Below are 48,475 nucleotides of genomic sequence, written 5' to 3'. Positions count from 1 at the left end.
AACCTTAGACAAGCTCTATTTTCCCTGATCCGAGGGGCATTTCCGTGTCACGGCACCCGCTCACACCCCAAACTCATCGGTGGATCGAGGCTTAGGCGTCCGTGCGGAACACCTGGATCACGGACGGACGGGGTGCGCGCGCCTGGCCGGGTGCCGGCGTCGTGCCCTCTGCGACGTAGTCCGGGAAGAAGGAAACCTGAGCATCAAAGGTGCCGTCCTCGCCCGGGTGCTGCACCGCGACGAACACGGTGCGCTCCTCGTCGTGGATGATGGGGCCGCAGGTTTCGCCGTCGCGGGGAACGGCGAGGAACTGCTCCACCTTGCCGCGCTCGGCGCCGTCCAGGGTGACCTTGAACAGGCCGTCGGCGCGGCCAATGCCGGAGGGTGCGCCGTCCGTGGAGATCCAGAGGTTGCCCACGGAGTCGAATGCGAGGTTGTCCGGGCAGGAGATGGGCGAAACCTTGTCCACCGGGAAGCCGGAGAAGTAGGTGACGTCGCCCTGGGCCGGATCGCCGCAGACCATGAGCAGGTTCCAGCTGAAGGTGGTGGAGGTTTGGCCGCCGGTCTCGGTGATCTCCACGATGTGGCCGTCGCGGTTCTGGTTGCGCGGGTTGACCTCGGTGGCGGCCTCGTTCGAACCGACACCGCGGTTGGAGTTGTTGGTGCAGGCCACGTAGACCTTGCCGGTGTGCAGGCTGGGCTCCACGTCCTCGCAGCGGTCCATCTTGGTGGGGCCAACCTTGTCGGCGGCCAGGCGGGTGTACACCAGGACCTCCTCGACGGTCATGCCCGGAACAGCGGAAGCCCCGTCCACCACCAGCGGCAGCCACTCGCCGATGCCGTCGAAGGCTCCGTCGGCGGGGACAGCCCCGGTTCCGGTGATTTCGGCGGCCGGCGAGTTGCCCGTGAACCTGGCGACGTAGAGGTTGCCCTCGGACAGGAGGGTCATGTTGTGCTTGCGGTCGCCCTCGCGGTACTTGTCCTTGGAAACGAACTTGTACAGGTAGTCGAAGCGCTCGTCGTCGCCGGAGTAGGCCACCACATGGCCGGATTCGGCGATGATGACGTTGGCGCCCTCGTGCTTGAAGCGGCCCAGCATGGAGTGCTTCTTGGGTGTTGAGGTGGGGTCGAACGGGTCAACTTCGACGATCCAGCCGAAGCGGTTTGCCTCGTTCTCGTAGCCGGGGTTGCGGGTGTCCCAGCGAGGCTCGTCCAGCTCCCACTGGCGGGCGGTGGGCTTGGAGGTGATGCCGTAGCGCTTGTCGCCAGCAGAGGTGCCGTTACCAACAAAGTAGCTCTGGAAGTTCTCTTCGCCGGACAGGATGGTGCCCCACGGGGTGGTGCCGCCCGCGCAGTTGCCCAGCGTGCCCTTGATGAAGCGGCCGGCAGGATCCTCAACCGTTTTGAGAAGCGACGAGCCGGCGGCCGGGCCGGTCAGTTCGTAGACCGTGTTGTTGAGGAAGCGGCGGTTGAGCGGCGCACCCTTGACGTACGTCCACGGCTTGTTCTTGTTTTTGCGCTCCAGCTCCACCACGGACAGCCCGTGTGCGGCCGCCCCCACAGCGCGCATCTGGTCCGCGGGCATGGTGGCCGGGAACATGATGTTCTCGTTGGTGTACTCGTGGTTGGCGAAGAGCACAGCGCGGCGGCCCTTGCTGTCCGGGATCTCCAGGATGTCCGTGTAGTCGTTGTTGTAGCCGAACTGCTTTTCCTGCGCGGCGGCCGTCTGGTTGTTAAGGTCGAACTCCGGCGCACCGTTGAAAATGGGGTCACCCCAGCGGATAACCGGCTGCCAGGTGAAGCCCTCCGGGACGGTGACGGCGTCAACCATGGCGTCGATGGACGGGATGGCGGTGAACTGCAGCTTGGACTTGCCGAAGCCTTCCTTCGCAGCCTTGGACAGGCCGGCGGCGTGTGCTGAGTCAGGGGAGGTTGCGGCAGAGCCGAGGACGACGGCGAGCGCACCGGCGGCCCCGAAGCCCAGGGCGGCGCGGCGGGACATGGTGGTGGAGGCGATGTCACGGAAGTAGCTGTTGGAGCTGGTGTTGCAGACTTCGCCGGCGCAGGCGTTGTCGCACTTCAGCGCGCAGGTGACGGCGCTGCGCTTGCCCTTGGTATGGCCGAGCATCGGCAGCAGGGTGAACTTGCGGGCAGTCGTTTCAGACATGGGGGCCTTCCAGGGAAAATCGATGCGGTTCACTCACCTTGTCAAGCGGTTTCTACGCGGAGTCATCCAGAAAGTGAAGTTCCGGTTAACCGAATATGACCTGCAGAAATGTGTCACGCGCCTCGTCATTACCGTCGTACGTGAGAGAGCGTGCCAGGAAAACCCGCATCAACTGAGAGAGGGTCCCGGGAAAGGCGACGTTAAGTGAGAGAGGGTCCCGGGAAAGGCGACGTTAAGTGAGAGAGGGTTCCAGGAGCGCGTGGACGCGGCGGAGGCGTGCCAGCCACCAGTCCCGGCGTTCCCCGGATGCCGCATACCGCTCAAGCAGCCCGGCGTCGGCGGCAACATTGCGGAGGCGGATGGCGCCGTCGTCGGCCACCAGCGGATCCGTGGTGACGTCCGATTCAAACAGGGACACCGTCCCCAGCCCGCACGCATACGGCAACTCGGGCAGGGCAGCCGCCAGGGCAAGGCCGGCGCGGATGCCCACCGAGGTGTCCAGCGCGGAGCTGACAACGGCGGGCAGCCCGGCCTGCGCCACGATGTCCAGCGCGCGCCGCACTCCCCCGAGCGGTGCCACCTTGACCACCAGGAGGTCGGCCGCGCCGGCCCGCGCCACGCGAAGGGGGTCGGTTTCCTTGCGGACACTTTCGTCCGCAGCGATCAGCACCGGGGTGCCCGCGGCCCGCAGCCGGCGGCGCACCTCAGCGAGTCCGTCAATGGTGGGCACGGGCTGCTCGGCGTATTCAAGCCCGACGCCGGCAAGTAGGGTGAGTGCCTCGACCGCCCCGGGCACGTTCCAGCCGCCGTTGGCATCCACGCGGATGGCGGCGTCCGGCAGCGCCGCGCGCACGGCGGCAACCCTGGCGGCGTCATCGTCGAGGGTCTGGCCGGACTCGGCAACCTTGATCTTCACGGCGTCCACGCGGCCGAAGCGCGCCAGTACGTCGGGAACGCGGTCCGCGGGCACGGCGGGGACGGTCGCGTTGACCGGGATAGCGGAACGCAGCGGCGCGGGGAACCCCTCCCAGGCGGCCTCGATGGCGGCGGCCAGCCAGCGGGACGCCTCGGCATCGCCGTATTCCGGGAACGGGCAGAACTCGCCCCAGCCTTCCGGGCCCCGCAGCAGCAGCGATTCCCGCTCCATGATGCCGCGGAACTTGACCCGCATCGGCAGGCTGACCACGTGCGCGCCGGCCAGGAGCTCCTCGAGCGCGGGCAGGTGCGGCGGGGAGGCAGGCATGGATCCAACTGTACAAGCGTGCGGCAATGCGTGACTTTCGGCGGGATCCCAGCTTTCTGTGACACCCTTAACCCGATGACTCTTCAACGCCAGGCAACGAGCAGGACCGCAGCCCAACCCGCAACGGGTTCGGGTTTCCTGTTCATGCTCGCCACGCTGGCGTGTATGGCCGGACTGGTGGCCACCTACTACTACTTTGTCCAGACCACCACGGGCCAGTTCATTGATGAATCCGCGCTGGTGGAAGCCGTGGAGCTGCACGGGCCGGCGGGCAAGGCGACCACCAAGTTCCTGGACCTGCTGCCTACGGTCTCCCTGGTGATGGCCGCCGTCGTGGTCCTGTTTGTGACCGTGATCCGGAAGCACTGGGCGGAGGCCGGGATTGCCGTGGCAGCCTGCATCGGGGCCAACATAGCAACGCAGGTGCTGAAGGACCTCCTGCCGGCCCGCCCGGACAAGGGCGTGGTCACCCTGGCATTCAACTCGCTGCCGTCCGGGCACACCACGCTGGCGGCGTCGGCGGCGGCTGCGGTGTTCCTCATGGCCTCGCCACGGTGGCGTCCGATGGCCGGATTCGTCGGCGGCACATTCGCCATCGCATCCGGGGTTTCCACGCTGATCAACCAGTGGCACCGGCCCGCGGACGTGGTGGCGGCGTTCCTGCTGGTGGGCGCCTTCATGATTCCTGCCGGCTGGCTCATCGTCCGGCGCGGGACGTGGAATGCCTGGGACGGCTTTGGCGGGCACATAGGGTCGGCCCGGGTCTGGCTGACGTTGCCGGTTTTCATCGGGCTGGCGTCCGCTGCGGTGGCGCTCTACTCGCTGGCGCGCATTGCCCCAAGCCCCTGGCAGGAAACGAGCACCACCCACTATTTCTGGGCCGGAATCTCACTCATTGTGATCGCCGGGTATTTGGCCACGGTGGCCACAACGTCCCTGTTCGCGTACGCAGCACGACGACGGGTCCCGGCAAGGCGCTGACCGTCACCTGTCCCGGGGAAGACGGGATATTCCCCGCCGCCTACACGGGCCTGGGCGGGGCCGACCAGGCTCTCAGAACCCCACGAAACCTTGACCGAACCTTGACGTATTACTGGTGAGTATTTTGATGGGCCCGGTAGATAGTAGTGGCTATCAGGAGACGGGCGGCAGCAGCAGCCAGGCGGCAGGCCATCCAGCCGGATGGTTCCGCAGCCCATCACTCTCCTGGCGGAGTTTTGAAGTGGGCCCCGCCAGGTATCAGCAGCCTTCCGCCCGGCTCCTGGCAGCCGTGAGACGGCGAGCGCGCTGGTCCCCCTGCAACCGGACCGCGCGCTCCTAAAGCGTCCCGGCGTCGCCCTTCCCCCCAATGGCGGCGCCGGGATTTCCACGCTTGTGCCGGGTCAGTCCCCGGCAGGGTGCCCGGGATTGACGGCCGTGCCCAGCACGTGGGCCCAGGCGGGCGACAAGGGGCCTACGGCGAAATTGAAGCGCCGGCTGCTTAACGCCGCAAAGCCAGCGTCCCCAATGGCGGCCACGGTGTCCCGGTTGGGATGGCATCCGCCGGCGAACCGCTGCCAGGCGGGCGTCAGCAGGTCTTCCACTGCAGCGATCAGCCGGTTGTCCGAGCGGACGTGTTCGTAGAAGGCAAGGATTCCGCCGGGACGCAGGACGCGCCGGATCTCGGCCAGCACCGGGGCCTGCTCGCTGACGCTGCACAGGACCAGGCTGGACACCACGGCATCCACGCTGGCATCCGCTGCCGGTATGTGCTCGGCCGCTCCGGCGCGGACTGTCACGGGCACCGCGGCGGAAGCTGCCTTGGCGGCGGCGATACTCCTGAGGTAGTCGTCCGGTTCGATGGCCAGCACGTGGGTTACGGCCGGCGGGTAGAGCGCGAAACCGGACCCGTCGCCCGCACCGATTTCCACGACGGAACCGCGCAGCCCGGCCAGCAGTTCACGGCGGTGTTCGGTAGCGCCACGGCGGTTCATCTCCCCGACCACCCGGGCGTAGGCCCGGGCGAAGCGGGGATGCTGCAGTTCCGCCGGCCCGCGCTCCCCCGCGGGATCCATTCCCTGGCTGCCGCCGGTCATGCTGCTTAGTTCGCCGGGCCGGCGCTGCCACTAAGGCTGGCGAGGGCCGCGCGAAGGCGCGTGTCGGCGTCGTCCGCTACTTCCTTGACCGCAGGGTTGTCGCTCAACTGCACCATGGTCTGCGGGTCGATTGCCTGGATGGTGGTTTCGCCGGCGTCGGTGCCGCGGCGGACCACCACGTTGCAGGGCAGCAGGGCACCCATGTCCGGATCGGCACCGAGGGCCCGGCTGGCAAGATTCGGGTTGCAGGCGCCGAGGATGACGTAGTCGCCAAGGGCTGCGGCGGCTTCGGCCCCCAGTTTGGCCTCGAAGGTGGCGCGGACGTTGATCTCCGAAAGGATGCCGAAACCCTGCTCGGCCAGGGCGTCCTTCGTCTGCTGCAGCGCCTCATCCCAGGCAAGCGGGACAGTGATGGTGTGCGTGTAGCTCATGTTGCCTCCTTAGGCGGTTGCTCCTACTGATGGGTACGCCGCCATCGTATACCCCCGGGGGTGTTTATGGCTATGGGGATCCATCAACCGCCAGCACTCGTAGCGTCAGTTGTCAGCTGCGGGGCACCCACAATGCCTACGGACATGGACGGCAGCATGAGGGCATCGGATCAAAGGAGATGTCGTGGCAGACCAGGAACCCCAGTTCAACATTCCAGAACCGGTGCGGGCGGCGACCCCGGACGCGGTGCAGACGCACCTTGACCACGAAATCGAAGAGCACATCAAGTCCTACGAAGCACGGTCAAAGTCAGAGATTTCGGCGCGCATCCGGGAGCTTGACAGTGAGTGGGACATCGAGCGCCTGCTGGAGCTCAACGCCTCTTCCCTTGCCCTTACCGGCACCGTGCTGGCTGCGGGAGTCAACAAGAAATGGCTGGCACTGCCGGCTGTTGTCCTCACCTTCCTTGTCCAGCACGCCATTCAGGGCTGGTGCCCGCCCATCCCCCTTTTCCGGCGGATGGGAGTCCGCAGCCGCAAGGAAATCGACCTGGAGAAGTACGCCCTCAAAGTCCTCAGGGGCGACTTTGGCAACGCCAGGTCTGACGCCGATGACGCCCTGGACAGCGCCGGAAGCTAGCAGGCCACCACGGCACTATATGCTCCTGACCTGCGGAAACGCCTAAAAACTCTTGACTCAACCTTGAGGAATTGCTCGGGTGTAAGTTGAGCCTGCCCCGCGAAAGTATTCCTATCGGAGCCGCTCAGGGCTCACAAGGTCTCTGCGTACACCGCACACATTTTCAAGGGGATTCACATGGCCAAGGTGGCTGGACGTAAAAAACGCATCATCGGAACCACTGTGGCATTGGTCGCCATCGGCGGCGGCGCCGCCTTCGCATACTGGACAGCCGCAGGCACCGGGAGTGCCACCACCACGGCGGGGCAATCGAAAAGCTTCACCATTGAGTCAACCGGAGTGATCGGGGATGCCCTTTCCCCCAACGGTCCCACGCAGACTTTCAACTTCAAGGTCACGAACCCCGCCGACGCCGGCGTTCAAAAGGTCACCGCAGTGAACGTCAAAGTCGCTGACAGTGCCGGCAACACTTGGAGCCTTCCTGCCGGCTGCTCAGCGGACGACTTCGTCGTCGGCGACCCGGTCTTCGAAGAGGCTGAACTTGCCCCCGGGGCATTCGCCACAGGCACCGTGACCCTGCAAATGATTGACCGACCAGGCATTAACCAGAATGGCTGCAAGGGCGTCTCTGTTCCCCTGTACTTCTCCGCCAGCTGAAGAGGGCACGGACTGTCATTCCTGACACAGACCGTCAGCATCCTGGCCCGTTGGTGAACAAGCCCGCCTAACTGCTCCCGAAGACGACGTCCGGAAGGTCCCATGCCTGCCCCCGCCAGCTCCCCCGAAGCCCGCCCCCGGCTTCGGCGGGAGCTGGTGGCGTTTCAACGTGCGGTATGCTCCGCGGCGGTGATCGCCGCCGTTGTCATCATGGGCGCTCTCCTGGGCGCAGCCCCCTCCGCCGCGTACTGGGGATCCTCCGGGACGGGAAGCACGACGGCGCCAGTCGCCACACTGCTTCCGCCCACCAACGTAACGGTGCCAGCAAGCAGTAACTCCAACGTAACTGTCAGCTGGACCCCTTCGTCAGGTGCGCTCACCCCGACCGGCTACGTCGTCACCCGGCTGTCCGGTACTGATGCCTTCGCAGCCTGCGGTTCCAGCTATGCTGCACCCATCGCCGCCAGCACTTGCACGGACACCTCCGTCCCGGAAGGCACGCACCAGTACAGGGTCACCGCCGTCTACCGCTCGTGGACCGCGGCCGGTGCCGTCAGCGGGACCGTGGCCGTAGCCAGCTTGCGGGACCTCACCTTCAGCTCACAGCCGTCCGCCGCGGTGACAGCCGGGTCACCCATCGCCGCCTTCCAAGTCCAGCTGCGGACCATCTTCGGGTTTGAAGTGTGGGAAGCCGGAGTGCCCGTCACCATCAGCATCGGCGCCAATCCCGGGAGTGGAACGCTTTCGGGAACAGCCACGGCCAGGACCGACTGGTCCGGCACTGCAACGTTCAGCGGACTCTCTATCAACAAGGCCGGAGCCGGTTACACTCTCATCGCTTCCAGCGCCGGCTATGCCGGTGCGGTCAGCAGCAATTTCACCGTCATCCCTGCGGCTGCTGACAAACTTGTACTCACAGCAGGGAGCCATCTCTCAGGGCCGGCGTCCTCCGCCGCCCTCCTCGGCCCTGTCACGGTGGAACGCCAGGACGCCTACGGCAACGCCGTCACAGCCGGGACCACTCCGGTAAGCCTGTCATCCAGCGCGGCAGGGACAGGCGTCTTTGCCGCCACTGCTAACGGCACACCAGCCGGCACGGTGACCATCCCCGCGGGCTCAGCGTCGGCGTCGTTCTTCTATGGGGACACCAAAGCGGGCACGCCAAGCCTCACCGTCACCGCGCCGGGGCTGGCCGCTCCGGAACCAGTGACCGCAACCATCACCGCAGCGGCGCCAGCGAAACTCGTCTTCGCGGCCATCAGCCCAGACGTTGAAAAGAACAAACCCATCACTCCTGCAGTAACAGTGCACGTCCTGGACACCTTTAGTAACCCAACAGATGCCCTTGTCCAGGTCGCGCTGACATCGCCCTGCAGCATCAAGGGCATACTCCCGCTGTCATCACCAGGCGCCGTATCGTTTCCGGACCTTGAAGTTGCAGGAAAAGCCACCGGCTGCACACTGACCGCCACGAGCGGAACACTTGTTCCAGCAACCAGCAACGCCTTCAACGCATCCTAGGACCCCACCACGCCCGGCCGCCCCGGCTCGTACAGATCGATGATGGGCAGGTGACCGTCGGTACGGATCGCGTCGCCGCCGCCGTTGCGGTGGTGGTAGCCGCTGGAGTAGTTGAGGATGACGTGGACGGACTCCACCGCGTCGGCAGCCTCCAGCGTGGCGATGATGAAGTCCCGCTCCTCATCGGTGCGGTCGGCGATCTTGTGCGTGATCTGGAACGTGAACAGGGACAGGCCCACGCTGCGGTCGTACGTACCCGCGCCCACCCAGTCCACAGACAGGCCGCCGGGCAGCATCCATCCGGGCGGACACTTCCAGAACCGGACATGGTGCCGCTTGCGCGGGTTCCCGTCGATCTCACGCTGGAACGCCAGGTCCTGGCGGTTGCCGAACACATAGAGCGAGCTGACGGGCGCGGCCGGGTAGCTGCGGCCCAGGACCGTGGAGGTGAGGGTGTGCCAGGCGGTGGCAGGGGTAATGGGATCGGCCTCCACCCAGCCGGCGGTGCGCATGGCCCGGCGCAGCTCCTCCTCCGTCCCCACCACGGCGAGGTTCACCGGATCGCCGAGGACGCCGTCGCCCGTCCTGGCCCTGCCAATAAAGTAGTCCGGGATGTAGAGGCTGCTCAGGATCTTATGGACGCGCGGTAGCAGAGCATACGCCAGGACCAGCCAGACGGGCAGGAACACCCACGCCTGCGCGGGCCCGCGCGAAAGCCGCGATAACAGGAAAAACCACACTGCCCAGCCGACGGCGACCGTCACCACCAGGTACAGCAGCCGCTGCAGCACCGCCAGGACCGTGGCCCACCTGCTTTGCCGCCGTTCCACCGGACTCTCGATCCGCGAATGGTCCGGCTCCTGGGGAACGGCCTGGTTCCCGTCCACGCCAGATGTCATGCCCACGTCCTCCCGGCCCTGCATTTCATTGCCCTACATCAGTACCGGCCCATAATACGTTCCCCGGCCACGGCGAATCCGGGCGGCGCCGGCGGTCCTCACCCGCCGCCGTCGGCAAGCAGGAGCCTGCACCACGCATCGGTAAGCCAGCCGGCGAATTGCTCCGGCGTCCAGCCGCGCTGGTCCACCAGCAGCACCCAGTACTCAGGGCCGTTCATGCTCCACACCGCGTCCGCCAGTTCCGCGGAGGGCCGGTCCGTGCGCAGCTCACCGGTCAGAGAAAGGTCCTCAATGAATTTCCGCATGTTCGCGGCCCGCCTGTTGGAGATTTGTTCCCACAGCTCGGCACAGCCATGGTCCGTGCCGGCGGCATCCCTTAACGCAACGTAAACCGGCGCCAGCCGCGGCTGGATCAGGGCCAGGGCATGGGCATAGATGCTGATTTTCTCCCTGGCCGTCTTTGCCTCACGCACGCGGAGGACGTAATCGCGCTGCTCAGCAGGGACCGCCTGCCCGGTACCGGAGATGGCACTTTCAACAACCTCACGCAACAGGTCCGGCTTCCGCCCGATGGCGGCATAGACGGTATCGACGGCGACTCCCGCACGCCGGGCGATGGCATTCACGGTGGTGGAACGGTACCCGTCCCCCACAAACAGCTCCCGGGCTGCGGCCAGTACTGCGCCGCGGGTGGCGGACGCCTGCTCCTTCCTGCGAAGGGAGTTGTAGCGACGGGAAGAGGCATTGACTTCACTCATGGCCGGTCCTACCCTTTATTCATCCGAAGCTGATTCGGATGAATTGTAGCAGGACGCCGGGAGCGGCGGTGCGGCAGCTCAAGGCAGGAAGGCAGGGCATCATGCTGGCCGAAAGCTTCGACACTGTTGTGATTGGGGGCGGACAGGCGGGCCTGGCTATGGGCTACCACCTGGCAAGGCTCGAGCGACCCTTCGTCATCCTGGACGAAAACCCGCGTACGGGCGACAGCTGGCGCAACAGGTGGGACTCACTCCGGCTGTTCACGCCAGCCCGGTACGACGCCCTGCCCGGCAGCCGCTACCCTGCCGCGCCCTGGTCCTTCCCGGGCAGGGAGGATTTCTCCCAGTACCTCAGCGACTATGCGGCTGAATTCTCCCTGCCCGTGCGGAACGCCGTGCGCGTTACAGGGCTGCGCCACAACGGCCAGCGCTTCGTGATCGAGGCAGATGGCCAGCGCTTCGAGGCCGCTAACGTCGTGGTCGCCTCCGGGTGGGACCTGCAGCCAAACATTCCGTCCTTCGCCGCCGGGCTCAGTCCGGACATCCGGCAGGCGCATGCAGGCCAGTACAAAAACCCTGCGCAGCTCTCCCCCGGCGCCGTCCTGGTGGTGGGAGCCGGCAATTCCGGCGCGGACATCGCACTGGAGGTCTCCCGGACCCACCAGACGTACCTCTCCGGCAGGCACCCCGGCGAGCTTCCCTGGCGGATCGACGCTCCGGCTTCCAGACCGCTGACCCTCGCCGTCTTCTTTGCTTTCCGCCATCTCCTGACGCGGCGCACTCCTTTGGGGCGCAAAGCGCGGCCGCAGGTGCTGGCCCACAGCGGCCCGCTGATCCGCGTGAAGGACCGCGACCTCACGGCGGCCGGCGTCCGGCGGGTCCCCAGGACGGAGGGGACGCGGAACGGCCAGCCGCAACTGGCCGACGGACAGACCCTCGCTGTATCCAACGTGGTGTGGTGCACCGGCTTCCGCCCCGAGACTGCCTGGATCCACCTCCCGGTCTTTGATGCGGGCGGCGAACCGGAGCAGGACCGCGGCGTAGCCCGCAACCAGCCGGGGTTGTACTTCCTGGGATCTCTTTTCCAGCACTCGCTGGCATCCTCGATGATCCACGGAGTAGGCCGGGACGCGGCCTATCTTGCCCGGTATATTGCCGCCCGCAGACCGGCCGCCCCGGAACCGGCGGCGGAAACAGCCCCCGGCAGTGCGGCGCCTCGCGAATCCGCGCCCAGCTGAACTGCGTTCAACCGGGTCAGGGCTCGTCAAGGTTCAACTGCTCAACGATGATCCGCGCCGTCTCAGAATCACCCAAAATCCTGAAGTGACCTGCCGTGGGCAGCTCGATGTTGGTGGCGCCGGGGAGGATGCTGCCCTCCGGAATGTGCGGATCAAACGGCCCGTAGATGGAGGTGATGCGGCTGTTAATGGTCTCCTCGCGGGCCAGCTCAAGCGTCAGGGCGTTGCGCGGCGAAAAAATCCGCAGGGTGGGCAGCAGCATGTACCTGGCGTAGCGCGATCCGGAGAACGGCGTGCATACCGTGACCATCCGGGAAACGCGGCGCTCAGGGTCCAGGTTCAGCATGGCGTACTTCCCGATCAGCCCGCCCTTGCTGTGCGCCACAATCGCCGCGTCCCGCAGCCCCGCCTCTTCAAGGTGCTGCGCCACCATCCGCGCCGCCACGGGAACGTCCAGTTTGTTCCGCTGCAGCACGGTGACCACATGGACGGGATGGCCTTCGTCGTGGATCGCCCTGATGAGCGGCATCATGAACTGCCAGTTTTCGTACACGCCGGGAATGATGAGCACCGGGGTGCGGTGGCCCTGGTGGAAAGACCCCGGCTGTACCCGCGACACCAGGCCCTGGATTTGGCAGACCGCGGCGTAGGCATAGTCCTGCGCCCACCACACGGCTTTCTGCAGCGGACTGATCCGAGTGCTCACGTCCCGTTCACCCATCTGTCGAGGATAGCGCGTCAGTAGTTGCGGCGGTGCTTCAGCCGGGGAATGACGACGGCGAACACGGCTGCCGCCGCGAACCCCAGGATGCCCGTGGCTGAGACCCCCGCGCCCAGGGTGGCAAGGGCCGTCACCGCGGAGAGGAGCACGGGACCGCCGGTGGATCCGGCGTCGGCCATGAACCTCCACAGCCCCAGGAACTGCCCGCGGCCACGGTCCGGCGAGAAGTCCGCCCCAAGGGTCATCACCAGACCGGAGCTGATCCCGTTCCCGAACCCGATCAGCAGTGCCGCCAGCAGCAGCCCCATAAAGGAGCCGGTCAGCGGGATCAGCAGCAGGGCCGCCCCCATGATCAGCGTGGAGGGGACGGCCACGAACTGCCGGCCTTTCCGGTCCATGAGCTTGCCCGCGGGATAGAACACCAGCATGTCGATGGCCCCGGACAGCCCGTAAATCAGGGAAGCCGAGGTGGCGTCCATTCCCAGGTTGTCCGCCCACAGCGGGATGACCACCTGCCGGGACGAGCGCAGCGCACTGAGCAGGAGGATCCCCACGCCCAGCGAAAGGAACACGCCCGCATGGGACACCGCGACGCTCCGCAGCGTGGGCTCCGGACCCTTGTGTCCGCCGTCGGGCGCTGGAGGAACGGCCAGGTCCGGAATGGTGAGGGACAGCAACGCGGCGGCCGCCATGGCCACCACACCCACCCAGTAGGCGCCGCTGATGCCGGCGAACTGCATCACCGCCGCGCTCAGGAACGGGCCGATGAACACACCGATCCGGTTCACCCCGCCCAGGGTGGACAGCGCACGTGCCCGGAATGCCACGGGCACGGCCTCGGTGAGGTACTTCTGCCGGGCCAGGCCAAACACGGCACCGGACATTCCGACGACGGCCATCGCCGCAGCGAGCAGCCACAGCCCGTCCGGAACCAGCGACGTCAGCCCCGCGGCGGCGAGCGCCAGGCCGGCTGCGACGGCGGCGCCCACGATTGACCAGCGCTCACCAAATTTGAGGGTCACCAGGGAGGCGGGCAGGTTGAAGAACCACGATCCCAGTCCGATCAGGGTGACAATCAGGGCAGCCACGGCCACCGACGCACCCAGATCGCGGGCAGTCAGGGCCACCACCGGCAGGATGGCGCCCGTTCCTATCCCGTACAGCAGCGTCGGCCCGAACGCGGCCACAGCTATGCCGCGCAGGCTGAAGGGCTCGGGATCATCGGGGGAAGTCATCAGATTTATTTTATGGGTGAGGATGGCCAGGTTTAGCCGCGCACCCGGTGTGGTTCCGCGCACCCAATACGGACCCTGGCACCCTCGGACCCGGGCGCGCGAGTCCGAACCGGGCGCACTTCTAAATCCTTGTACTCCACGTAAATCCGGGGGTCACAAACGCCCCGCGGAGGAGTAGCGTTCGCCTTATGGGGCGCTGATCCGCGCCCGTACCAAAGGGGAGGTCATTCGATGGGTGAAGTGTGGATCCGAACGCTCGGCAACGGGCTGGTCCGGGCAGACAGGGTCACCGAAATTTCATCCACCCGGGGGTCCCTCCAGGAGGACCAGGGCTATTCGCTGAAGGTCATCGTGGACGGCAAGGGCCACGTGCTGATTGACGACGCCGAACTGCAGGGCTCGCTGGCCGACCGGCTGGAGTATGCGCGGCATGTGGAGGATGCCCTGCTGCTTGCCATGGACGAGGCCAAGGACAGCGAAACCGCCGTGGTCATCTCCTATGAGCCCGAGCGTGAGCGCTGGTCTGCCGCGCCGGTCACGGTGTTAGCCGGAAGGCTCTCCGAATCAGTGGGGTGAGACGGCGGGCGTTGGTGGAATCCGACGGCGGGCGGCGGCTTAAGTACGACGGCGGCACGCACCGTAGTGCCGCAGCTGCGGTTCCTGCAGGGCCGCCCGAGGGGGCAGCCCGATTGTTCCGGTGCGCATGAACCACAAAGCCCAAACGTTGTAATAAATGGCCTTATGTTGCGTGGATCACATTCAGTCCCTACTCTGGATGAGGCTGATGCAAACGGCCACAAGCAAGAAGCTGCAGCGTCGCAGCCAATGCCGGGGAAGGCTTTACATTTTGAACTCTAAGCTCAACGTTGTTGTCCGTGTTGATCTCGACCACGCCAGGGCCCAGGTGATTGCAAAGGGGCATATCACCGTCCACAGCGTCAATGCACTGTATGTAGTAGTTAAGCGTGCCAATTCCTTACGCGAAGGTTTAGGCGTGGAACTGGACATTTCCCATGCGCGGGTGGACCAGGAAGCGCTGGAAATGCTCCATGCGTCCTCCGAAACACACCACCTGCCCGCCAGGATTGATCCGCAGCAGGCGCCGTGCACCATCAGCGTCCTCGCTCCGCGCTCTGCGGCCCGCAGGACCCACGCGCCGGCACTGATCGCCGCATAGGCACCCAGGCAACGGCACCCGAAGAGCCCAATTGTCGGGCCAGGGTGCCAGCCGCAAACTTTCTTTTTTCAGACGTCCAGGGACTGCGAGTGCAGCTGTATCCGAATAGACGGGTAGCTGCCCTCCCAGTTTGCTGGAACCCTTTGACCCGCCGGGGAGCACAGCTTTTCCCGAGTCCAGCGGCAGGCGGCAAACGCTGCGTCAGTACTTTGGCCAGTACTCCGGATTGAAGCCACTGGGGCTCGGAGGCCTGGGCGGGTCCTCCCATGGGCCGGAAGGAGCTCCCGGCTCCTGCCCGCTTTCAGGCCCGGGCTCTTGCTGCGGAGGCTCGTCCTGCCCAGGCTCGGGCTGCTGGGGTTCTTCGGATTCGATCTTGTTGTGCGCCATGTCGCTCCCACAAGGACCGGATGGCCCACTGCCAGACCACTTCCAGCGTAGGATCCCGGACGCACGCCATGTCAAGGTGTCCAACTCCCCTACTTGGCAGCCCGTCCGCGCCGCGGCCCGTATAGGGGATGCGTACTTTCCCCTATTCCTCCACGAACTCCAGCAGGTCGCCGGGCTGGCACTTCAGCACCCGGCACATGGCTTCCAGAGTGCTGAAGCGGACAGCCTTGGCTCGGCCGTTCTGCACCACCACCACCAGGCCCAGGGCGGCCCCGGCCACGAGGACCAGGAACAACAGGAGCGGCAGCCCGGGATCGTCCGCATCAAGGACGACGACGGCGGAGAGCGCCGCGAGCATCGTCCAGCCGGCGGCGATGGCCCAGACAATGGCATCCACCCACACCAGGGCTCCGTTGCTGAAAATGCGGTCGCGGTGACTGCCAAACGGGTGATTTTCATATATCGAGCTTCACTACTAGCTATCGAAAGTCAATCGATACGTGCTGATAATTGCGCAACCGTCAGGAGGCCAGCTGGTCCCGGCGGAACCGAAGCTCCCTGCGGGCGCCGTTGAGGGGCGATCCGCTGAAGGGCAGGGCGTCCAGATGGATGTCCGCTGCCGCCTTGAGGGCCAGGGCGTTGGCGGCTGCTGCGGCCCGAACTGGCAGTCCAATGGCAGCCGCGAACTCCTGCCAGTGCCTGGCCTTGAGTCCCTTGACCTTGCCGGCGAGGGGAAGCGCCATGCTGTCGTCACCGTAGAGCAGCGTGCAGGGGATGTCGTACATGGGGGACACTGCCCAACTGCCGTTCCTGCCCGCGAGGACGGCGGCGTTCTTGGCGTGCAGGTCCCCGTTTCCGGTGAGCCAGGCAAAGACGAACTGCAGGTAGAGGTTGCGGACGGCCACGGCCTTGGCCTTGCACAGTCCGGCCAGCGCCATGACCAGCTGCTCGGAGGTGACTGCATATTTGGACGCCGGCGGCAGGTTCATCACCTGCGCCCCGTCCTCCAGTGCCAGGCGCACCAGGCCATCGGAATGGGCACGGTCGAACCGCTCCACCAGCAGCCCGGGCATGCCGCGCCTGTCAGTGACCACGCTGTGCCTGGCCACAGGAATCTTCAGGGCTTTGGCTGCGGTGAGATGGGCTGCCTCGTTCAGGACCAGATGCGGATAGCTGGGGGGATCCAGCTTGAGCAGGTAGCGGCGGTTGGCGAGCGCCAGCGGCGTGGTCATCATGGAGGCGCTTGCCTTGTGCTGCACTCCGGGCAGCCCGTGTGGATCCACTGCGTCCGCCAGGTATGCGAAGTCCAGGTCCTCCGGGCGGGATGTGTCCGCCAGCGGCCGCTGTTCCACCAGCGGCTCGCCGGCCGGGACAACCTGCACGTCACCCGGCATGTCTGCGCCCACGGCCAGGAGGAGGCTCAACTCGTCGCCCAGGCTGGTTTTAACGGCATCCTTGAGCACGGTGAGCCGGTGGCCTTCCGGCAAGAGCCCGGAGAAGAAGGCCGGCAGCGCGCCGCTGGGAGATTCCACGGGCTCGCTGGAAAGAGGCAGTGTTGTTGCCACGGGACGGGCACCGGCAGCAAGGTATTCGCCAGTGTAGGAAAAGGCCACACTGCCGCGGTCCGTGCGGGAAAGGTGCCCGGCAAGTGCGCCGGCTTTGTAGACGTCGGCGCCGCGGACGAATTTCAGGCGCTGCAGGTCTTCAGTCATCAGCGGCCCGGAGGTGGAGCCCCACCGCGTTGGCAGCGGCGGCCACAGTGCCCAGTGACGGATTTCCCGTTCCCGTTTCAATGGCGTGGATGGTTCGGGAGGACGTGCCTACCAGATCGGCCAGCGTGCCCTGGGTGATACCGGCCTCCCTCCGGGCACGCCGGATGCTGGCTCCAATGGCCTTAACGTCTTCCATCATTGCCTTTCCGCGAGATATTGCTGGTTAACACCCCATCACCCACGAGGATCCTCCACCAGGGGTAAAACCGCAATATATTTCGGAAAAGCCATCACCATCAATGCTTACCAGCCAAGCAAGCCCTGTATCGGAAGTATCTTTCCGACTTCGCCGTCTCCAGGCCACATGAGGGGCCTGCCCCGGGAGAACTACGGGTGGGGTCCAGCGGGTCCTTGGCTGATCTTGAGGTAATCCTCACCGGTCCTTGATCCCTCCACCGCACACTGGTGTGCGAGGGGCCTGAGGCATAAGGCAGCAGCAGCTGGGATCTGGGCCCGGCAACAGGCCAGGGCCGGCGGCGGAGGCGGCGGAACAGCGTGGTTCCGCAAATAGTCGCCGGCCCTCCCCCTCGCTCCGGCCACCAGCCCGGCCTCTTGGCAAGGGGCCTCGGCATCGGCAGCGACACAGGTATCGGCATAGACATAGGCACAGGTATTCGGCATTGGAAAGCAAGAGGCCGACGGCCACCCCTGGTGCACTTTAGGCATTGCATCCACCCAGCCGCTGACACACGGGCCCCTGCCGGGCATAAGATTTGCTGCATGAGGATTGCCGTCGCAGGGGGAACCGGTACTGTTGGCCGCCACGTGGTGGAGGTGGCACAGGCACGCGGACACGAGGTCTCGAGCATGAGCCGGGCCGACGGCGTGGACCTGGTGAACGGCCGCGGCCTTACCCAGGCCCTCCAGGGCGTGGAAGCAGTCATCGACGTCTCCGGCATCCAGACCACGTCCACCAAAAAGGCCGTGGATTTCTTCACCAACGCCACCCAGAACCTGCTGGCAGCAGAAAAGCAGGCGGGGGTGAAGCATCACGTTGCCCTCTCCATTGTGGGGATCGACGGCTCGACCTCCGGCCTCTACGCCGGGAAGCTGGTGCAGGAGGACGAGGTCCGGCACGGCGGCATCCCGTGGTCCCTGCTGCGCTCCACGCAATTCCATGAGTTCGTGCCGCTGGCGGTGAAGATCGGGGCCGTGGGTCCGCTGGTGAACGTTCCCAAGATGTTTACCCAGCCCGTGGCTGCCAGGGAGGTGGCGGAGGCCCTGGTGGCGGCGGCAGAGGCAGGACCGCAGGGAAGGGTCACAGACCTGGGCGGGCCGCGGACCGAACGACTCGCGGACCTGGTCCGCGCCTATCTGGCCAGGACTGGCCAGCGTAAGAGGATCCTTGAGGCAGTGCTGCCAGGCTCCATGGGCAAGGCAATGCGCAGCGGCGCCCTGATCCCGGCGCCGGGGGCCGCCGTCGGACGCCAGACGTTCAGCGAATGGCTGGAAACACGTGATGCCGACGGCGGCCGGAATCAGTAACGGGGTTCGCGCGCCAGACTGGCCAGTGGTTTAGGGGGAACCATGCTTTTTGAATCGACAGACCGGTATTTCCGGACCTTGGGGTCCCGCGGCCGGACAGTGCTGTTCCAGCTTCCGCTGTCCGTCACCGTGCTGCTCGTGACGGTCCTGGTGGCACTCCTGCACCCCGGGTTCGAGTGGTCGGAGCCGTTCCTGTACAGCCTGGCGGCACACCTGATGTTGCTTGCGGCCAGTGCCGTGGTGCCGTGGGAACGCCTTCCGGCCTGGGCCGTCTTCCTGATTCCGTTCCTGGACTGCCTGGCCATCGGGCTGTCCCGCGAATCAGGCGGGCAACACCTCACAGCCCTGAGCTTCCTGCTCGTATTTCCGGTCGTCTGGATGGCCGTGGGCCTGCGCCACGCCGGTGTTGCTTTGGCGATCCTGGCCACCATCCTCAGCGTGGCACTTCCGCCGGTAATCCTGGGCACCGGTTTTACCAGTGCCTCCCTCATCCGGGTGGTGCTCCTGCCGGTCATCCTGGGGGCCGTCGCGCTCACGGCCTACGGGGTTGCCAACGGCATCACCATGCAGCGGCGCCTCCTGGCCAAACAGGAAGCCGACCTCCGGGACCTGCTGGCGGCCAGCGAGGACCGCGAACAGCTGCTGAACACGGTGATGGACACGGTCAGCGTGGGTGTCTGCGCCCTCGACAGCCAGGGCCAGGCTGTACTGGTGAACCGGCATCTCGGCAGCCGCCTCGAGGACGCCATCGGGGCTGAAGCGACGTCCGGCAACGTGACGGACATGCCCGTCTACGGTGTGGACAGGAAACACCGGCTTCCCCCTGAACGGCATCCCCGCACACGCGCTGCCCGCGGTGAATCCTTCACCGACGAACTGGTCTGGGTTGGCAGCGGAACCGCCCAGCGCGCCTACTCCGTGACCTGCCGGCTCATCAGGACTTCCACCGGAGGCCACTCAGGCGCGGTCCTGGCCTTCACGGATGTCACAGCCCTGGTGACGGCGCTTTCCGCCAAGGACGAATTCCTGGCCAGCGTCTCCCACGAGCTGAGGACGCCGCTGACGTCCATCCTGGGTTACCTGGATCTGGCCCTGGACGAAGAGGACCTTGAACCCGGCCTGGAAGAATGCCTCAAGGTTGCCAAACGCAATGCCGGGCGGCTGCTGACCCTCGTAGGTGACCTGCTGACCATCGCGTCCGGATCGTTGACCATCGCACCCCGGCCGGCGGACCTTAACGACGTTGCCGCCACCAGCATCCAGGCTGCAGAGCCGCACGCCGTGGCCGCCGGCATCACCCTCGAACTGGAGTCGGCAGGTCCTGCCACCGGACGGTTCGATCCTGACCGCCTTGGCCAGGCCATCGACAACCTGGTGTCGAACGCCATCAAGTACACGCCGGAGGGCGGAAGGGTCACCGTCCGGGTCAGCGCCGCGGGACAGAACCTCAGGTGTGAAGTCATCGACACCGGGATCGGTATGACCGGCGATGAGCTGGGCCAGGCGTATACCCGTTTCTTTCGGGCAGCCAATGCACACTCCTCCGCCATTCCCGGAGCAGGGCTGGGGTTGGCAATCACCAAATCGATTATGGAAAACCACCGGGGAACCATCAGCCTGGCCAGCAGCCCCGGAAAAGGAACCACCGCAGTCCTGACCCTTCCGGAGGCGGACGCTTCCCTTCCCTCCTTCGCCGTCGCCCAATAGCACGGAGCTCGCAGCACGCAGCACGCGCACGGCGCCGGGTGCCGCCGTCGGATGAATCTCGCCCGGTGGCCGTGGCGGGGACAGGCTACCCGCGAAGCTTCCTGATGCCCCTGTGCCGTCCGGCCGGGGCGCTGCCGGTGAGCGGATGGGCCAGGCGCCAGTGCTTGCGGGCATGGCTGCCGACGCGGCCGGCTGCAGGCGCGGGGCTGGCGGTGGCCACCAGCGACGATCCCCTCCGTCGGCGGCGCAACCGGAGGAGGAAAAATACCGTTAACCCCAGCCAGATAAAGGCGACACCGAAGACCAGGACCAGTGACGGTATCGCATCCATGGTCAAGCTTAAACGGGGAACCGCCGGCGCATGCTACCTGTTTTCCGGGCCGGAGACTACGCGCCCGGCAGCTCCCTCCTTGCGTACTGCACAGTGGGCCAGGCGCACCGGCAGAGGCCGTGCCTTGTGCCAATGCTCGGCCAAAACTAGGCGGATCCTGAGCCGGAATCTCCGCTGCACCGCCCTGGCAGCCCCCAGACTTGGAAAGGGGGGATCACTCCGGTCTCCTCCCCTTAGCGTGCCCGCCCCCGCCGTCGCTCTTTTCATCCAGGATGCGGCCGCACATCACCTGGAGGTCCAGTGAAGCTGTTCAGATACATCCTGTGTTTCGCCGTGCTGCTTGCCTGGGCAGTGCCTGCCGGCGCGGCCCCGGCGCACGCCGCGATGGCCGCCATCACCCTGAGCCAGGCCACCGGCCCTGCCGGCACCTCCGTTACGGTGACTGGGACGGGGTTCCCCAAGAAGACCTCGGGCACGCTCAGCGCGGGAACCAACAGCGTCCCTTTCAAAACCAGCGCTTCCGGCTACTTCACCACCGAGCTGGTCATGCCCGAATCAGCCGACCCCACCGTCACCGTCCGGGCCGTAGCGGCGACGGCGGGCGCCACCGCAACATTCACCCTCACCTACAGCTCCCCCTCGACCGCCGAGGAAGATCCGGCCGAGCCCGCGCCGGCTCCCGCGCCTGCCACCCCGGCGGCGCCGGCCCCCGCAACACTGCGCTTCGGCGTCGGCACTCCCGGCGGCCCGCTCGCAGCGGCCGAACTGGACGAGGTCACCGCCCTGGCCGGTGAGGCGCCGTCCATCATCCTGTCCTACAAGGACTTCAACCAGGCTCCGCCCATCACGGAGCTGGAGGCTGTCCGCGCCCGCGGCGCGCTCACCCTGCTGACCTGGGAACCGTGGGCGTGGGGCAGCGGGACAGCGCAGCCCGCGTACTCCCTGGACCGGATCACCGCCGGGGACTTTGATCCCTACCTGAGCCAGTGGGGCCAGTCGCTGGCCGCATGGGGCCACCCGGTGATGCTGCGGTTCGGGCACGAGATGAACGGCAACTGGTACCCGTGGTCGGAGCAGCTCAACGGCAACGGCTCCGGTGACTACGTGGCCGCGTGGCAGCACGTGCACGCCGTAGTGACGGCGGCGGGCGCCACCAACGTCACCTGGGTGTGGAACCCCAACGTGCCGTACTGGGGATCGGTGCCGCTGGCCGGCCTGTACCCCGGGGCAGCGTACGTGGACGCCGTGGCGCTGGACGGCTACAACTGGGGCACGTCCGTGTCCTGGAGCTCCTGGGTGTCCCCGTCGCAGCTCTTCGGCGACGGCCTGTCCCAGCTCCGGACACTCGCCCCGGGCAAGCAGATCCTGATCGCCGAAACGTCCTCAGCGGAACAGGGCGGCAACAAGGCAGACTGGATCACTTCCCTGTTCAGCTACCTTGCCGCCCAGCCGGACATCACCGCCGTGACCTGGTTCCACTACAACAAGGAAACCGACTGGCGGATCAACAGCAGCACCTCCTCCGCCGCCGCCTTCAAGCAGGCACTGGCCGCCCGCAGGTAACCAAAAACAAGTGGTCCCCGCCCCGCGCCGGAAAAGTAGAGTACCGGCTACTCGTGCCCTCCGCGGGCTGTACTCGTAGATTCGGGGAAAGCCCGCGAGGGTGCGGGGCGGGACTGAGGCTTATGGGGGCAGAAGCGTGGCAGTACAACCGGCGGACGGAACCATGCGGACAGAACGCCCGGGGTTCCTGCTGGACCTCATCACGGGCGCGGAGACTGACCAGGACCTGGTGCAGCGGCTGGCCGAGGCAGGCGCGCTTGCCCTGGCAGGCTCCGCGGACTGCGCCGCGCTGCTGATGCGGGCAGGCGGCCCTCCCGTCACGGCCGGAAACAGCCCGGCTGCCGCAGCCCTGGCCTCCTCCGAGGACCGGAACGGCGGAGGGCCCCTGGCCCACGCCATGAGCGCGGCGGAGCTGCTGAAGGTTGACCGCACGGCGCCCACCAGGTGGCAGGCATACCGACGGCGGCTCTCGGCTTCCGGATTCGGCGCAGCGCTGGCTGTCCCGCTGGGGCTGGCGGACCGCACGTCCTGCGCGCTGCTGTTCCTTGTCCGCGGCAGCACCGGACTGACACCGGACCTGGTGGCGGAGGCCCGGTGGTTCGCGGAAGTGGCGGCCCAGAGCCTGCGGCTGGCGCTTGAGGTGCGCAGCGTCCGGTCCGCCGGGGATAACCTGAAGAACGTGCTGGAGGGCCGCACGTCCATCGATGTGGCCTGCGGAGTGATCATGGCGCAGAACAGCTGCACCTACGCCGAGGCTTTCAGCAAGCTGGCGGGCGCCTCACGCCAGCGGAACCTGAAGGTGCGCAGCGTTGCCGAGAACGTGGTCAAGTCGGTGGCCGCCGGCAGCCCTGGAACAAGGCCCGATTCGCCGGGCCATCCGCAGCCACTATGAACCCGTACTGGCACACATTCCCTGCGGGCACCCACATATTTCCCGCGTTTGCCTCCATAGCGGAGCGCCGCTCCATAGGATGCCTGCATGTGGACTAAACAGAGCCAGGGCTTTTGCCCCGCATGCGGCAGGACCACCAACCATGTGACGCACTTTCACAAGGACGACGCCGGCACGCTGGTTGCCAGCGCACGCTGCGCCGAGTGCCCGCCCCCGGAAGTTGCCGCCGAGCACCACAGGTCCGCCCCGCACTGGCCTTCCCGCGGGGTCCCGGCAGTCTGACAATTGCTGGTCCACGCCGTGCGGGTCACCGGCGTCGTGTCATCCAGTCCGCCCCGGCGTGGTCCTAGTCCTTATCGCCGAAGTCCAGTGCCTTGGCGGCGTCCACCAGTCCGTGGCCGCAGTCCTCGGAGCAGTCAACGGGGAGCGGCCGGGCCGTTGACTCCAGGCGTTCCTCCACCATCTTGGGCGTGTAGCTGCTGCCCTTTTCGGACATCAGCAGGGCGGCGATTCCAGCCACATGGGGGGTTGCCATGGACGTGCCCTGCATGAAGGCGTAGGCCTCCAGCCCGGGAGTCGTGGCGCCGAAGTTCGAGGTGGAGAGGATGCCCTCGGTGAACTGGCTGGTGATGTCGCCGCCCGGTGCGGTCACGTCCACGTCATCGCCGTAGTTTGAGTAGGACGCGCGGGCACCGGTGGGTCCGGCGGCAGCCACCGTGATCACCTTCTTGCAGTTTGCCGGGCTCATGCCGGAGGCAGGGCGGTTCGCATTGCCGGCAGCAACCACCACGGCGGCACCGGCCTTGTTGGCGGCATTGATGGCGTTCTGCATCATGGCGGAGCAGGGCCCGTCACCGCCAACGCTGAGGTTGATGACGCGGGCGGGGTTGGGGTTGACCGGCAGCCCGGCCACCTGCCCGCCTGCGGCCCAGACAATGGAGTCTGCCACGTCGGACTCGTAGCCGCCGCAGGCGCCGAGGGCGCGAACGGGAAGCAGCCGGGCTTCGGGCGCCACTCCCGCGATCCCGTCATTGTTGTTGGCCACCGCGGCGATGGTTCCCGCCACGTGGGTTCCGTGCCAGGAGGACATCCCGTCCTCTCCGCCCATCCCGCACAGTTCCGCGGTAAACCAGTCCCCTTCGTCCTGCGGATTGGCGTCGCGCCCGTCGCCGTCCCGGGCTGAGGCGGCGTCAATGATCATGTCGTAGCCCGGCAGCACCCGGGAGTCCAGCTCAGAGTGGCTGGTGATTCCGGTGTCCACCACCGCCACCACGGCCCCCTCACCGCGGTTTACCTTCCAGGCGCCGGAGATCCGGAGGCCGGCGGTGCTGTCCCACAGGTTCCACTGGGCCGGGTAGCCGGGATCGTTGGGAGCGTCGGCGTGGCTGGGAAGCTCGGAGGCCGGGTACATTCTGATGTCCGGCTCGGCGTAGGCCACGCCCGGCGCTGCCCGGAGTGCGGCCAGGAACGCCTCGGCTTCGGCACCGGGAAGGGGCCGGCTGGTCTTCACCACCTGCGCTCCGGCAGCAGTGCCTTTGACGTTTTGCGCAGCGATGCCCACGCTGCCTGCGGCCATCCGCGCGGCCTGGGAGGTCGCAGCCGCCTCGGACGCGATGCCCGGGCCGCCCTGGATCCCCACTATGAACTGGTCGGTGGCGGGCCCCGTCGCGGGCGCCGCCCGCGGCGGGGTTGGCCGGATGTTGTCCAGTCCGCCGTCGGCCCGGGCAGGAAGGGCCAGGGTTGTATTCGCCAGGACGGCAGCCAATGTGATGGCGACGGCGGTGCGGGGGCTGAAGCGGTGGGTCATTGGCGGACATCCTTCAAGGACAGGCGCCAAGCGCTGGGTGCCGGCGCGCGGACAGACTCACCCCCGCCCCGATTCTAGCTACCGGCAGTAAGGGGACGATAGGGGGCAACGGCAAATATCCCTGCCAGTGGCCGCTGGCGGGGGGTGACCAGGGCTGATGTCCTCGGACGGCGGCGGCAAGCGCCCGCCATTTCCGCGGCTCCACACGGGTGCCGTAACCTTGAAGGGATTCCTGCTTCGCTGGCGGACTGACACCTGGGAGGGTTCCGTCCGGGCACCAGGGCAGGCATCCGTTTCCCATCGGTCTCACATAAGGCGCAGTCGTGAACACTACTCTTCCCCAGGGGAGCAACCTTGGCCCGCTCGAGGACCTGGGCTGGACCGCTCTCTCCGTCAGCGTGGCCCTGGTCCTGCTGCCCGCGATCGGCCTGAAAGCACTGGGCCGGTCCTTCTTCCCGAAGACTCCCAAAGCTGAAGAACGCCACTACCTGATCCAGTAGTGCGCCGTAAACCCGCCGGCAGGACCGGATATTTTGCAGTGCTCCCCGCCGCGGCGGCCGCCCTGCTTGCCCTTGCAGGCTGCGCCCCCGCGGCAACGCCGGCACCGGGCACGGCAAGCACCGCCAGCGCCGGGGACACCCTGCCCGGTTCCCACGTGCACGGAATCGCCGTCAGCGGCGAGACCAGCCAGGTACTCCTGGCCACCCATGAGGGCCTGTTCGACGCCACCACCAGCCCGGCCACCAAAGTCGGCGGAACCAACGACCTCATGGGGTTCACCCCCGGCCCCACCGACGGCGTCTTCTACGCCTCTGGCCACCCGGGCCCCGGCTCGGACCTGCCCAACCCGCTGGGCCTGCTGAGATCGTCCGACGGCGGCAAGACCTGGGAGCAGCTCTCGCGCCAGGGCGAATCCGACTTCCACGCGCTGACCGCCACGCAGGCGGGAATCGTGGCCTTCGACGGCGTATTGCGAACCAGCCCGGACGGCAAGGCATGGAACACCGTGGCCGCAGATTTCGCCCCGGCCGCCCTGGCCGGCCACCCGCACAGCACCACCGTCCTGGCCACCACGCAGGACGGGATCCAGCGCTCCACGGACGCCGGCAGCACCTGGAAGCCGCTGGATGACGGCCCGGTAATCCAGTTCGCGGCGTTCGCCCACCCGGCAGAAGCCGTGGGCGTGGAACCGGACGGCACTGTCCATTACTCCGCAGATGCCGGCGAAACGTGGACCGAAAAGGGCCGCATCGATGCCGAGGTCATGGCCATCGCCGCGCTAAAGGGCGAGGACGGCCGGCCGTGGATCTGGGCCGCCACCGCGGACGGGGTCATCGTGTCCACGGACGGCGGCACGAACTTCCGCCCTTCAGCTGCGGACTAGTGCACCGCGCCGGGCTGCCCGCCTAGTGGCGGGCCCTGAACCGGATCAGTCCTGCCGCCAGGAGGCCCACTCCGCCTAGTGAGGCCAGCATCCCGCCAAGGGCTGCAACGTATTCGGTGATGGTCATTGTCTCCACTCCCTTCCCTACTGCCTGGCTGCCAAAGCTACGCCCGCAGGCTCAGGATTCCGCGAAGGATCGCCCGCGTGTTTGGTCAAGATCTGTGCAGGGTCCCGGCCACGGGGCGTCAGGCGGGAATGCACGACGGCGGGGGCGCTCCGTCGTCGTAATCTCGCCTGGCGTTCACCTTCCGTTCGTTTCCGCCTGCTAAGCAGGACCGGTGGCCCCCTCCCCTCCGTCCCGTCCGCGCTGTGAAGCCGTCCGCGCCCACGCTGGGTGACCTCGGGTTCGAGGCGTATTGAAGCGCTGTTCCGGGAGGACCGCGGGCTCCGGGCAGTGGTTATTGAGGTACGGGGAGACCTGTGCCTGCTGACCCGGGACCAGCTGGACCAAAAGATGACCGGGCGGCTGGGCTACGGGCGGGCGCTGAACGCCCGGGTGGCGGCTGAGGCGCTGGTGCCGTGCACCACGTTCAGCCTGCCGCCGTCGCTGGATCTTCGGCAGGCCGCGGCCGCGCTGCTGGGCCGGCCCGAGGAGAGCAGGTACCAGGATGTCCTGGTGGTGCCCGCCCTGGGGGCGCCGCGCGTGGTTCCCGTCTCGCAGGTCCTCGAGGGCCTGTCCGACGTGTTCCGGCATGCCGCCCTCCATGATCCGCTGACGGGCCTGGCCAACAGGCTGGGGCTGGAAGAGTCCGGGCACGCCCTGCTGGCCGGCACCACGTCCGCCCGGACGGCAGCACTCTATGTGGACCTGGACGATTTCAAGGTCATCAACAACACCTTTGGGCACAGGGCCGGTGACAAGGTGCTCACCGCCTTCGCGGCGCGGCTTGAGGCCTGCACCAGGCCTGCTGCGCCAGGCGGATGCGGCCATGCTGCAGGCCAAACACGAAGGCAAAAGCAGGCTGGGCCGGATCGATCCTTCCCAGCCGGCCGGCCGGTTCGCCCGCCAGGCCCTCATCCGCCGCCGCCTGCCACAGGCACTCGCCAGCAAAGCGTTCAGCCTCCACTACCAGCCGCTGATGGACATTCCCACTGGTGCGTGCGCCGCGGTGGAGGCGCTACTGCGCTGGCAGGACCCCGAGCTGGGCGCCGTCTCACCCAGCGAATTCATTCACGTGGCAGAACACACCGGCCTGATCCACGCTGTGGGCCGGTGGGTCATCGACCGGGCGTGCGCGCAGGCCCGGCTCTGGGCGGACGCCGGCACGCCCCGGGCCGTTTCGGTCAACATTTCGCCCCTGCAGCTGGCGGCCGGGAACCTGGTCACAGTTTTTATGAATCACTGCAGCGGCATGGGCTGCCTCCCTCCCTGCTGAACATCGAGATCACCGAGAGCGCCGCCATCACGGACCTGCCCTCCGCCGTGGCCCAGCTGCGCACACTGGTGGGCTCCGGCATCGAGGTGGCCCTGGATGACTACGGGACCGCGTATTCGTCCCTTTCCCTCCTGCGCGAGCTTCCCCTTACCGGGCTGAAGCTGGACAAGTCCTTCATCGACACCATCGACACGGATCCCACCTCTGCTGTGCTGGTGGCCAGCGTCATGGCCTCCGCCAGGGCCCTGGGCCTGAGAACCACGGCCGAGGGCGTGGAGCGGGAAACGCAACTGGAGGTCCTGCGGGACCTGGGCTGCGATACCGCCCAGGGCTATCTCATCGCGCGGCCGCTGCCTCCGGCCGAGCTCCCTGATGCCTGGCCGGTGGGTACAACGGCGGGAAGTGCGGCCGGAACGACGGCGGACACGGCGGCGGTCGCACAGGATCCGGGCCGCTGAAATTGTCTACATTGTAGACCTTGGACGTAGACTGACTACTAAGCAAGCTGAGGAACCACCCATCCAGGGACGCCCGGCGTTCAACAGGATGGATTCCCCGTGGCCTCACCCGAAAATACCGGCAGCAGGACACGCCGCCGGAAGGCGCCGCTTAGCCAGGAGCTCGTGCTCTCCACCGCGCTTGCCCTGGTGGACGCTGAAGGACTGGACGCCCTGACCATGCGGCGCCTGGGGCAGGAACTGGACCGGGATCCGATGAGCCTGTACCGCTACGCGGCCAACCGGGCCGCCCTGCTGGACGGCGTGTCCGAGCTGGTCCTGGACGAACTGGCAATCTTCCCCGACGATCCGGACTGGCAGGCGCAGCTCCGCAAAATCGCCCATGACCTGCGGCTCCTGGCCCTGCGGCATCCCAACGTGGTGCCCCTGCTGGTCACCCGTCCACTCTCCACTCCCCTGGGCCTGCGGCCGCTGGGAACCCTCCGCCCGCTGGAGCAGATCCTTGCCCTGCTGATCGAGGCAGGATTCGCGCCGGCCGCGGCCCTGCACGTTTACCGCGCCTACTACGGCTTCCTGTACGGCCACATCCTGAACGAACTGCAGGAGTACATCGTGGACCCGGACGAAAACGAGGCCATCCTCCGCCTTGGCCTCCACCGCCTGCCCGCGAAAAGCTTTCCGCACCTCCGGGCACTCGGCCCGGTCCTGGCCGACTACGACGGCGCCGCCGAGCTTGACCAGGGGCTCAGCATCCTACTCTCCGGCCTGGCCGGCCAGCTCTCCTCCGGGCAGCTCTCCTCTGGGCAGCTCTCCGCCGGGCAAAGGGAAAGCCCCTCCTAGGAGGGGCCTTCAACGTAGTGGTCAATTGTCTTTCGGTCTAGGTCAGCGGTGATGCACTCCCCCTTCCCGGATGCCCCCTGGCATCCATCCGGACTATGACAAGAACCGACTTTAGTAACAGGTTCCCGTCAAGTAAAGGGGTCTGGGACAAAGAATTTTCTTCCGCCCCATCGCTCCCGGTCAGGCGGCCGGCGCGCGCCCGGCTGCCACGAATTCACGCCCGGATTCTGTGGAATGCCCCGGGGAAGAAGGCACGACGCCGGGCTCCAGCCGTGCGTTGGCCCAGCGGCGGACAGGCGTCTCCACCAGGCGGTGGGACGCGCAGGCCAGGAGCACCGTCAGGGCCGCGGCCAGCCCCACGCGGAGCCACAGATTGGGTACGAGCGGCATCAGCAGCAGGTAGACCGGCAGGTGCCAGAGATACATGGCGTAGGACAGGTCCCGGCCGGGTCCGGCAAGCCACGGGTGGCTGAGGAGCCGTCCCGCAAAGCCGGCCGGCTGCAGGACCAGCGATCCGATCAGCACGGCGGACAGCAGCGACAGCACCGTGGGCCCGGCCGTCCAGAAGGCGCTGAACCACGGGCCGGGAGTGTCCGGTTCCTTCAGCAGGAACACGGCGGCCAGCAGCGCGGTCCCGGCAAGCGGCCCGGCCCAGCGCGCGGCGTTCCGAAAGGCGGCGTGGGACCGGGATCCCGGGGTGACTGTGGTGAAGATGAGGGCCAGGGTGCAGCCGATCAGCAGCTCGTCGGCCCGCGTGTCCGGGCCGTTGTAAAGGCGGTTCAGCGGAGCGCCGAGCAGCATCAGGAGGAACCGTTCCAGCAGGAATGCCACAGCCAGCCCTCCGGTAATCCATGCCACCGTGCGCACCCTCCAGAAGCGCAGCAGGACCAGCAGGAGCAGCGGCCACACCAGGTAGAACTGCTCCTCCACGGCCAGGGTCCAGGCGGGGCCAAGGGTTTCACCGGGTATGGATTCGCCAAACACCCCGATCCGCGCCAGGTTCATCACGTAGCCTGCGGCCGGCAGGACAAAATCTTCCTGGCTGGCCCACTTGGACGCGGGGAACACCACGCCCACCGTGACGATCACGCCGCACAGTGCCAGCAGGGCGGGCCACAGCCTGGCCAGCCGCTTGGCGTAGAAGATCCCCAGCCGCAGCCGGCCCGTGGCCAGGTACTCCTTCATGATCAGGAGGGTGATCACAAAGCCGCTGAGGGTAAAGAAGACGTCCACGCCGATCGATCCGCCCGGGACCAGTTCAGTGACGGTATGGAAGAGGAAGACCGCCGCCACGGCGATGGTCCGGAGCCCGTCCAGGGCGTGCTTCCGTCCGGAGATGAGCCCGCCGCCCGGCTCCGCCGGACGCACCGGAGGCGGCGAATTTCCACTGCTTGACCTAAAAACCACCTGTCAAGCATATATAACGTTTCGGTAACTGCGCTGGAAGGAAGCTGGACGCAGGCTCCACGCACCCAACGCAAAAGCGTACGACGGCGGCACGCGCCGCCGTCGTACGCCTCACCTTAGGCCCAGCTCTGGTCCCTGTAGATGCACTCGGAACCCGCCACTTGGAGCGAGGACACCTGGTTCTTCATGCCGAAGGCTGCCAGGTTCCAGCGCTCGCCCGGGTAGATGATGAACCCCGTGCCTGAGCAGTCGTTGTTGTAGTACACCGCAACATTCTTTCCGGTGTGGTTGATGGCAGAGGCCGCATTGTTGTTCACCTGGACACCCCACCCGGACCGGCCCTGCGGACCGTCCGTGAAGAGCTCGTTGCCCAGGCCCGCATCACTGTGCGCATAGTCGGCACGCGCCCCGCCGAAGTCGCTGTTGAAGTACAGGCAGAACCTGTCCGTCGGACAGGCCGTCCCGGTTCCGGCCGCGCTGGCCGCAGGAACACCGGCAAACAGTGACCCCGCCACTGCAAGCACGGCGCCCAGTCCTGCTGTTGCTCGCGACATTTTCATAATTCCCCCGAATCAATTGGTTGTAGCCGGAGACCCCGGCCGGCAGCACGGGCATTGTGCGGCCACTGCGAATCCTTCCAAAAGAACGGGGTGTGGGCGATGGGGTGAACTCCCCGTGTGGATCCCTGGGGGTAAGCTGCCGGTTGACGTCAGCGGTGTGTGGCACGTTCCACGATCTCGTGGGCGATCGCGTAAACCTTCCTGTTGGTGTCCTGGCTCTGCTGGCTCATCAGTTCGTAGGCCTCGTCTGCGGTGATGCCGGTGCGTCCCATCAGGACGCCCTTGGCCTGTTCGATGACGGCCCGGTTGCGGGCGGACGCAGCCACGGCCTCGGTGGCCAGCTGGTGGCGGTCGGAATGGATGGACTGGGTGAGGTCAACCACCACACCCCACACTCCAACAGGAACACCGCCCTCAAGGATGTAGTCAGCGGAGTAAAGCAGTTTGTGCTGACGGTCCTTCCGGTCGCGGATGGACACGTAGATGGACGACGGGCCTCCAACCGATGACACACGCTCCCAGTAGGCCTGCACCACGGGACGGTCGGCAGGCTCAATGTGGGCGAGGGCCATATCCATGGAAGGGACCACATCGCCGCGTTCGTATCCGTACATGCGGTACAGCCCTTCCGACCAGTGGAAGACGCCTTCTTCGAAGTAGAACTCGACAAGTCCCGTGGGGCAGTCGAGAAAGTCCTTGTGCGGGAACGCAGCTGAGTCAGGTGCTGGAAAGTTGTTGCTGGGTGTCACGGAGGGCCATTCGATGTGCTCTGTCCTGGCTTCCCCCAGCCGGGATTCTTTAAGGATGAGAACATCGTAAACGAGCCAGCACGCCGCCCCGCACCGTGTCAGCTACCGGTTGACGTACTCGCCGTCGCAGGCTGCCTCCTCGGCGTTGCTGCCGAGCACGTAGATGCCGTTGTTGTCCCCGGGGACGCCCTGGTGGACCAGCACATGGAGCGGATGCGTCCTGCCGTCTGTTTGCGGGATGTCCGCGGCGTGCGGGTTGTGGTCGAAGACGGCGCCGGGAAGCTCAACCTCTTCCTCCCCCGCGCCCTCCGCGATCACCACGCAGTTGCCGTTGCCCACCACCTTGACGTGGGTGTGGTCAGCTGCTGCAGGGCCGGAAGCAGCCAGCAGCAGCAGTGCTGTTGCGGCAGAGGCGGCTGCCCCGGCACCGAGTGCTTTTGTGGTTTTCATGACTGGCCCTTTCGATGATGTCAACGGGATATCATCGTGGCCAGAAGAGCCCCTCCAGTCAATGGGCAGACCGGGCATCAGCCGAGGTCAGCGCCTTCCTAGGCGAGCAAGGTGCAGATGTCCGTCACCTCGCCAGTGCCGCTGAACACCCTCTCTTCAGTCCCGTCTGCTTTGAGGGCGAAGGTGAAGTTCCCCTCCAGCAGGAAGATTCCCGGTTCCTCAGATTTCGCCTCCCGCGCGTTGAGCACGATGTTAAGTCCGGTTACCGTGACCTCGGTGGTGCCGTCAGCCTGCAGCTCGGCGTGGGTGCTGCCCGTGATGAGGAAGGTTTCCTCCTCCAACGTCTTGAGGTTGGTGATGGTGACTTCCTGGCCAGGAGAGGCGATGAACACCCGGTCGCCGGGAAGCTCAACAAGTTTTGACTTACCGGTTACCACCAGCTGGACAGAGTAGCTGCAGAGCTGGTTGGGCTTGAAGGTTACATCCACGAGGACATCCTCACTGGGTGGAGCAGCAACCGCAGGTGTGGCACTGGCGATAAAAGCAAAAAACAGGGCGCACAAAAGCATCAGTTTCTTCATCAGAAACTCCATTCAAAGTTAGTGTGAGCGCGCGGAGGCAAAAAACTGCGCATGCGCGGTTGGGAAGATGCCGAATTCTCGGCCTTGAAAAGTCAGCATCGGCGTCGTTGCCGCACTAGGCAACTCCACGGAGGATTGCGGGCCGGGGCGCAAAGCCCTGGTTCTCCCCGCATCATTTCTTACTTGGCAGTAAGTTCAGCTGCTGTACCGGTTAGAGGGATGGCTGGATCCTAGTCCGCCAATTCCGGGCTTGGGAAGCATAAAGCAAGAAGTAGGGGGCATACCCCCTAAGTGAGGGCCGCCGCTCCGATAACCAGTAACGGGGCAGTCACGCGCATCTGGAGAACCGCACCAGGCGGAGCCGCCTGCGCTGGCGCCTTAAGCGGAAAACTACCCGTCAAACCGCGCAGCGGTGCTGCCGTGCGGCACCACCACGTGCACGGCATTGCGATCAATGGTGAAGTCGGCGGGCGTGGTTGTGGCGATCTCGCCGTCGAGGTTCACCGGCATGGGCGGCTCGGTGACCAGCCGGACACGCTGGCAGGTCAGGTGGTACACACCACTGCGCTCCACGAAGCTGCCGTCCTTGAGCATCCGTGCGATCCTGACGTGCTCCCGGAGCGGCGCCCCCGGGATGGCATAGACATCAAGCAGGTGGTCATCAATGCCCGCCGTGGGCGAGACAGCATTGCCGCCGCCGTAATGCCGGCCGTTGCCAACAGCCACCTGCAGCAGGTTCTCGAGTTCCAGCGTTTCGTGGTCCCCGTCCGGGAACTCGAGACGGGCCCGGAAGGGCTGGTGCCTGGCATAGGCGCGCACGGCGGCAACGCCGTAGGCCAGCGGCCCGAGGTACCTTTTCAGGCGGGGGCTGAGGGTTTCGGTGACACCCACTGAGAGGCCTACGGACGCAACGTTCAGGAACGGCTGGCCGTTGGCGCGCCCCAGGTCGATGTCCACCACCTTCCCGCCGGCGAGCGCCGCGCAGGCCCCGGCAAGGTCGCTTGGAATTTCCAGCGTGCGGGCAAGGTCGTTGGCCGTTCCCAGCGGAAGGACTCCCAGCACGGTTCCGGTCCCGGCCAGGCGGCCGGCGGCGAAGGACACCGTCCCGTCACCGCCGCCAACAACCACGAGGTCGTGCCGGCCGGCTGCCACCCGGTCCAGGACCCCGGCCAGCTCGGCCCCGGAGAACACATGGTGCACGCTTGAGATGGGCAGGCCCGCACTTTGCAGCTGGTTCACCGCCAGCGCCGGCCCCGCAGCTCCGAGGCGTGCCCCGGCGTTGATCACCACGGCAGCGGACTTCGCCTCTTGGGCAACCTTCATGGGGACCATCCTAGGCCCGGCGCGCTGGGAACTCCCTGGGTAGTCCCCCTCGGCCCGCTCGGAGAAACGGAAGGCGTACGACGGCGGTGCGCGGCCGCCGTCGTACTGGCCGCCTTTGGTGCCGGGCAGTCAGGAACGGTTGGTGTAGACATCGTTGCTGAAGCGATTCAGCCCCGGCGCGGCGGCGTAGCCGAGGTAGGGCAGCCCGAAGATGTCCTCGATGCTTCCCAGCAGGCTGTAGTGGTTGTAGGCCCTCTGTGATGCTGTGCCGCCTTTGATGTGCGGGGACAGGACCAGTGCCCCCACGCGGCCGCCCCCGGCTCCTCCGGGCAGCGAGGAAGCGGCGCTTTCCTTGCCTTTGGCCTCGTCGAAGGTGATGACCAGGATCCCGTCCTTCTTGAACGCCGCGGAGGCCAGGATGTCCGGGACGTGCTTCTTCAGCCATGCATCGGCCCTGGGCAGTCCGCCCTTCGAGCCGTCATGGCACGGGTCGTCATGGCCGTCGTTGCACAGGTTGGGGCTGATGTAGGACAGGTTGGGAGTAGTGTCCAAAGACGTGAGGTCGGCGTCCAGGTTGCTGAAATCCACCACGTTGTCCTGGCATTCGGGCGAGGACGTGATGGCCGAGAAGTACACAAACGGGTTGTGCCTGGTGGCGTACTGGCCATCGGCGCTGGCGTTCTGGTTGGTGTCCTTCGCGCCGACTTCCGGGTGCCGGCACGGTGTCCCCATGTCCTCCATGTAGCCCTTCCAGGACTTCCCCGCCGCGCTGAGCTGGCCAGCCAGGGTGGGCACCGAATCGGGGTAGACGCAGCCGCTGCCCGTCACCTGGCCCGGTACGGCCGTCCCGGTGACGGTGAAGGCCTCGTACGTGTGGCAGTCGCAGCTGGTCACGGGGTTGGGGCCCTGCCCGGAGAGCTGCGCAATGTAGTTGGGCAGCGATGCGTGCCCGATCGCGTAGTACTCCGTCAGCAGCACGCCCTGGGCCCGCAGGGTCTTGGAGAGGTACGGCGCCGGCGAGTCGGCGCCCCACACCTTGGCGTACGACTTGTTCTCAAGGTTGATCACAAACACGTGCCCCAGTTTTCCGTCCGCGCCGCCGGAGGACGCCGGGCCGGGCGCCGGGCCTGGCGCGGCCTGGCACCCTGCAAGGACAACCGCCGCGATGCAGGCCAGCGCAAAGGAAACGCCGCGCCCGCCATTGCGGGGCCGTTTCCGGGGATTGTCAGCCGCCATCAATTCCTGCCTCCGGGGAGGACGGACTCAGTACCGTCCACCTGGGAGTCATCCTGCCACTGCGGCGCTGGCAACAGCATGGGCACAAAGCCCCGTTCCGCCTACCCTGCGAGGGCGAAGGCTGCGATGACCAGGCCGATCACCAGGACAACGTTGAGGATCACGTACGGCTGGATGCCGCGCTTGGTTTCGGTGGGCATCCTGCGGCGCCCGTGCTTGCGGTTGACTACTTCTGCCATGCATCGAACCTATGCAGCCTTGGCCGCCGGCACCCGGGTAATGCCTACTCGATTTACTAAACCCCACCACTGGGATGCGCGGTCCGGCGGAGGGAGCAGGGTTCATTGCTTCCACCGTTCCCCGTCCCTATGGTGTACCCATGGCGTTCCACCAGGTTCAGAGCGATTACGATCAATTCCAGGGCCTCCTGTCCAAGGTTGGGGATCTTAGAAGCTTCCTGAACGGCCTGACCGGCCTCGCCTCCGAGGTAATGACGGAAGCGGCGGGGGCAAACGTCGAGTGTGCTGTCACCCTCCTCAGGCAAAAACGCCCGGTCACCATTGCAGGCAGCAGCGAGCTGGCCGTTCGCCTGGACGAGATCGAGCAGGCTGTTGGCGGCGGTCCGTGTACCGAGGCCCTGAGGATCGGCAGGCCGGTGCTGCTGGAGGATGTCTCCACCGATACCCGCTGGCCCACGTACTGCACCGCCCTGGCTGCGGCCGGATGCGGCAGCTGCCTGGGTGTCCCGCTGGATCCCGGAGAAAACGCGGCGGCGGCACTGAACTTCTTTGCCTCCCCCGCCGGCCCCATTACGGAACCGATGGTCGCCAGGGCCACATCGTTGGCTGAAGCAGCAGGCCAGGCCACGGCTTTGGCGGTGAGGATGGCGTCCAAGGACGAGCTCACCAGCGACCTGCGGGCGGCCATGGAAAAGCGGACAGTCATCGACCTGGCCACGGGCATCATCATGGGGCAAAACCGGTGCACGCAGGATGAGGCCTTCAAGATCCTGATGAAGGTTTCCAGCAACCGCAACGTGAAACTGGCTGCGGTCGCCGAGGAAGTGGTGGGGCGCGTGTCTGGCAGCCGGGATGTGCAGACGCACTTCGATGATTGAGGGCGCCCTGCGGATTTCCGCAGACTTCCAGCGTTACCCTTCCCCCAACCACGCGCGGTGGTGATGATTCAAGGATGCAGACCGGCTCAGAATCGTCCAGGTGGTCCTTGCCCCGCTCTTCAGGCAGGAGCGGCAGTGGCAAAGAAATCTGAAGCCCAGGCGGTGGCGGCCGTGGTGGACCGGCTCGCCGAGCGTTTCCCGGCGGTGGAGCGCTCCGTCATCGAGGACATGGTTGCCCACGAACATAGCCTGTTCGCTCACGGCCGCGTGCGGGACTACATCCCCATCCTGGTTGAGAGGGCCGCGAAACTCCGGCTTTCCGGACGGCACCCGCAGCCCGCCGGGCCTCCGCAACCTGCCAGCGCCGCGCAACCCGCCCCTGCCAGCCCCGCGCAGCCTGCCCCTGCCAGGCCCATGCAGCTGGCCAACGCCGTTAGTGCTCCCGGCGGGTCTCCTGGAGCCGCTTGATGAACCAGCGGGACTGCTCCGGCCCGTAGGGCAGCACCGGGATGGCCTTGGTGGCATCGTTCGGGGTGTCCCGGATGGACTGGCGGGCCTGGCGGACCGCGGTGGTCATGGTGTCCGCCATGGTCCGGACGAACTGGTCGCTGCACGGCTTGCCGTGCCCGGGAACCAGGAACTCGTAGCGGTGGCGCAGCGCTGAGATGTGCCGGAGCGCGTCCGCCCACTCTTCCGGGTAGGAGTCCTCGAAGGAAGGGTGCGCGCCCTGCTCCACGAGATCGCCCACGAACAAGGTGGTGGGGGTGCCCACCAGGAGGTCACCGTCGGTGTGGCCCCGGCCCAGGTAGAACAGGGTGGCGGTCAGCCCGCCGAGATTAACCAGGACGGGCTGGTCCCCCACCACGGCGTTGGGCACCACGAGTTCCACATTCGCGCCCTCGCCGGTGGACATTTCCGGTTCCAGCGTCCCCACGAACCGGCGCTGCAGATCCCCGCGCTCATCGATTTCGGTGGCGCAGTTCTGGTGCGCCCAGAATTCGGTGACGCCGGCTTCCGCGAACACGGCGTTCCCAAAGAAGTGGTCGTAATGGGCGTGGGTGTTCACCACCACCAGCGGCAGCTGGGTTTTCTCCCGGACCGCGTCCAGGATTTCCCGGGCCTGCCGGGGGCCGCAGCCGGTGTCGATCACCATGGCCCGTTCGGAGCCGACAATCAGCCCGGTGTTGAGCAGCGATCCTTCGGTGACCAGCACATAGTTGTCCGCGCCGACTTCGAGCCATTCCCGCATTGTTTCTCCGTACCTCCGGCAAAAGCAGTGTTCGTTCGTCTAGGCGTCGATTGTACCCACGGGGCCTTGGATATCCCGGGATGCGGCCGGGCACGACGGCGGCACGCGGCTGGTGTCATGCGGGCCAGAAAGCAATTGACTTTCGATAGAAAGACCTGAACCATTAGTGCATGTCTATCGTAAGTCGATTGGTCCTGCCCCTTCGGGTCCTCCTGGTACTGGTGTTCCTCGGATTGCTGGTTGCCCAAGTGATGTCCTTTCCCGGCGAATTTCTCTTCGAGACCGGGGACGGGCCGGGGATGGACCCTTGGAGTTGGCCTTTGCTGCTGTTCGCCGAGTTGGAAGCCCTGTGCCTGCAGGTTGTCATTGTCTGCATCTGGCGGCTGCTGACCCTGGTCCAGCGCGACCGGATCTTCACCACGGCTTCACTGCGCTGGGTGGACGTGATCGTGTGGGCCTTCGTGGTGGCGTGGCTGCTGCTGGGGGTTATGGCCGGCTCAATCATCGCCTACATCTACTTCACCCCGGAGCTGCGTGACCCCGGGACCCCTGCACTGCTTGTCGGTATCACGCTGATCGGCGCGGTGCTGGTCCTGCTGATTGTGGTGATGCGGGACCTGTTGCGGCAGGCAACGTCACTGCGAGCCGATATGGACGGGGTGATCTGATGGCGATCGTGGTGCGGATCGATGTTGAACTGGCCAAGCGCAAGATGAGCGTTGGGGAGTTCGCCGAGCGGGTGGGGATTACCCCTGCCAATGTGGCGGTGTTGAAGAACGGCCGGGCCAAAGCGGTCCGCTTCAGTACCTTGGACGCCATGTGCCGGGTGCTGGACTGCCAGGTAGGCGACCTTCTCGAGTGGGTCGACGACGCCGGTGAGGACGAAGGGACCGAAAACCCGTGAGGTGGCTGGTGACGGTCCTCGGCATGGCGTTCGGAGCGGCCATCTTCGTCCTCGGCGGAGCCGATGATTCCCCCGGTCTCCAGGGCATCGGAGTGTTGCTCGCGGCTGCCGCCGTCACCTTCCACGTCAGGGCTGAAAGCAGGGACCGGCGCGTCGGGAACGTCCATGCCCGTCGAAAACGACTGGGGTGAGCGGGCGCAGAGGGAAGCCCACGCACGAGCGGCGGCGCGCGGCCGCCGTCGTACGCGTTCCCTTCCCGGCATGGAAGCAAACGGCGACGGTAACGCCTCAGTAACGCGCAGCGGGGTCCACTGGGTCTGCCGGTACAGCTTTCGAGGGAGTGGAGCGCAGACATGGGATGGAGCGGCTGGTTCAATCTGGGTGGGCCTGCGGGCGGGTTCAACGGTGGCCCGGCCACCATCTCCCGCAACAAGGACGTCTGCAACATCTACGTCCGCGGGAATGACAACGCACTGTGGCAGCGCGCCTGGTTCTCCAACAGCTGGCACCCCTGGGGCCGGCACAACGACGGCGGCGTCCTGGCTTCGGAGCCCGCGCTGGGATCGATGGGCCCGGACCATGAGCACGTTTTTGTGCGCGGAACGGACGGGAACGTCTGGCAGAAATACTGGACACGGTCGGGCGGGTGGAGCGGCTGGTTCAACATCGGCGCCCCCGCCGGCGGCTTCAGCAACGGGCCCGCCACCATTTCGCGGAACAAAGACGTCTGCAACGTCTACGTCCGCGGGAACGACGGCGCCCTGTGGCAGCGCGCCTACTACGCCAACAGCTGGCACCCCTGGGGAAGGCACAACGACGGCGGCGTCCTGGCGTCGGAGCCTGCGCTCGGGTCCATGGGGCCGGACCATGAACACATCTTTGTGCGCGGCACGGACGGGAACGTCTGGCAGAAGTACTGGACGCAGGCCGGCGGGTGGAAGGGCTGGTTCAACATCGGCGCCCCGGCCGGCGGCTTCAACGCAGGGCCCGCCACCATCTCCCGGAACAGGGACGTCTGCAACGTCTACGTCCGCGGGAATGACAACGCCCTGTGGCAGCGTGCGTACTACGCCAACAGCTGGCACCCCTGGGGAAGGCATAACGACGGCGGCGTCCTGGCCTCCGAGCCTGCGCTTGGCTCCATGGGGCCCAACCATGAACACGTCTTCGTCCGCGGCACGGACAGCAACGTGTGGCAGAAGTACTGGGTCCATGAGGTGGAACCGGCGGGCGAGGTGTCCTTCGGGGTGAGCGAGTGCGTCTACAGCTGGACGGCGGCCTACCACCAGTCCGGAACCCGGGTCACCGTGCGGATCCAGCTGAACCCGGACGCCGGCATCAGCGACGCCACCATGAACACCCTGCGGACCACGTGGCGGAACGGCATCATCAACACGTGGTCGGACCGCTTCAGCTGCCTGGCCCCCAACGGCGGCCGCCAGTCCGTCACCTTCGATGTGCAGTGGGTCAGCTCAGGAGCCCACCACGTGGTGCGCGTCCAGCCGGGGCCCGCCCGGTCCAACATGCGGCTGTGGGACACCAGCGATACCGGCGATGTGGCCGCCCACGAGTTCGGGCACATGCTGGGGCATCCCGATGAATACGCGGACGCCGCCTGCCCCGCCAGGACCCCGGTGAACACCGGCACGGTTATGGCGGACAACACCGAGACCGTGGCCCGCCACTACAATCGGATCACCGGATTCCACGGTTCCGGCCACTCCCCCGTCGCGGGTCCATCAGAGCCGGCTGAGGTCCCCGAGGAGGCCGCCATGACGCTGAAGAACATCGACAACCTGAAGCCGGAACCGCGCACCGCCGTCCTGCAAAGGTTGCGCAGCATGGCCGGCGGCGGCGCAGTCCCCGAGCGTGCGGAGGACACCGAGGTCTCGTTTGAGGTCAGCGGCGGCGCACCGGGGGAACGCTACGTGTACCGGCTGGGTGTCCACGGGGACGGGGCCGCCCAGCGGAGCGTGGTGGACGAGATGCAGCACTCTGGGGATGACGAGACCTCCCACGCGGTGGACCGGCAGCTGGCGGGCCGGGTGTTCCAGGCGGCGGCCGACGCCGGCCTGCTCAATGACGGTGCCCCGTCCGTGCCCCAGCAGCAGCGCGAGGGTGAAGTCCTGCCGGACAGCATGGTTGCCGTCCTCACCGTCCGGGACGGCGACGCCATACGCCGCATCGCTTTCCCGGCGGACGAACCCGCCAACGCCGCGGCGAGCCTTCCCGGCGAGCCCGCGGACATCCCGCTGCGGACCCAGGTCCAACTGCCTGCCGAATCGGTCACGGCCCTGCGCCCGGTCCTGGACGCTTTGGGGGCGGTGGAAGCGGCGCTTTAGGGCCCGGCAGGTCACTGTCGGCGGGCTCCCGGCAGCGAAGGACAGCGCACGACGGCGGCGCGCGGCCGCCGTCGTACTTCTCAGCTCCCGCTCCCCCAGGGTGAGTTTTTGTCCAGATATGCAGGGTTGTGCGCGGTTTATCTCCGCATATCTGGACAAAAATTCCCGGTTGGGGGCGACGCGCATCCTCGCCCTCGACGCGCAAAGACGATGGCGCGGCCCATATGCGGGTAGCGTCACCGTCTTTGCGTGTCAGGAATACTTATGGGCGTCGAAAACGACTGCGAGAGGGTTCGGGTTTGAACCCACATCAAGTGATAGAGGGTTGGGGCATGGGACCCGTCTCGATCCGGGTATTCGGGTGGCGTGAGGTTGTGCAACGTACGACGGCGGCACGCGGCCGCCGCCGTACGTCACTTTCTGTCCGGCCCCGGCTCCGGGATGACAACAGAGGGACTGTGGCCCGGGACCGGTGGGAGGTTGTCTTTCTGGGCGTAGATGATCTTCAGGTGATAGGCGTAGCGGATAAAGAACGACGCGCAGAGCGTCCCGACCTGTGCCACCAGGCTGGGCAGGTGGACATACTCAACCAACGCCCATAGGAGAGGAACCCTGGCCATCGCCTCGAGGGTATTGAAGGTGAACGCATGGAGGAACCGGTGGAGGAATGGCCTTCGCCGGTTTCCCAGGTCACCAAAGGCCAGCTTCTCCTGCAGGAGGAAGTTGGTGATGATGGTGGTTTCCCCCGCGATGATTGCGGCACTGATGTAGTCCATACCAACAGCGGTCAGGGCCATCATAATGAGGATGTTCAGCACGGTGCCGAATGCCCCGATCAGGGCAAAACGGGAAATTCTGGCACCCAGAATGAGTTGAACCAGATAGGTCATTTTTGGTCCTCGATGGAAGTGGACGGCACCGGCGCTTTGAGTACTTTCCGCACCTTCCAGTCCCCAAATGACGCAACTACGCTTGAGTTCTCCAAGGCCCGGCCCGCGTTGTCCAGTCCAAGGTTGGTGATGTTGCGTTTCGTGGGCGGGCCTTCAACGATCCAGTCGATGCTCCGCCACCCTTCCGGGTGCCGTGCAGCGAAGTCGGAGTCCAGATCCATTTTTTCCAGGGCTATCACTTTCCACGGATCATGCCGCCCGTCAGCGTTAAGGTCATGCCACATGGAGTAGGGAACCAGGGCCACGTCATCCTTGGGCAGGTTGTCCTTGGACCATCGCAGGGCCTCGTTCCAGTCAGCATTGTCATTGCTGACCATCAATTTGTGGTTCATCGATATCCAGGGCGGTACTACCACCGTGGCCAGCCCGAAGATCACGGCAGTACCTGATACGGCAAGAGCGATGTGGCGCGCACCTGGCGCCGTCAGTGCCGCTTTTGATGCCAGCCCTTTCCCGAAAGGTTTAAGCCTGAACAGCCGTGGCAGGGTGCGCCCAGTGAGATCGGCGGCGACGGCGATGGCCAGCACCAGGAACGGGATGGCGCCGATGACGTACATGGCGGGCAAATAGCCCTGCCCCATCATCACGGGTGCCGCGAACAGCAGCAAAGCCACTGGAATCCACCGTGACTCGCGAAACGCCAGGCACACCAAGGCTGCCGCAAGGCCGAGAAGGATCAAGCGACTGTCGTAGTACGCCCAGCCCATGACGAGTTCATGCCTGCCGGAGGCCGGGTCCAGAAAGGTGCCGGATCCCGGCCGGGAAAGGAACTGGTACGTCAGGGCGTCCTGCAAGGACACATGGCCCGGGCCCGCTAGAAGCTCCCCTTGCAGGATTGCCAGCAGCGGGAAGAAGCCGAGTACCAAACCTCCCACGGAGAGGAACCCGACGAGCGAAAACAACCGCGTCTCCCAATAGGGGCGGTGTAAAAGGGCCAACAGCAGGGCCGGTCCGAAGATGGCCAGCGTTTCCTTGGACAGCACGGCGACGGCGAAACAGACGCCTGCACCGACGTGATCCCACAGCTTCAATTTCGGTGACAGCACCAGGTAGAACGCCATCAACAGCCAAGGCAGGCCCACGTTGTCGATGAACACCTGCCTGCCCAGCACCAGGGACAGCGGTGACGTGCAATAGAGCAGCGCTGCCAGCACCGCGAACGGCAAACGGAGCTGGAGCCGCCGCGCGATAAGGAACACCAATACTGTGCTGGCCACGAAGAACACAGCAACCACATAGCGCATTTGCCCTACGTAGACTTCGCCTCCCTGGCCGATCAGCCCGGGGAGCCAGGACAGGGCGCCCAGCTGCAGCCACCCCAGTGGCGGGTGATCGTACCAATAGGTATATGGCGCCAGGCTTCCGTGAAGCGAGGACAGCGCTTGGGCCGTATAGGTGCCTTCATCATCCTGGTATCCGGGGGCGCCGAGAATATTCCAGCAGGCGAGGACGGCCCCAACCAAGGCAACAAGGAACCCTGTTTTCTGGTCCACAGTACGGCGCAGGAACATTCGGCCGGCTGCGCGGAGGAAGCCTCCGGCACCGGTAACAGGGGCAGGCGGGAACCAGCGCTTACGTACAGGTTGGAGCAGGGTAATCATGGCTGCGCCGCCAGGTAACCAAGATGTGCCCCTGAGTGCATTGTCTTTTCCCAGGCGAAGTCGCCCTGCCGGAACTTAGCGAGGGCACGAAGGGCGGAATATGCGAGCAGGACCTGGTAGAACGGGGTCCCCAAGACGAGCCTGACGTGGTCATAGATCCGGATTTTGTACCCGTGGTCCCGGCCGAATTCGCGCAGCATGCAGACGTCGAAAGCGACGGCGGCAACGGCCGGAACCAACGGAACGAATGTCAGCAGGGCCACAGGGACGGGAAATTTCCCAAAGAGCGCGGTGAGTATGGACAGTGGGATGCAAAGTCCTGCAAACGCCATGAAGTGCTGTTGCATCAGCGTCCACCATGCGACGCTCCGCTGTCTCAAGGTGGGGAGTGCCCGCCAGTCCCGCTTGGCAATGACCTGCATGAAGCCGAGGGACCACCTCGTCCGCTGTTTGATCAGGGCACGGATCGAATCCGGGGTTTCTTCCTTGGTGACCAAGTGGGGTGCGTAGGCGATAACAATTTTGCGGTTCAGTACCGAGAGTCGAACCCCAAGATCGCAGTCTTCCGCAAGGCAGTTGCCGTCCCAGCCGTTTATGGAGCTGAGTACATCACGCCTGACGAATACGGTGTTGCCGCCGAGCGGGATGAATCCCTGTTTCGCGTAGGCGTGGAGCCGGGAGCGGAACCACATAAAGTATTCGAGGCAATTCCGGAGGGCGTACCAGGAGTCCCGGTAGTTGACCAGCTGGACTGCTCCCTGGACGACGTCGGCGTTCCGGGCAACGAAGCAGGTGTCCACGTGCAGGAGCAGGTCAGGGGCGGCGATCGACTCCGCGTCGAAGATCCCCACAACGTCTTTCCGGCACATCGCCAGGGCTGTGTTGAGTTGCCTGGGTTTGTTCTTGACGGCCCCTTCGTCCACACTGACACGCACCAGCCCTGGACGCTCCGCGGCCAGTTTCCGGGCCACCGCTACGGTGTGCGGGTCGTCGTCGCCCACGGAGATGACCACTTCGATATCTGGATGGTTCTGGTTGCACAGGTGGTCCAGGGTGGAGCGCATGACCATTTCGCTTTCATGCCGGCACGGCATGATGAGGGAAAAGGAGACTCCAGGCGTGGGAAGCAGCGGCCTGTAAGACGTCGCCGCCTTGGTTCTGGGGTCCCACCAGGCATGGGTGGAGACGTAGAGCGTGGATAAGGCGATAACAAACAGCACGGCCGATACGCCGGTGATGAGCACACCGAGAAGAACGGGGAGGACTTCAGAAAGCATTGTGAGCCTGTTCAGTAGCAGGTGGCTGACGCCTTGTGCCGGCACCAGTTTTTGGGCGAGCTGAAGTAGGGCCGCTGGGTCGCGGCCTTTTTGTGTTCCTGCGGGAGTACGGGATTCGCGCTTATGGCTCAGCCGTCTCCGGCGGCGCAGGCCTTTCCATCGCTGTTTGTATCCAGGTTTTGGGGATCGTTTCCTGCCTGGCGCACTGCCAGCCCGTCCTTGAAGTATTTGCGGACTTCGCTGCAGGACCAGCTGTGCTTCATGGCGTTCGGGTCCTTGTTGGCCGCTTTCATCTCATGCACATGCTGGGAGAGGCTGGGAGGAATCACCGGCAAACATTGGCCGTCGTCGCCATATGCCTTAAGGCACCCGCCGCCGCCCGCCGTTGCTCCTTTGAACACCTGGGACGGTAAGGTCTTTTCCCGGAGCTGTGGCGGTGGCCCCTGCGGGGCGGAGCCCGTGCCTATCGGATGCTCCCGTGCCGCAGCCGATTCCAGGGAAGTCTGCTGCCTGTTGGCCGGATCAGCTGCATCTGCCGGTCCCGGCTGTACCCTGCCGCCGTTCGCGGCGGGCCGCAGGACTGGCGCGGAGGGCCCTGCGCCCGCGTCTGCAGGTATCTGCGCGCCTGCCAGCTCGGCCCCGGTATGGCTGTGGTTGCTGGTTTGGCCCGAAGCAGCGCCTACGACTGCACCGTTTGCCGAGTGGTAGGACAGTGCCAGCAGAGCCGTTAGGCCCAGTGTCACGATGCAGTTGCGCACCCATCTAGCTGCTCGGCCGCGCGGGCTCCTGTTCTGGTATTCAGTCACGATATCCACACCCATTTCGCAATGCTTGGAAGGTTATTGGTGTCAAGGACGGTCAGCAGGTAAGGCCCTGGCGGCAGCAAATTCGGGTTGGCGGGGACCGTCGCGCTGACCGTGTCGCCACTGGTGGTCAGCGGCAGGTCCACCAGGCGGGCGTTGGTGTCTGTTTGGTGTGTGGCCGACATCGGGGACATCAGTTGGGCCGCTTTGATGGTGCCCGTGGTCTGCAGGGTGATCTGTTGTCCACGCGTCGCGGCAGTGGGCGCTGCCGTGATGGCGGGCCGTGTCCCGTTGAACATGTATTTGGGGGAGTAGATGGAGATGCGGGTGTCGTACGAGTTGTCCAGCGGGTTTGATCCCAAGACCGCCACCCTGCCATCCGGGAGGAGGATGGCTGAGGAATGGTAGTTGCGGCCTACCGGATCGGCGCCGATGTCCATCCACGCATTGGTTGCGGGCTGGTAAATGGCCGCCGTCATGACGTCGTCCGAACGGTTATGCCGGGCACCATTGGCGGCAAGCACCGTCCTGTCAGGGAGGTTCAGGAGGTTGACGTAGCTTTTCCCTGGGCCCGGCAGGTCGGGGCCCGGCACATACACCGGGTTCGGTGGCTTCAGATCGATGATGTCCACCAGGTTGATGGCTGGAGTATTTGCATCGGTGTTTCCGCCGCCAACAATCATGACCTTCTGGTCCTGTGCCGGGCCCAGCAGCACGGAGCCGGCTTGGTCCCGCATGTCCTTTTGCCGCAGGCCCGGAACGTCCCAGATTTGTGCTGCCTGCCAGTCGTAGAGCGACGCTCCGGTCCCGGGGAGCCCGTTGCCGAAAGTGTGGCCCCCGGAGTAGAACATCCGCCCGTCCTGCAGCAGGTACATGTGCGGGTACGTGCCCCAGAAGCTCCAGGTTTGTGGAACGTTGCCCGATGGGAGCCAACTCAGCGTTGAGGATTGGAACATCTCTGTCAGGACTGTTCCTTCGGCCTTATCGTCCAGGCCGCCGGCCGCCCACACATCGCCGTTTCCGAGTTTTGTCATGGTCGGGTACCAGTGGCCGCCCGCCATATCGCCAAGGGGGTGGAATGCGTTGTCAACAGGGTCGAAGTAGTAGCTTTTCCGGGAGCCCTTAAAGGTTGTGGGCCCCTCCCCCGTCGTAGGGTAAGACAGCGTTCCGCCGCCAATGAGGACCTTTCCGTCAGGCAGCGTCACATGCCCGGCACAGAACATGTCATACGGGACGGGTACGTCGGTGAACATGTTCGTGGCCGGGTCCCACACGGAGCCCACGAAGGAGCCCGCGTCAAATGCGCTGCCCTCATTTCCGGAGCCGGCGATCAGCAGCACCCTGCCATCACTCAGCAGGGTGGAGTGGATGGAACGCAGCGGCAACGGGGCTTCCTGCACTTGCCAGGACCCGGCGCTGGCGGGTGTCGCGGCTGGGGGTGGCGGCGGTGCCACGACCTCCTTGAGCGAGTAGTTGGTGGTTTTCAAGGTGCCGTTCGCCGATATGGACATTCCGAACGAGATGGCGTCCACTCCGTCCGGAACAGCAGGGGTTGTGGCCGCAGCAAGGGCCCAGGTGGAGGTCGCGGCGGGCTGGGCGAGGTCTGTCCAGTAATTCCATCCTGCCGCTGTATGGGCAAAAACAGTGATGGAGTTGCGGGAAGACGTGGATGTGTAGTCGACAGAGAGGTTGTACTTGCTGCCGGCTTTCACTCCCGGGGCGCAGGCGGGCGTTCCGGAGGGTAGGAGTTTCGCGTCACCGCTGACGTAGTTGCTGACGGTGATGGACCATGAGCGCGACCCTGCAGGAGCAGTAGTGGGTGTGTCAGGCGATAGGGTCTGCGAGATGTCCCGTGTACCCCAGCCCGCAGCTGCGAAGCAGGTTGGCAGCGGACTGCCGGCAGCAAGGGTCCCGTTGACCACGAGTTCACCGCCGGCAGGCGGCGGCGTTGGGATGGTGGTGGACGTTGCAAACAGCGAGTAATCGTCAGTGGTGAGCGTTCCGTCGGCGCTGATGGAAAGTCCAAAAGCGATCTGATCCGTCCCTGCCGGGACTGGCGGTGACGTTACCTTCGCTTCGGCCCAGTCGGCGGACGCGGGCGCCAGGCCCAGGTCACCCCAGTACGTCCAGCCGCCGGCAGTGTGCCTGAAAGTGGTGATGGATACCTGAAGCGTCGACTGGTACCAGATGCCCAAGTTGTAGGCTTCCCCGGGGCTCACTTTGGGCGCGCAGGCCTCGGACTCTTTCTGGATGGCCTTCCTGTCACCGGTGGTATGGCCGCTGACGGTCACGCTGAGCGCCCGCCCCCCTGTTCTCCCGGGCGAATAGTTCCACTCTCCAGGGGTACCCCAGCCGGAAGCCTGGAAGCAGTCAGGAAATGCTGCACCGGCTTCCAGGGAGGGATTGAGGACCAGATTTGGGCCCACACTCTCTGCTGCCGAGGTGGGGACGCTGGCAGAGACCAGGCCCCCCAGGACAAGGCCGGCCAGCAGGACGCTGGCAGTCAACCGAAGCAGCTTGGGACGGAGGCGGCTCCTGGTCTTACGCCTGGCGGAACCCGGCAAACGACCGGTGTAAAAATCCTGTGGAAATGGGATCAGCTGCACTCGGGCACCAGTCCTTCGTCGTTGCTCCGTCATCCAGTGGTCACAGGAAGCGTGATGCCGCCGTCCCACGCGGACGAAGGCCGTTCACTGCCCCATCACATGCAGAAATCACTGGAATTACGGAATGAGCTGCTATAGGTCTCGGATCTCAGCAGGATCAATGCATGTGGCTGATCATGAGGGAAAGCCGGGATATTTGATACAACGACTATAAAAAGCGGCATTAGCTTAAACCCGAGTAAGTAGTACTCGAAAAGAAATTGCAGGATTACTTTTAAATTGGGCGACGCCTGCAGGTGAATGTAAGTAAGTAGATTGCAGGTAAATAAAAAAAGTCGCGGACACTAACAATAGTTGAAAGCTTTATGCTTGCAGCAAACCTGCTTTAATATGGCTGTTTTTGCGGCTCTTCGGAATCAAGGGTGTAGCGAGGGTCTGAAACCTCCGGCCTCGAGCAGGCTCCTGGCTGTGTAGTTCGCGAGGTTGCGGAAGCCGA

General features: G+C 65.7%; 50 protein-coding genes and 1 pseudogene. 24 read left to right on the top strand and 27 right to left on the bottom strand.

What is annotated here, in order from left to right:
* Window positions 1-91 precede the first annotated feature (91 nt).
* Window positions 92-2,167: a PhoX family protein gene (locus ACIQF4_RS19905; protein ID WP_400517465.1), complete on the bottom strand. Its 2,076-nt coding sequence runs from the start codon at window positions 2,165-2,167 to the stop codon at window positions 92-94.
* A gap of 232 nt (window positions 2,168-2,399) precedes the next feature.
* Window positions 2,400-3,410, bottom strand: coding sequence for an o-succinylbenzoate synthase (locus ACIQF4_RS19900; RefSeq protein WP_400517466.1), 1,011 nt, complete (start codon window positions 3,408-3,410; stop codon window positions 2,400-2,402).
* Window positions 3,411-3,485: 75 nt separating this feature from the next.
* On the opposite strand from ACIQF4_RS19900, the gene ACIQF4_RS19895 reads away from it, so the two are divergent.
* Complete coding sequence (locus ACIQF4_RS19895) at window positions 3,486-4,391, top strand: phosphatase PAP2 family protein (RefSeq protein WP_400517467.1); 906 nt, start codon at window positions 3,486-3,488, stop codon at window positions 4,389-4,391.
* Window positions 4,392-4,792: 401 nt separating this feature from the next.
* Here ACIQF4_RS19895 and ACIQF4_RS19890 read toward each other — a convergent pair whose 3' ends face one another.
* Window positions 4,793-5,485, bottom strand: coding sequence for a class I SAM-dependent methyltransferase (locus ACIQF4_RS19890; RefSeq protein WP_400517468.1), 693 nt, complete (start codon window positions 5,483-5,485; stop codon window positions 4,793-4,795).
* Window positions 5,486-5,490: 5 nt separating this feature from the next.
* Window positions 5,491-5,916, bottom strand: coding sequence for a DUF302 domain-containing protein (locus ACIQF4_RS19885; protein WP_400517470.1), 426 nt, complete (start codon window positions 5,914-5,916; stop codon window positions 5,491-5,493).
* Between the two features lie 184 nt (window positions 5,917-6,100).
* Between ACIQF4_RS19885 and ACIQF4_RS19880 the strand changes: the two genes are divergently transcribed.
* From ACIQF4_RS19880 to ACIQF4_RS19870, 3 genes are all read left to right on the top strand, one after another.
* The gene (locus ACIQF4_RS19880) at window positions 6,101-6,556 is read left to right on the top strand and encodes a hypothetical protein (RefSeq protein ID WP_400517471.1); all 456 of its coding nucleotides are present in this window, start codon (window positions 6,101-6,103) and stop codon (window positions 6,554-6,556) included.
* Window positions 6,557-6,733: 177 nt separating this feature from the next.
* On the top strand, window positions 6,734-7,213 hold the full coding sequence (locus ACIQF4_RS19875) for a hypothetical protein (protein WP_350004448.1): 480 nt from the start codon (window positions 6,734-6,736) through the stop codon (window positions 7,211-7,213).
* Between the two features lie 102 nt (window positions 7,214-7,315).
* A complete protein-coding gene (locus ACIQF4_RS19870) occupies window positions 7,316-8,734 on the top strand; it encodes a hypothetical protein (protein WP_400517472.1) in 1,419 nt (472 codons plus the stop codon).
* On the opposite strand, the gene ACIQF4_RS19865 is transcribed toward ACIQF4_RS19870, so the two are convergent.
* Entirely contained in the window at window positions 8,731-9,633 is a 903-nt protein-coding gene (locus ACIQF4_RS19865; RefSeq protein WP_400517473.1) for an LssY C-terminal domain-containing protein, read from the bottom strand. The genes ACIQF4_RS19870 and ACIQF4_RS19865 overlap by 4 nt on opposite strands.
* A gap of 98 nt (window positions 9,634-9,731) precedes the next feature.
* Window positions 9,732-10,391 carry a TetR/AcrR family transcriptional regulator gene (locus ACIQF4_RS19860; RefSeq protein WP_400517474.1) on the bottom strand — a complete coding sequence of 220 codons (660 nt, stop codon included), beginning with the start codon at window positions 10,389-10,391 and terminating at the stop codon, window positions 9,732-9,734.
* A 68-nt stretch (window positions 10,392-10,459) separates the two neighbouring features.
* Between ACIQF4_RS19860 and ACIQF4_RS19855 the strand changes: the two genes are divergently transcribed.
* Entirely contained in the window at window positions 10,460-11,629 is a 1,170-nt protein-coding gene (locus ACIQF4_RS19855; RefSeq protein ID WP_400580037.1) for a flavin-containing monooxygenase, read from the top strand.
* 16 nt (window positions 11,630-11,645) lie between these two features.
* Here the strand turns inward: ACIQF4_RS19855 and ACIQF4_RS19850 are convergent, their stop codons facing one another.
* Both ACIQF4_RS19850 and ACIQF4_RS19845 read right to left on the bottom strand, forming a co-directional pair.
* A complete protein-coding gene (locus ACIQF4_RS19850; protein ID WP_400517477.1) occupies window positions 11,646-12,350 on the bottom strand; it encodes an esterase/lipase family protein in 705 nt (234 codons plus the stop codon).
* 17 nt (window positions 12,351-12,367) lie between these two features.
* A complete protein-coding gene (locus ACIQF4_RS19845; protein WP_400517478.1) occupies window positions 12,368-13,585 on the bottom strand; it encodes an MFS transporter in 1,218 nt (405 codons plus the stop codon).
* 231 nt (window positions 13,586-13,816) lie between these two features.
* Here ACIQF4_RS19845 and ACIQF4_RS19840 point away from each other — a divergent pair, with 231 nt between their 5' ends.
* A complete protein-coding gene (locus ACIQF4_RS19840) occupies window positions 13,817-14,161 on the top strand; it encodes a hypothetical protein (RefSeq protein WP_350004437.1) in 345 nt (114 codons plus the stop codon).
* Window positions 14,162-14,432: 271 nt separating this feature from the next.
* Window positions 14,433-14,762 (top strand): hypothetical protein, encoded by a 330-nt coding sequence (locus ACIQF4_RS19835; protein ID WP_350004435.1) that lies wholly within the window; start codon window positions 14,433-14,435, stop codon window positions 14,760-14,762.
* A 529-nt stretch (window positions 14,763-15,291) separates the two neighbouring features.
* Here ACIQF4_RS19835 and ACIQF4_RS19830 read toward each other — a convergent pair.
* The 3 genes from ACIQF4_RS19830 to ACIQF4_RS19820 all read right to left on the bottom strand — a co-directional run bounded on the left by ACIQF4_RS19830 (window position 15,292) and on the right by ACIQF4_RS19820 (window position 17,060).
* Complete coding sequence (locus ACIQF4_RS19830; protein WP_400580041.1) at window positions 15,292-15,573, bottom strand: helix-turn-helix domain-containing protein; 282 nt, start codon at window positions 15,571-15,573, stop codon at window positions 15,292-15,294.
* Between the two features lie 97 nt (window positions 15,574-15,670).
* Window positions 15,671-16,861, bottom strand: a complete 1,191-nt coding sequence (locus tag ACIQF4_RS19825; RefSeq protein ID WP_400517479.1) for a type II toxin-antitoxin system HipA family toxin — start codon at window positions 16,859-16,861, stop codon at window positions 15,671-15,673.
* On the bottom strand, window positions 16,854-17,060 hold the full coding sequence (locus tag ACIQF4_RS19820) for a helix-turn-helix transcriptional regulator (RefSeq protein ID WP_400517480.1): 207 nt from the start codon (window positions 17,058-17,060) through the stop codon (window positions 16,854-16,856). Before ACIQF4_RS19820 ends, ACIQF4_RS19825 begins: the two co-directional genes overlap by 8 nt.
* A gap of 581 nt (window positions 17,061-17,641) precedes the next feature.
* On the opposite strand from ACIQF4_RS19820, the gene ACIQF4_RS19815 reads away from it, so the two are divergent.
* Both ACIQF4_RS19815 and ACIQF4_RS19810 read left to right on the top strand, forming a co-directional pair.
* Entirely contained in the window at window positions 17,642-18,406 is a 765-nt protein-coding gene (locus ACIQF4_RS19815) for an SDR family oxidoreductase (RefSeq protein WP_400517482.1), read from the top strand.
* 42 nt (window positions 18,407-18,448) lie between these two features.
* Window positions 18,449-20,113, top strand: a complete 1,665-nt coding sequence (locus ACIQF4_RS19810) for a sensor histidine kinase (protein ID WP_400517483.1) — start codon at window positions 18,449-18,451, stop codon at window positions 20,111-20,113.
* Between the two features lie 85 nt (window positions 20,114-20,198).
* Here ACIQF4_RS19810 and ACIQF4_RS19805 read toward each other — a convergent pair whose 3' ends face one another.
* Window positions 20,199-20,444: a hypothetical protein gene (locus ACIQF4_RS19805; RefSeq protein ID WP_400517484.1), complete on the bottom strand. Its 246-nt coding sequence runs from the start codon at window positions 20,442-20,444 to the stop codon at window positions 20,199-20,201.
* Between the two features lie 306 nt (window positions 20,445-20,750).
* Here ACIQF4_RS19805 and ACIQF4_RS19800 point away from each other — a divergent pair, with 306 nt between their 5' ends.
* The 3 genes from ACIQF4_RS19800 to ACIQF4_RS19790 all read left to right on the top strand — a co-directional run bounded on the left by ACIQF4_RS19800 (window position 20,751) and on the right by ACIQF4_RS19790 (window position 23,181).
* A complete protein-coding gene (locus ACIQF4_RS19800) occupies window positions 20,751-22,007 on the top strand; it encodes a glycoside hydrolase family 26 protein (protein ID WP_400517507.1) in 1,257 nt (418 codons plus the stop codon).
* 136 nt (window positions 22,008-22,143) lie between these two features.
* On the top strand, window positions 22,144-22,899 hold the full coding sequence (locus ACIQF4_RS19795) for an ANTAR domain-containing protein (RefSeq protein ID WP_400517485.1): 756 nt from the start codon (window positions 22,144-22,146) through the stop codon (window positions 22,897-22,899).
* Between the two features lie 87 nt (window positions 22,900-22,986).
* Complete coding sequence (locus tag ACIQF4_RS19790) at window positions 22,987-23,181, top strand: hypothetical protein (RefSeq protein ID WP_400517486.1); 195 nt, start codon at window positions 22,987-22,989, stop codon at window positions 23,179-23,181.
* Between the two features lie 64 nt (window positions 23,182-23,245).
* Here the strand turns inward: ACIQF4_RS19790 and ACIQF4_RS19785 are convergent, their stop codons facing one another.
* Window positions 23,246-24,706 carry a S8 family serine peptidase gene (locus ACIQF4_RS19785; protein WP_400517487.1) on the bottom strand — a complete coding sequence of 487 codons (1,461 nt, stop codon included), beginning with the start codon at window positions 24,704-24,706 and terminating at the stop codon, window positions 23,246-23,248.
* A gap of 323 nt (window positions 24,707-25,029) precedes the next feature.
* Here ACIQF4_RS19785 and ACIQF4_RS19780 point away from each other — a divergent pair, with 323 nt between their 5' ends.
* The 6 genes and pseudogenes from ACIQF4_RS19780 to ACIQF4_RS19755 all read left to right on the top strand — a co-directional run bounded on the left by ACIQF4_RS19780 (window position 25,030) and on the right by ACIQF4_RS19755 (window position 28,824).
* Entirely contained in the window at window positions 25,030-25,206 is a 177-nt protein-coding gene (locus ACIQF4_RS19780) for a hypothetical protein (RefSeq protein WP_350004420.1), read from the top strand.
* On the top strand, window positions 25,206-26,090 hold the full coding sequence (locus ACIQF4_RS19775; RefSeq protein WP_400517488.1) for a F510_1955 family glycosylhydrolase: 885 nt from the start codon (window positions 25,206-25,208) through the stop codon (window positions 26,088-26,090). Before ACIQF4_RS19780 ends, ACIQF4_RS19775 begins: the two co-directional genes overlap by 1 nt.
* Before the next feature lie 514 nt (window positions 26,091-26,604).
* Window positions 26,605-26,997: pseudogene (locus tag ACIQF4_RS19770) on the top strand (diguanylate cyclase domain-containing protein); the annotation flags it as partial.
* A gap of 82 nt (window positions 26,998-27,079) precedes the next feature.
* Window positions 27,080-27,526 (top strand): EAL domain-containing protein, encoded by a 447-nt coding sequence (locus ACIQF4_RS19765; protein WP_400517508.1) that lies wholly within the window; start codon window positions 27,080-27,082, stop codon window positions 27,524-27,526.
* Window positions 27,493-27,984: an EAL domain-containing protein gene (locus tag ACIQF4_RS19760; RefSeq protein WP_400580039.1), complete on the top strand. Its 492-nt coding sequence runs from the start codon at window positions 27,493-27,495 to the stop codon at window positions 27,982-27,984. The genes ACIQF4_RS19765 and ACIQF4_RS19760 overlap by 34 nt, the downstream gene beginning before the upstream one ends.
* 99 nt (window positions 27,985-28,083) lie before the next feature.
* Window positions 28,084-28,824, top strand: a complete 741-nt coding sequence (locus ACIQF4_RS19755; protein WP_350004417.1) for a TetR/AcrR family transcriptional regulator C-terminal domain-containing protein — start codon at window positions 28,084-28,086, stop codon at window positions 28,822-28,824.
* 180 nt (window positions 28,825-29,004) lie between these two features.
* Here the strand turns inward: ACIQF4_RS19755 and ACIQF4_RS19750 are convergent, their stop codons facing one another.
* The 8 genes from ACIQF4_RS19750 to ACIQF4_RS19715 all read right to left on the bottom strand — a co-directional run bounded on the left by ACIQF4_RS19750 (window position 29,005) and on the right by ACIQF4_RS19715 (window position 35,369).
* A complete protein-coding gene (locus ACIQF4_RS19750) occupies window positions 29,005-30,192 on the bottom strand; it encodes an acyltransferase family protein (protein WP_400517489.1) in 1,188 nt (395 codons plus the stop codon).
* Between the two features lie 155 nt (window positions 30,193-30,347).
* Window positions 30,348-30,785, bottom strand: coding sequence for a peptidase inhibitor family I36 protein (locus ACIQF4_RS19745; protein ID WP_350004413.1), 438 nt, complete (start codon window positions 30,783-30,785; stop codon window positions 30,348-30,350).
* A gap of 155 nt (window positions 30,786-30,940) precedes the next feature.
* Window positions 30,941-31,540 (bottom strand): ANTAR domain-containing protein, encoded by a 600-nt coding sequence (locus tag ACIQF4_RS19740; protein WP_400517490.1) that lies wholly within the window; start codon window positions 31,538-31,540, stop codon window positions 30,941-30,943.
* Between the two features lie 102 nt (window positions 31,541-31,642).
* Window positions 31,643-31,990, bottom strand: a complete 348-nt coding sequence (locus ACIQF4_RS19735; RefSeq protein ID WP_400517491.1) for a hypothetical protein — start codon at window positions 31,988-31,990, stop codon at window positions 31,643-31,645.
* A 98-nt stretch (window positions 31,991-32,088) separates the two neighbouring features.
* Window positions 32,089-32,571 (bottom strand): hypothetical protein, encoded by a 483-nt coding sequence (locus tag ACIQF4_RS19730; RefSeq protein WP_400517493.1) that lies wholly within the window; start codon window positions 32,569-32,571, stop codon window positions 32,089-32,091.
* Window positions 32,572-32,961: 390 nt separating this feature from the next.
* Window positions 32,962-33,894 (bottom strand): lipid kinase, encoded by a 933-nt coding sequence (locus ACIQF4_RS19725; RefSeq protein WP_400517495.1) that lies wholly within the window; start codon window positions 33,892-33,894, stop codon window positions 32,962-32,964.
* 129 nt (window positions 33,895-34,023) lie between these two features.
* Window positions 34,024-35,130, bottom strand: coding sequence for an alkaline phosphatase family protein (locus ACIQF4_RS19720; protein ID WP_400517496.1), 1,107 nt, complete (start codon window positions 35,128-35,130; stop codon window positions 34,024-34,026).
* Between the two features lie 101 nt (window positions 35,131-35,231).
* On the bottom strand, window positions 35,232-35,369 hold the full coding sequence (locus ACIQF4_RS19715; protein WP_191034820.1) for a hypothetical protein: 138 nt from the start codon (window positions 35,367-35,369) through the stop codon (window positions 35,232-35,234).
* A 140-nt stretch (window positions 35,370-35,509) separates the two neighbouring features.
* Here ACIQF4_RS19715 and ACIQF4_RS19710 point away from each other — a divergent pair, with 140 nt between their 5' ends.
* Both ACIQF4_RS19710 and ACIQF4_RS19705 read left to right on the top strand, forming a co-directional pair.
* Entirely contained in the window at window positions 35,510-36,247 is a 738-nt protein-coding gene (locus tag ACIQF4_RS19710; RefSeq protein WP_400517497.1) for a GAF and ANTAR domain-containing protein, read from the top strand.
* Window positions 36,248-36,382: 135 nt separating this feature from the next.
* On the top strand, window positions 36,383-36,715 hold the full coding sequence (locus tag ACIQF4_RS19705; protein ID WP_350004400.1) for a three-helix bundle dimerization domain-containing protein: 333 nt from the start codon (window positions 36,383-36,385) through the stop codon (window positions 36,713-36,715).
* Here the strand turns inward: ACIQF4_RS19705 and ACIQF4_RS19700 are convergent.
* A complete protein-coding gene (locus ACIQF4_RS19700; protein ID WP_350004398.1) occupies window positions 36,681-37,496 on the bottom strand; it encodes an MBL fold metallo-hydrolase in 816 nt (271 codons plus the stop codon). The genes ACIQF4_RS19705 and ACIQF4_RS19700 overlap by 35 nt on opposite strands.
* A 170-nt stretch (window positions 37,497-37,666) precedes the next feature.
* On the opposite strand from ACIQF4_RS19700, the gene ACIQF4_RS19695 reads away from it, so the two are divergent.
* The 4 genes from ACIQF4_RS19695 (at window position 37,667) to ACIQF4_RS19680 (ending at window position 40,742) form a co-directional block, all read left to right on the top strand.
* Window positions 37,667-38,164: a DUF2975 domain-containing protein gene (locus tag ACIQF4_RS19695; protein WP_400517498.1), complete on the top strand. Its 498-nt coding sequence runs from the start codon at window positions 37,667-37,669 to the stop codon at window positions 38,162-38,164.
* The gene (locus tag ACIQF4_RS19690; protein WP_400517499.1) at window positions 38,164-38,400 is read left to right on the top strand and encodes a helix-turn-helix domain-containing protein; all 237 of its coding nucleotides are present in this window, start codon (window positions 38,164-38,166) and stop codon (window positions 38,398-38,400) included. The genes ACIQF4_RS19695 and ACIQF4_RS19690 overlap by 1 nt, the downstream gene beginning before the upstream one ends.
* A complete protein-coding gene (locus ACIQF4_RS19685; RefSeq protein ID WP_350004393.1) occupies window positions 38,397-38,591 on the top strand; it encodes a hypothetical protein in 195 nt (64 codons plus the stop codon). The genes ACIQF4_RS19690 and ACIQF4_RS19685 overlap by 4 nt, the downstream gene beginning before the upstream one ends.
* 162 nt (window positions 38,592-38,753) lie before the next feature.
* A complete protein-coding gene (locus ACIQF4_RS19680) occupies window positions 38,754-40,742 on the top strand; it encodes a hypothetical protein (RefSeq protein WP_400517500.1) in 1,989 nt (662 codons plus the stop codon).
* Window positions 40,743-41,155: 413 nt separating this feature from the next.
* Here ACIQF4_RS19680 and ACIQF4_RS19675 read toward each other — a convergent pair whose 3' ends face one another.
* The 5 genes from ACIQF4_RS19675 to ACIQF4_RS19655 all read right to left on the bottom strand — a co-directional run bounded on the left by ACIQF4_RS19675 (window position 41,156) and on the right by ACIQF4_RS19655 (window position 47,880).
* Window positions 41,156-41,632 (bottom strand): GtrA family protein, encoded by a 477-nt coding sequence (locus tag ACIQF4_RS19675; RefSeq protein WP_400517501.1) that lies wholly within the window; start codon window positions 41,630-41,632, stop codon window positions 41,156-41,158.
* The gene (locus ACIQF4_RS19670) at window positions 41,629-43,293 is read right to left on the bottom strand and encodes an ArnT family glycosyltransferase (RefSeq protein ID WP_400517502.1); all 1,665 of its coding nucleotides are present in this window, start codon (window positions 43,291-43,293) and stop codon (window positions 41,629-41,631) included. Before ACIQF4_RS19670 ends, ACIQF4_RS19675 begins: the two co-directional genes overlap by 4 nt.
* Window positions 43,290-44,570 (bottom strand): glycosyltransferase, encoded by a 1,281-nt coding sequence (locus ACIQF4_RS19665; RefSeq protein WP_400517503.1) that lies wholly within the window; start codon window positions 44,568-44,570, stop codon window positions 43,290-43,292. The genes ACIQF4_RS19670 and ACIQF4_RS19665 overlap by 4 nt, the downstream gene beginning before the upstream one ends.
* 128 nt (window positions 44,571-44,698) lie before the next feature.
* Complete coding sequence (locus tag ACIQF4_RS19660; RefSeq protein WP_400580035.1) at window positions 44,699-44,872, bottom strand: hypothetical protein; 174 nt, start codon at window positions 44,870-44,872, stop codon at window positions 44,699-44,701.
* A gap of 500 nt (window positions 44,873-45,372) precedes the next feature.
* Window positions 45,373-47,880 carry a galactose oxidase-like domain-containing protein gene (locus ACIQF4_RS19655; RefSeq protein WP_400517505.1) on the bottom strand — a complete coding sequence of 836 codons (2,508 nt, stop codon included), beginning with the start codon at window positions 47,878-47,880 and terminating at the stop codon, window positions 45,373-45,375.
* Window positions 47,881-48,475: the final 595 nt, after the last annotated feature.

Source organism: Pseudarthrobacter sp. NPDC092202 (genome assembly GCF_044755505.1).
Classification (GTDB): Bacteria; Actinomycetota; Actinomycetes; order Actinomycetales; family Micrococcaceae; genus Arthrobacter.
This window is presented reverse-complemented; position numbering and strand designations above follow the sequence as displayed.

What these genes read in the sequence shown, in the direction of transcription:
- ACIQF4_RS19895 (WP_400517467.1), top strand. Translation starts at nt 3,486, where the DNA reads ATGACTCTTCAACGCCAGGCAACGAGCAGGACCGCAGCCCAACCCGCA.
- ACIQF4_RS19665 (WP_400517503.1), bottom strand. Translation starts at nt 44,570, where the DNA reads ATGCTTTCTGAAGTCCTCCCCGTTCTTCTCGGTGTGCTCATCACCGGC.
- ACIQF4_RS19885 (WP_400517470.1), bottom strand. Translation starts at nt 5,916, where the DNA reads ATGAGCTACACGCACACCATCACTGTCCCGCTTGCCTGGGATGAGGCG.
- ACIQF4_RS19790 (WP_400517486.1), top strand. Translation starts at nt 22,987, where the DNA reads ATGTGGACTAAACAGAGCCAGGGCTTTTGCCCCGCATGCGGCAGGACC.
- ACIQF4_RS19690 (WP_400517499.1), top strand. Translation starts at nt 38,164, where the DNA reads ATGGCGATCGTGGTGCGGATCGATGTTGAACTGGCCAAGCGCAAGATG.
- ACIQF4_RS19675 (WP_400517501.1), bottom strand. Translation starts at nt 41,632, where the DNA reads ATGACCTATCTGGTTCAACTCATTCTGGGTGCCAGAATTTCCCGTTTT.
- ACIQF4_RS19710 (WP_400517497.1), top strand. Translation starts at nt 35,510, where the DNA reads ATGGCGTTCCACCAGGTTCAGAGCGATTACGATCAATTCCAGGGCCTC.
- ACIQF4_RS19715 (WP_191034820.1), bottom strand. Translation starts at nt 35,369, where the DNA reads ATGGCAGAAGTAGTCAACCGCAAGCACGGGCGCCGCAGGATGCCCACC.
- ACIQF4_RS19820 (WP_400517480.1), bottom strand. Translation starts at nt 17,060, where the DNA reads ATGATGGAAGACGTTAAGGCCATTGGAGCCAGCATCCGGCGTGCCCGG.
- ACIQF4_RS19730 (WP_400517493.1), bottom strand. Translation starts at nt 32,571, where the DNA reads ATGAAGAAACTGATGCTTTTGTGCGCCCTGTTTTTTGCTTTTATCGCC.
- ACIQF4_RS19840 (WP_350004437.1), top strand. Translation starts at nt 13,817, where the DNA reads ATGGGTGAAGTGTGGATCCGAACGCTCGGCAACGGGCTGGTCCGGGCA.
- ACIQF4_RS19695 (WP_400517498.1), top strand. Translation starts at nt 37,667, where the DNA reads ATGTCTATCGTAAGTCGATTGGTCCTGCCCCTTCGGGTCCTCCTGGTA.
- ACIQF4_RS19680 (WP_400517500.1), top strand. Translation starts at nt 38,754, where the DNA reads ATGGGATGGAGCGGCTGGTTCAATCTGGGTGGGCCTGCGGGCGGGTTC.
- ACIQF4_RS19745 (WP_350004413.1), bottom strand. Translation starts at nt 30,785, where the DNA reads ATGTCGCGAGCAACAGCAGGACTGGGCGCCGTGCTTGCAGTGGCGGGG.
- ACIQF4_RS19865 (WP_400517473.1), bottom strand. Translation starts at nt 9,633, where the DNA reads ATGACATCTGGCGTGGACGGGAACCAGGCCGTTCCCCAGGAGCCGGAC.
- ACIQF4_RS19825 (WP_400517479.1), bottom strand. Translation starts at nt 16,861, where the DNA reads ATGACTGAAGACCTGCAGCGCCTGAAATTCGTCCGCGGCGCCGACGTC.
- ACIQF4_RS19805 (WP_400517484.1), bottom strand. Translation starts at nt 20,444, where the DNA reads ATGGATGCGATACCGTCACTGGTCCTGGTCTTCGGTGTCGCCTTTATC.
- ACIQF4_RS19765 (WP_400517508.1), top strand. Translation starts at nt 27,080, where the DNA reads ATGCTGCAGGCCAAACACGAAGGCAAAAGCAGGCTGGGCCGGATCGAT.
- ACIQF4_RS19870 (WP_400517472.1), top strand. Translation starts at nt 7,316, where the DNA reads ATGCCTGCCCCCGCCAGCTCCCCCGAAGCCCGCCCCCGGCTTCGGCGG.
- ACIQF4_RS19810 (WP_400517483.1), top strand. Translation starts at nt 18,449, where the DNA reads ATGCTTTTTGAATCGACAGACCGGTATTTCCGGACCTTGGGGTCCCGC.
- ACIQF4_RS19850 (WP_400517477.1), bottom strand. Translation starts at nt 12,350, where the DNA reads ATGGGTGAACGGGACGTGAGCACTCGGATCAGTCCGCTGCAGAAAGCC.
- ACIQF4_RS19860 (WP_400517474.1), bottom strand. Translation starts at nt 10,391, where the DNA reads ATGAGTGAAGTCAATGCCTCTTCCCGTCGCTACAACTCCCTTCGCAGG.
- ACIQF4_RS19670 (WP_400517502.1), bottom strand. Translation starts at nt 43,293, where the DNA reads ATGATTACCCTGCTCCAACCTGTACGTAAGCGCTGGTTCCCGCCTGCC.
- ACIQF4_RS19725 (WP_400517495.1), bottom strand. Translation starts at nt 33,894, where the DNA reads ATGAAGGTTGCCCAAGAGGCGAAGTCCGCTGCCGTGGTGATCAACGCC.
- ACIQF4_RS19720 (WP_400517496.1), bottom strand. Translation starts at nt 35,130, where the DNA reads ATGGCGGCTGACAATCCCCGGAAACGGCCCCGCAATGGCGGGCGCGGC.
- ACIQF4_RS19815 (WP_400517482.1), top strand. Translation starts at nt 17,642, where the DNA reads ATGAGGATTGCCGTCGCAGGGGGAACCGGTACTGTTGGCCGCCACGTG.
- ACIQF4_RS19785 (WP_400517487.1), bottom strand. Translation starts at nt 24,706, where the DNA reads ATGACCCACCGCTTCAGCCCCCGCACCGCCGTCGCCATCACATTGGCT.
- ACIQF4_RS19845 (WP_400517478.1), bottom strand. Translation starts at nt 13,585, where the DNA reads ATGACTTCCCCCGATGATCCCGAGCCCTTCAGCCTGCGCGGCATAGCT.
- ACIQF4_RS19735 (WP_400517491.1), bottom strand. Translation starts at nt 31,990, where the DNA reads ATGAAAACCACAAAAGCACTCGGTGCCGGGGCAGCCGCCTCTGCCGCA.
- ACIQF4_RS19700 (WP_350004398.1), bottom strand. Translation starts at nt 37,496, where the DNA reads ATGCGGGAATGGCTCGAAGTCGGCGCGGACAACTATGTGCTGGTCACC.
- ACIQF4_RS19875 (WP_350004448.1), top strand. Translation starts at nt 6,734, where the DNA reads ATGGCCAAGGTGGCTGGACGTAAAAAACGCATCATCGGAACCACTGTG.
- ACIQF4_RS19890 (WP_400517468.1), bottom strand. Translation starts at nt 5,485, where the DNA reads ATGACCGGCGGCAGCCAGGGAATGGATCCCGCGGGGGAGCGCGGGCCG.
- ACIQF4_RS19905 (WP_400517465.1), bottom strand. Translation starts at nt 2,167, where the DNA reads ATGTCTGAAACGACTGCCCGCAAGTTCACCCTGCTGCCGATGCTCGGC.
- ACIQF4_RS19900 (WP_400517466.1), bottom strand. Translation starts at nt 3,410, where the DNA reads ATGCCTGCCTCCCCGCCGCACCTGCCCGCGCTCGAGGAGCTCCTGGCC.